The organism is Aeromonas sp. S16(2024) (assembly GCF_041403065.1).
In the GTDB taxonomy this organism is placed as follows: Bacteria; Pseudomonadota; Gammaproteobacteria; order Enterobacterales; family Aeromonadaceae; genus Aeromonas.
The window spans coordinates 1-57,671 of the sequence record NZ_JBGLQX010000025.1 but is presented as its reverse complement, the minus strand read 5'-3'; the positions used below and the strand labels follow the sequence as shown (position 1 = coordinate 57,671).

Below are 57,671 nucleotides of genomic sequence, written 5' to 3'. Positions count from 1 at the left end.
CTCCGTTGGCGCTGCCGGTGATGACATTGCCTACCTGGTTGAGCAGGATCTGCGCGCCCTGGCCATTGGCAGCCAGCGGATCAACTGCATAGAGGCCGCTCGCCACATTGCTGCCAGTGAGGGCCAGGTTGTAGCCGATGTTGCCCGCCCCGTCTGCGCCGAAGGCGTGGCTGAACTGGGCTTGCACCGTGCCCGCCGTCAGGGTGGCGCTGGCGATACCGTCACCGCCCACGCCGCCCAGTGCCGGCAGGCTCTCATCCACCTTCACCGACCCCAGACTCGGAGCCTCGACGGCCAGTCCTGCGGTCGGACCATCATCCTCGAAGCGGAACACGCCGCCAGCCCCCAGATCGATGCTGGCCTTGGCGCTGTCGCCATCGGCATCGGTGACGGTCTGCACCAGGGTCAGCACGCCGCTGTTCAACGTCAGGCTGACGCTGTCATCATGGCTGCCGGTATTGCCGTGCCAGACATTGTCCAAAAGGTTCAGGGTCACGGCGCCGGTGGCCGGATCGATGGTGAGGGTGAAGTAGCTCACCCCGTTGGCGCTGCCGGTGATGACATTGCCCACCTGGTTGAGCAGGATCTGCGCGCCCTGGCCATTGGCAGCCAGCGGATCCACCGCATAGAGGCCGCTCGCCACATTGCTGCCAGTGAGGGCCAGGCTGTAGCCGATATTGCCGGCACCATCCGCGCCGAAGGCATGGCTGAACTGGGCTTGCACCACGGCTGCCGCCAAAGTCGCACTGCCTATGCCATCGCTGTCTGCACCATCCAAGGCAGGCAAGCTCTCATCCACGCTGATCACACCTAGCTCACCGGCCCCAGGGAGCAGGCGCACGCTGGGCACGTCATCCAGTATCACCACATCCAGACTGGCGCTGGTGCTGTCACCGTCGCTGTCCGTCAGCGCGACGTTGAAACTTTCGGTCAGGGCTGTGTCATTGGCAGGCTGAGTGTGAGCCTCGTTATCGCTCAGGGTGTAGCTGTAAGTCACCGTGCCGGCGCCGGTCACCGGGTTGTAGCTGATGCCTGTCACCAACAGCTGGTTGCCCAGAGGGCTCGGGATCGCCTGCGGGAAACTGCTGATGACCTGACCGTTACTGATGAGTACCACGCCACCCAGAGCCAGGCTCTGGATGCCATCTGCCGCATTGAAGGTGAAGGCGCCACTCTTGGTCAGGCCTGCAGCATCCGGGCTGCTGCCATCGGCCAATGCAGCTTCATTCAGAACAAGCTCGCCCCCTTCGACCTGCAGCCCTCCCAAGGAGACTGTCTCATCCACAGGGGTAATGGTAATGGTCAGAGTGGAGCTATTCGTGTCTTCGCCATCGGTCACTATGTAGTTGGCTGGCGGCACTGGGCCTGTGTAGTTGAGTGCCGGGGTAAAGGTGTAGGAGCCGTCGGCATTGATGATGAGGGTGCCTATCCCGTCCAATGAGCTCTCGACACCGGCCAGAATGCCGATGTTGCTGCCCCAGCTATAGGAGACAATGGACGCGTCGAGAGGACCATCAGAGTTGCTGCTGTTGATCAGCAGGTTGCCACTGATGGCTTGGTCTTCCTGGGTAACGGCAGATTCATCCAGATCATCGAGCTCATTCTCTGGCAGAAGATCGTCTTCCTGCAGCTCATTCTGCTCAGGCAAGGTGTCATAGCTGGTATCGAATCCAGCCTCGGCTATGGTCTCATCACCAGTCCGTTCTATTGTGACAAAGCCGCCGTTGCCACTGGCACCCGCGACTCCGCCGATGCCACCCCCCCCACCTGCGGCAGGCGCCCCGCCGGCTGCGGCGGCTTCAAAGTTCTTGGTCGGGTCGACCCCTTGCAGGATGGATTCTTGCAAGGCCGCAATTTCTGGAGGGAGGTTGCTGTTCTCGGCCGATGATGAGGGTTGCCCTTCGGCCGGTATATCTGTCTCGGCGGGGGCGGCTGCGGCCTGCCCAGGGTTGTCATCGTAGGGTGCCAACATCAATTTCGCATCGTCGGCAATATTGAGCTTGGCTCCAGGCTGCAGTATCTCACCAGGCTGGAGAGGACGGCTGCTGCCATCGGCAAGCAGGATCTGAACATTGCCTTCCACGGAAGAGACGATGACGGTTTTGTCGATGATTTGGGTGCGCATATCCATTGCTCCAGGGTGACAGATCTTGATGCATGCACTCTAGATGCGCGCCCATCGAGCTTCAGTTGCAAAAATGTACAACATTGAATCTGTTTGGCTTCATCCGATGCAGCGAATCGAACGAATATTTTTTACAGATTAAAATCAATAAATTAACAACACACCTTTCAGCCCTTCTGCGTGCTCATAGCAGAAAGACACCTTCATATATTCTAAATGGATATAAAAAAGGGCCCGCATTGGGCCCTTTTCAATGTGATTACATGACTCACGGCAGTGGGAATGCCGGATGAACGAAGCCCTGATAACCGTCTATGTGCAGACTGGCCAGCACCTCGACCTGCTGCTGATCTTCCACTCGGGTGGCGATGGTCGTGACGCCCGCATTGTGAGCCGCCCGGCAGACCGCAGCCAGGAAGGAGGTATCGGCTCCCGGCTCCATGACCTGGCTGGTATAGCCATGATCCACCTTGACGTAGGCAGGAGCCAGCTCCTCCAGATACCCGAGGGACTGGAAGTGGCGACCATAGTGATCGACCCCCCACAGGAAGCCCTGCTCTCGCAGCACCTCGACCAGGTTGGTCACATGCTGCTTGTGTTTCATGATGGCGGCCTCGGGGATCTCGAACAGCAGTCTCTCCTTCAACTCGCCGTTCACGGCCAGATAGCCTCTCAGCCAGGTCAGGAACTCATCCGAGCAGAGCGACCCTGCGGTGATGTTGACCGCCAGCACCAGCTCGGGCTGCTGCCTGAACAAGGGCACGCAGGCTTCCAGTACGGCCTTGTCAAACTCGGACCCCATCTGGAACTGCTCGATGGCCGGCAAGAACTGGCCAGCAAAGTAGTCGGTTCCATCGCGCGAGATGGAAGCGAACAGCTCGGCATGCAGGCGCGTGCCATCATCGAAGCGACAGGCTGGCTGCGCCTTGAAGCGCCACAGGTTTCGGGCCATTGCATCCTGTACCAGATCACGCCAGGCCAGACGCCCCATCAATCCCTGATCCGAGCCACCTTCCATGACGACGGCACCCCGTCGCTCGTTGCGCGCCTTGCCCAGCGCATTGTCCGCCTTGGTCAGCAGGGCAGAGAGGTCATCATCGCCATCACGACCGGCGATCCCGACCACGGAGAGCGCACCGCTCTCACCCATGGGATTGACCACCAGATCGGCGATACGGCTATTGATAAGCTCAGCCAGCTCCTTGAGCTGCGACAGATCATCGGTGGGGCAGAGCAAGGCGTATTCGGTGGCCGAGATCCGGGCCAGCGCCGCACCATCCCAACCGTCCAGCAACTCCCTGAGCACCTGTGCGATGGATTTGACCATGTTGTCTCGCGCGGCATAGCCTTCCTCGCGATAGAGATCGTCCAGCATGTCGACGGCCACCAGCATGACGCCCCCCTGTCCCGCCTCGGCGATCCAGGCATTGACCTGTCCCACGAAGTAAGAGCGGTTACCGAGTCCGGAGACCGCATCCACATAGACGCGGGCGCGCAGATTCTCGGCTTCATCGGCCTGCTCCTTGAACTGCACCGCCAGCTTGCTCGAGAGGGTGTTGATGGCCTGCACCACCTGTTTCAATTCGCGGCTCCTGGGCTCGGGAATGGTGTGCCCGAAATGGTGCAACTCAATCTCGACCGCCTGCTCACAGATGAGCTTGAGTGGTTTGAGCAGGTAATTGAGTGCCCGCATCAGCAGTATGGTGGTGACCAGGAAGCCCACCAGGAACCAGGTCGCCAGCTCGCTCATCCCCTTCCAGAGCTCGTAGTAGGCCTGTCCCGGATGGCCCACGATCTTCAGCTTGCCCAATTGCAACCAGCCCGAGGTCAAAATGGATTCGTTGGATACCTCAGGGAAGAGGCCCAGCCCGATGAACCACTGCGGCACACCCTGAATGTTGCTGCTGTTTTCCAGTTCGATGACATCCTTGGAAGCCAGCAGATCCAGGCGGACCAGTCGATAATAGCCACCGTCAAACACGGCCTTCATGACGGATTCGGCACTCACCTTGTCCCCGTTCTCCAGATAAGGCGTCAACGCCAGACCCAGGGATGTAGAGGTGTTGATGACTGTGGTCTCCTGCTGCTGCGCCAGATAGTTGCGGGTCGAATTGAACTGTACCCAGTAGGTGGCGGCAAACAGCAATCCGAACAATAACAGCATGGTTGCCAATAGTTGTCTGTAGAGCGTCATAGGTTAATCATCCAAATTCACCACAGGCCGAGCCAATCGCCCTGAAGTCATGCGATTGCGTAAGTCCGTCCATAATCCCAAGCGGGATGATTGCCCGGCCAGTTCCCCTTGACCACGCGCCTTCATCAACCACAAGTGACTACCGTTAAAGCTGTAAATTGGCATCAGATCCGCCCGCTGACTGGCCGGACGAATGGCGCCGACAAGATTGTCCAGAATGAGAGGCACTGAGGCGGGCGTCTCATAATAGGCAACAACCATATGAAACTGGTTATAATCCAATGCCTTGACATATACCATCCGCATTTTTTCATCGGGGATGCCAAGTTCCAGCAGCGTAAAATATTTGGAAATGCTGAAGTCTTCACAATCTCCGCCTGCCGCCCCCAAAAACTCCAGCGGGGTCGCCCAGTAATCCTTCTTGTGCCACAGCTTGATGTCATCGATAAATCGCATCTGATTGAAAAACTGGTTCACCTTCTCCAGCTTCTGCCGCTCCGTCAGACCCGCAGCCCGGTTCTGCATGGCCAGCGTGCGCCAGCTGGTGACCCGCTTGCCTGCACGAGGGCCATAGGTCTCCTCCGCCCGCTTGACCAGCTTCAGATCTTCCGACGACAAGGGCTGGCTCGCGCTGAGCAACAGAGGAATAGACAGCAGCACCAGCCACAACAGCTGGAGCCGCCAACGCTGCACGGGGCGGATGAGCCATGCTGGCCAGAAGAGCCCGCGGCTCCCTGCCTTGCACCACGATGTCACATGTTTCCCCTGCGGCATTCCATCGCAATCTTCAGTTGAAAGCCAAATACATAAAAGAATGACTGCAGCAAGCTGCAGCCATTTTTTCTGACTGATATGGCATCAGCACGATGAGCATCAGTTATTGTTGGCCTGCCAATCTGCCGGTTGCTGTACGTTCATGGCATTGAGCAGTCCCCCGGTGGCATTGAGGATACGGTAATCCGCCAGCAGGGAATCATACTCGGCCGTGATGTAGCTGCGACGCGCCTCGAACAGTTCGTTCTCCGTGTTCAGCACGTCCAGCAAGGTCCGTTGTCCCAGACCAAACTGCTTCTTGTACGCCTGCACGGTATCGTAGCTGGCGTCCACGTGCTCTTTCAGGAAGACTTTCTGCTTGGCAAGCGACTCCTTGGCATTCCAGGCGAGGCGGGTCCCCTCTTCCACCTGACGGAAGGCATTCAGGTGAATGTCTTTTGCCTGGGAGTAGAGTGCCGAGGTGGCCTTGCTTTCGGCCAGATCGGAGCCGCCACGGAACAGGTTGTAACGCATCCGGACCATGGCTGTGAGATCGTCGTTGCGCCCCTTGACCGCATCGATGTCCTCGTTCCAGTTCTGATCCACCTCGAAGGCCACGTTCGGGTAGAACCCGGACTTGGAGCCTTCATGCTGATACTTGGCCTCTTCGATGTCTTGCAGGGAGGACAACAGGGTCGGGTGAACCTCGGTGGCCGTCTTCAGCGCATCCTCCAAGGTGGCGGGGATCAACTGGCTGTTGGGGGCCGGTTGCACCAGATCCTTGGGCACCTCATTCACGACTCGGATGAACTCGCTCTCGGCATCCCGGTAGTTGTTCTCCGCGGCAGCCTGGTTGGAGTAGGCCCGAGCCACACGACCATCGATCTGGGTCTGGTCCGCCGTCGAACCCAGGCCAGAATCTGTCCGTTTCCGGATGTCACTGCGGATCTGCTCGTGGGTTTCCAGGTTCTGCTTGGACAACTCCAGGATCTCCTGCTGACGCAGCATGTTGAGGTACACCTCGGCCACCCGCAGCGCCGTGTTCTCCGCTTCGGAGATCATGGCCAGACGCTGGGCCTGGGCGGCGGCATCGGTCCGTGCCACGTTGCTGCTGACATCAAAGCCGTCAAACAGCATCTGGCGCAGGCTGATCCCGGCCTCTTTACGAGTCATGGAGTCATCGATCGTCTGCGAGTTGGCGGGCGCCGCACGGGTCGAGGGGCTGTCGGTCTTCTCGTAACCAACGCCGCCACGCAGATCTATGGTGGGATAGTAGCCGCCCTTGGCTCCATCATGCTGGTACAGTCGTGCCTGATAGAGATCAAAAGCTTCCTTGATTTTCGGATGGGTAGCCAGTGACTGTGCCACTGACTGTTCCAGTGTTTGTGCCTGGCTCAGGCCCGGGAACAGCATGGTGCCACTAACCAGCATGGCAACAATCGTCTTCTTCATGGTATCTCCAGTCATGTTGTTTTTAGATTGTTGGCTTATCGTTCTCTCAGTGCAGACTGCTTAGCCCGCAGAATGGGCTTGAGCAAATAGTCTAAGACACTTTTTTTACCAGTAATAATATCTGCACTGGCTAACATACCGGGGATGATGGGAAGCGCATTAAGCTCATCCCCCAGATAACTCTTCTCGGTACGCACCCGAACCAGATAGAAGGAGTTGCCCTCCTCATCCTGGATCGAGTCGGCGCTTATCTGCTCAACCTTGCCATGTAAACCTCCATAAACAGTGAAATCATAAGCGGTTATCTTGACCACGGCCTCCAACCCGGGTCGCAGGAAGGCGATGTCCTTGGGTGATACCTTGGCTTCCACCAGCAGGGTGTCCTCCAGCGGCACTATCTCCATCAGATCCATGCCCGGCTGCACGACCCCCCCCAGGGTATTGATCTTGAGCTTCTTGATGGTGCCCTTGAGTGGTGCAATCACGCTGGTACGATCGACCCTGTCTCGCAGACCGACCTGGCCTTCTGACAACTGGCTCAGCTTACCCTGGCGTTCATTGAGCTCGGTCTGGGAGTCCGCTCTGAACTTCAAGGCGATGTCATTGCGCTTGGAGATGGTCTCCCGCAGCACTGAGTTGAGTTTGGGGATGAGCAAGCGGTTGGCTTCCAGCTCTCCTTGCATCTCGTTGACTTGCCGCTCCAGTTTAATTAGCTCCACTTGAGGTACTATACCCTCTTTTGCGAGCGGCCGGCTGATGTTCAGCTCCTGGCGTGCCAAATCCACGCTACGGCTCACAGTTCTGATCTTGGCATTGAGCTCTATGGTCTCCTGCTCCTTCTGCTCGATCTGCTGACCGAGAATGTAGAGCTGGTTGTTCAGATTGTTGAGCCGCTCGTCCTGTACCGACTTTTCACGGGCCACGTATTCCGCAAAGACGTTCTCGAATCCCTCGGGGAAGACGATGGGCTGCTTGTCGATGACCACCTGCTCACGCCAGCCTAGGTTGGGTTCTCTCTTGACCACCACACTGCGGATCTCGGCACGCAGGCGGGCGATGTCACCCTTGAGGATCACCAGCTCCTGCTCACGCTCGCGAAAGTCCGACTTGAAGCGGGTATCGTCTATGCGCAGCAGCGGCTGCCCCTCCTCGACTATGTCCCCCTCCTTGACGAAGATCTCCTTGACGATCCCCCCTTCCAGGTTCTGGATGACTTGCAGTTGGCGGGATGGAATGACCTTGCCCTGACCGACGGTGACCTCGTCCAGCTCGGCCCAGGCGGCCCAGACGATGGCACTCATGAAGAACAGGAAACACGCCCAGAGCAGCACCCTGGCGCGGGTTGGCGTGCTCAGCAAGACGGCGGCGGCACCGTCGTCGACATACTCGAGGTGCTCGGGGGCGGGCAACACTGTGTCTGGTGCCGTTTTCTTGAACCAGTTGTTAGCCATTGGCCATCTCCTGCACCCGCACCTTGCCTTCCTTCAGTTGTTGCAGCACCGTCTCCTTGGGGCCGTCAGCCACTATCTTCCCCTGCTCCACGACGATGACCCGGGAGGCCACGTCCAGCATGGAGGTCTTGTGGGTGATGAGGATCAGCGTGGTTTCGGGCCCCAGCCTGGCCAGCTCCTGCTTCACATGCATCTCTGACTGGTTGTCCATGTTGGACGTTGGTTCATCCATCACCAGGATGGGCGGATCGTTGAGCAGGGCACGGGCCAGCAAAATGGCCTGACGCTGACCACCTGAGAGCTGACGCCCACCCTCGCCGATCTGCCGGTCCAGCCCATTGGGATCCCGATTGGTGAAGTTGGTGACGCCGGCCCGCTTGGCGGCACGCACGACCCGGGCATCATCCACCAGCGGGTTGCCCAGCATGATGTTGTCTCGCACCGAGCCAAAGAAGAGGGTCACATCCTGCGGTACACAGCCGATGTTGCGGCGAATGGCTGCCGGTGGCAGCTGATCCAGCTCGAAGCCATCGAGGCGCACCAGACCGTCCGTCGGTCGGTAGAGCCCCATCAGCAGCTTCTCCAGGGTGGTCTTGCCCGCCCCGATCCGCCCTATGATGGCCACCTTCTCCCCCGGCTCGATGCGCAGATTGATGTTGTGCAGGGTGCTGCTTTCCATGCCCGGGTATTTGAAGGAGACGTTTTCGAACTCGATGCGGCCCTGGATGATGGGGTGATGAATATATTGCTTGCCCTCCTCCTGCTCGCCCGGCGTCATCATGATCTTCTCCAGGATCTCCAGGGCTGACTTGGCCTGGTTGTAGCGGGTCGACAGCACTGAGAGCTGCACCATGGGTGCGATGGCGCGGCTGGACAGCATGACGGCGGCGATCATGCCCCCCATGGTCACCAGCCCTTCGGAGATCTGGTAGACCCCGACAATCACCAGCCCCACGGTCACCACCTGCTGGATATAGCTCGCCAGAGAGGACATGGAGTTGGTGATGCGACGGGTCTGCACGCCCCAGGTCGAGATGTGGGACACCGCCTGCTCCCAGCGGTGCTGGAACATGCTCTCGGCGCCGAAGATCTTGACGGTCTCAAGGCCGGAGATGCTTTCGATCAGGTTGGCGTTCTTCTGGGAGGCCAGGCGGGAGCCCTCCTCGATGGACTGCTTGAGGGGGGCCTGGATATAGAAGCTGTAGGCCACCAGGATCAGCATGGCGACGATGGGCACCACCACCATGACGCCGGCAAACAGCCAGATGATGAAGAGGAAGAACACCGCAAACGGCAGATCAATCAGGGTCGATACGGTGGCGGAGGTGAAGAACTCCCGTACCGATTCAAACTCCTGCAGATGCTTGGCGAACGCCCCCGTCGAGGCCGGGCGGGACTCCATCTTCATCCCCATCACCTTGGCAAAGATCTTGGCCGACAGCAGCACGTCCGATTTCTTGCCGGCAATGTCGATGAAGTAGCTGCGCAGCTGGCGCATCACGAAGTCAAAGGTGAACACCACCATGGCCCCCACCGCTAGCACCCAGAGGGAGTCGAACGCCAGGTTGGGCACTATCTTGTCGTAGACATTCATGGTGAACAGGGGGCTGGCCACCGCAAAGAGGTTGATGAGGATGGAGGCAATCAGCACATCGCGATAGATGCCGCGGGATTCAAACAGCGTGCTCCAGAACCAGTGGCCATCCCGGGTCTCCAGCACCTTGGGGGAACGTTCATCGAACTTGAACTGCTTCTTGACGAAGAACAGCCGGCCGTTGTACTCGTCGCCCAGTTGGGCTGTGCTGACCCACTGCGCCGCATCACCGGCCTGGGGGAAGATGACCTTGGCCTGGCTCCTCTCCTTGTTCCACTCCAGCAGGATGCAGGCACCACCATGGCGCGTCTGCAAGACGCAGGGCAGCAGCAGGGGAGAGATGTTTTCGAGTGGCTGGATCACCTCACGGGCGGACAAACCGCCACGCTCGGCAGCGCGACTGAAGAGTGCCGTACTCAGACGGCCCGAGACCAGTGGCAAGCCCGTGGTGAGGGCATCCTGACTATTGGGTACGCCATAAAAACGGGTCAAAAAGACCAGGCATTCCAACAGTTCATCTATATGGCTGGTTTCTGCTTGCATAGCATCCTGTCAAAACATGATTCAGACGGTTGTCGCAGGGAAATCATCACCCGGAACCTGGTGGCGACCTGTGAATGCAGAGCAGATCCCATCATCGCGAACCGACAACCCAATTAGCGCACTGGGCAGTGACATCGAATGTCATCGCCAGACTCACACATCGTCAAGCCGGAAAGAGAGGAGCCACGCACATCATCTGATGACGGCAAGGGTGCGAGATATCCTGCCCGGTCTATTAATGACTAAAGAGTCATTGATAACAATATCTTTTTCAAGCCGGCCATCTTATCAAGGCGACTTGAACGAAACTATACTGCAAAGACTGAATTTCATCTAATAACCCTCTGTTTTTTTAATGAAATTAGAGTCGTCACTCATTAAAAGGTGCAAGCGAGAAGGGTCGACCCAGGGCATGCCCTTGGGGTCCTGATCGAGTCAGCTCAGCGGCAATCTCGGCCATGGCGGTCCAGCGATTCTCGCACCAGGCTGGGGCCAGCAGGGTCGGACGGCGCGCCGATGCCGAGATCCGGTGATAGACCACCTCGGGGGGCGTGTGCTGGATCATGGCCACCGCCGCCTCCACATAGTGTTCCAGCGTCAGCACCTCCAGCCGCCCTGCCTGCCACGCCTTGCCGAGGGTGCTCCCCTCCACCACGTGGAGCGGGTGCAGCTTGATCCCCTCGACCCCGGTCGCAACGATGCGATGCAGAGTCTCCAGGCTATCCATGGGCACCTCGCCGGGCAGCCCAACTATCAGATGGGCACAGACCTTGATGCCGCGCCTATGGGCCCGCTCGACCGCATCGGCATAGGCGGCGTAGCCGTGGCCCCGGTTGATGCGCTGCAGCGTCTTGTCGCTTGCACTTTGCAGCCCCAGCTCCAGCCACACCTCGTAGCCACGGGCCTGATAGCCCGCCAGCAGATCCAGCACCGCATCCGGCACGCAGTCGGGCCGGGTCCCGACACAGAGCCCCACCATGTCGCTGACCGACAACGCCTCCTCATACATGCGTTGCAGGTATTCCACCTCGGCATAGGTGCTGGTATAGGCCTGAAAGTAGGCAAGATAACGCTTGGCACGGGTCACTTCGTCCCGGCGTGCCAGCAGTTGTTGCACCACAGAAAGCTGCTGGGTCGATTCGTCGGCGAAAGAGGAGACATTGCAGAAGGTGCAGCCGCCGCGGCCCAGGGTGCCGTCCCGGTTCGGGCAGGTGAAGGCGCCGTGGATGGAGAGTTTGTGGATCTTCTGGCCGTGGCGCTGCTTTAGATCCTGGCCGAATGTATTGATGAGTTCGTGTAACTGCATGACACCTCCAATATGAGCTGTCATTGTACTGGCACGGGCCCCACGTCAGACTGAGCTGGATCAAGCTGTCCTGCCGCCAAAAATCATATAAATATTCACATTGCGTGCGATAAATACCCACAGACAGGATTTTAAGGTTACTTTTGGAAACCACAGGCCTCATACAAAGAGGGAAAACGGAAGCAATTCATCCCCTCTAACCGGCTGTTAGTACTGAAAAAATCTCCCATAGCCTGCATACAAATAAATGCAAGACGCAGGATCCTGAAATGTGATCCCCGCCCACCCCTGACGGAATGGATTGGTAAAATTACTACAGTTCAGTGACGCGAAGCAGTCAACCACCAAACCCTCCATTACTAGCCCAATAAACTTTAAAAAATAAAATAAATAGTTTTTTATATAGATAAAATCGAATTGCATCTCTGAAACCCGCATTTTGTTATGGCAGTGTAACATTGCAAACAAGCGGGATGTCCAATTGACCTTGCTCGAAAATCCCATTAGTTTGGAGATTCGCCACCTCAGGCGGACGGAACCACAAGAGCCAATCGCAATTTATGCAATCTGTTGATGACAGTGCGATGGAAGGCCGAGCAAGGGAGAAATGCAATGTCACTATATGATCCAAAGCTGGAGAGGGATAACTGTGGCTTCGGCCTGTTGGCCCACATGGAAGGGGAAGCCAGCCACAAGCTTGTCCGTCTCGCGATGTCAGCCTTGGCTCGCATGCAGCACCGCGGCGGCATCTCCGCCGACGGCAAGACCGGCGACGGCTGCGGCCTGTTGCTGCAAAAACCCGACAGCTTCTATCGCGCTGTCGCCGAAGAGAAGGGATGGCACCTGGGCCGCAACTATGCGGTGGGCATGCTGTTCCTCAACCCGGATCCTGTATTGGCCCAGCAGACCCGCGACATCATCGACGAGGAGCTGGAAAGAGAGACCTTGAGTCTGGTCGGATGGCGCAAGGTGCCCATCGATACCAATGTGCTCGGTCCCATCGCCAAGGCCTCCCTGCCCAGCATCGAACAGGTCTTTGTCAACGCGCCGCCAGGCTGGGTCGACAAGGATCTCGAGCGCCGTCTCTACATCGTGCGCCGCCGTATCGAGAAACGCATCAGCGATGACTACTTCTATGTGGTCAGCCTCTCCAACCTGGTCACCGTCTATAAAGGACTGTGCATGCCGGTGGATTTGCCGCGTTTCTATCTGGATCTCGCCGACATCCGCATGCAGGCAGCCATCTGCGTGTTCCACCAGCGTTTCTCCACCAACACCAGCCCGCGCTGGCCACTGGCGCAGCCATTCCGCTACCTCGCCCACAACGGCGAGATCAACACCATTGCTGGCAACCGCCAGTGGGCCAAGGCGCGCAGCTACAAGTTCGCCACTCCGCTGATCCCGGATCTGCAAGAGGCCGCCCCCTTCGTCAACACCACAGGGTCGGATTCCTCCAGCCTCGACAACATGCTGGATCTCTTCCTGGCAGGTGGTATGGACCTGTTCCGCGCCATGCGCCTGCTGATCCCGCCTGCATGGCAGAAGCACCCGAACATGGATGACGACCTGCGCGCCTTCTATGACTTCAACTCCATGCACATGGAGCCCTGGGACGGCCCGGCCGGCATCGTCATGACCGACGGCCGCTACGCCACTTGCGCGCTGGACCGCAACGGCCTGCGCCCGGCCCGCTACGTCATCACCAAGGACAAGTTCATCACGCTCGCGTCTGAGGTCGGCACCTGGGACTACACCCCGGACGAAGTGCTGGAGAAGGGCCGGGTCGGCCCGGGCGAGCTGTTCGTGGTGGATACCAGCAACGGCAAGGTGTGGACCAGCTTCGAGATCGATGACGATCTCAAGAGCCGCCACACCTACAAGCAGTGGATGGACAAGCACTGCAAGCGACTGGTGCCGTTCGAGCAGATGGATGACGCCAGCACAGGCGCCCGCGAGCTCCCTGACGATCAGCTCAAGACCTATCAGAAACTGTTCGGCTACTCCTACGAGGAGCTGGATCAGATCATCCGCGTGCTCGGCGAGAACGGCCAGGAGGCGGTAGGCTCCATGGGGGATGACACCCCGATGGCGGTGCTCTCCTCCAGCCAGCGTACCCTGTACGACTACTTCCGCCAGATGTTCGCCCAGGTGACCAACCCGCCCATAGATCCGCTGCGGGAAAACCACGTCATGTCGCTGGCCACCTGTATCGGCCGCGAGCAGAACGTGTTTAACGAGACCTTCGGCCACGCCCACCGAGTGCTGTTCCAGTCGCCTATCCTGCTCTACTCCGACTTCCACCAGCTGCTGGCACTGGAAGGGGAGCACTACCGTCATGCGGTGCTGAGCCTCAACTACCAGCCCGAAGAGGGGCTGCAGGCAGCGCTGGAGCGGCTCTGTGCCGACGCGGCCGACAAGGCCCGCAATGGTACCGTACTGCTGGTGCTGTCTGACAGAGACATCAGTGCCGACACCCTGCCCATTCCGGCCGCCATGGCGGTGGGGGCGGTGCAACGCACCCTGGTGGACAACAACCTGCGTTGCGACGCCAACATCCTGGTGGAGACCGCAAGCGTGCGCGACCCGCACCACTTCGCCGTGCTGCTGGGCTTTGGCGCCACCGCCATCTACCCCTATCTCGCCTACGAGACCCTGGCCAAACAGGTCGAGGAGGGGGTGCTGAAAATGAGCCTGCGCCAGGCCATGCTCAACTACCGCAACGGCATCAACAAGGGCCTCTACAAGGTGATGTCCAAGATGGGCATCAGCACGGTCGCGAGCTACCGCTGCTCCCAGCTGTTCGAAGCCGTGGGTCTGTCCAGCTCCGTGGTCGAGCTCTGCTTCCGCGGCGTATCGAGCCGCATTCAGGGGGCCGACTTTACCGACATCCAGCAGGATCAGGTCAACCTGGCCCGTCAGGCCTGGCTCGGCCGCAAGCCACTGACTCAGGGCGGGCTGCTCAAATTCGTCCACGGCGGCGAGTACCACACCTACAACCCGGACGTGGTGCAGACCCTGCAAGTGGCGGTGCGCTCCGGCAACTACGCCGATTACAAAAAGTACGCGCGTCTCGTGAACGAGCGCCCCGTCGCCACCTTGCGCGATCTGCTCGTCCTCAAGCAGGGAACGACGCCGGTTGCGCTGGAGCAGGTTGAGCCCGCCGCCAAGCTGTTCCCCCGCTTCGACTCCGCCGCCATGTCCATAGGCGCGCTGGGCCCCGAGGCCCACGAGGCGCTGGCGGTAGCCATGAACCGCCTCGGCGGTCAGAGCAACTCGGGCGAAGGCGGTGAAGATCCCAAGCGCTTTGGTACCGAGAAGAATTCGCGCATCAAGCAGGTGGCCTCGGGGCGCTTCGGCGTCACCCCCCACTACCTGATGAACGCGGACGTGGTGCAGATCAAGGTGGCCCAGGGCGCCAAGCCCGGCGAAGGGGGTCAGCTGCCCGGTGACAAGGTGACGGCCCAGATTGCCAAGCTGCGTTATTCCGTGCCCGGCGTGACCCTGATCTCACCGCCGCCGCACCACGACATCTACTCCATCGAGGACTTGGCTCAGCTCATCTTCGACATCAAGCAGATCAACCCGGACTGCCTGGTGTCGGTCAAGCTGGTCTCCGAGCCCGGCGTCGGCACCATAGCCTGCGGCGTGGCCAAGGCCTATGCGGACTTCATCACCGTCTCCGGTTATGACGGTGGCACAGGCGCCAGCCCGCTGAGTTCGGTCAAATACGCCGGCTCTCCCTGGGAGTTGGGGCTGGCCGAGACCCAACAGGCCCTGGTCGCCAACGGTCTGCGCCACAAGGTGCGCCTCCAGGTGGACGGCGGTCTCAAGACCGGTCTGGACATCATCAAGGCGGCCATCCTCGGCGCCGAGAGCTTCGGTTTCGGCACCGGCCCCATGGTGGCGCTCGGCTGCAAATACCTTCGCATCTGCCACCTGAACAACTGCGCCACCGGCGTCGCCACCCAGGATGAGAAGCTGCGCCGCGAGCACTTCACCGGCCTGCCGGAGATGGTGATGAACTACTTCAAGTTCATCGCCGAAGAGACCCGCGAGCTGATGGCCGAGCTCGGCGTCACCCAGCTCACCGACCTCATCGGTCGCACCGACCTGCTGGAAGCCCTGCCCGGCCTCACCGCCCGCCAGGCCAAGCTGGATCTCTCCGGCATTCTGGCGAGCCCGGTGGCACCGGCAGGCTCCAGCCTGTTCAGCCAGCAGCACAACCCGACCTTCGACAAGGGGCCGCTCAACCTCAAAATGGTGGACGACCTGCTGGAGGCGGTGGAAAACATGAGCGGTGGCGAGTTCCGCTACGACATCCGCAACACAGACCGCTCTGTGGGTGCGCGCCTCTCCGGCGAGATCGTCAAGCGTCACGGCAACCAGGGCATGGCCGCCGATCCGGTGCGGGTCCACTTCAACGGTACCGCAGGCCAGAGCTTCGGCGTCTGGAACGCCGGTGGCCTCGAGATGATACTCACCGGCGACGCCAACGACTACGTGGGCAAGGGGATGACCGGCGGCAAGCTGGTGGTCAAACCCCATGTCGGCGTAGCCTTCAAGTCCCATGAGGCGGCCATCATAGGCAACACCTGCCTCTATGGCGCCACCGGCGGCAAGCTCTACGCCGCAGGTACCGCGGGCGAGCGCTTCGCGGTGCGCAACTCAGGGGCCCTCGCGGTGGTCGAGGGGATAGGCGACAACGGCTGTGAATATATGACAGGCGGCATAGTCACCATACTCGGTACCACGGGCGTCAACTTCGCGGCGGGCATGACAGGCGGCTTTGCCTACGTGCTCGACGAGTGCGGCAACTTTGCCAAGCGCACCAACCCCGAGCTGGTGGAACTGTTGGACGTGGCGGATCTTGCCATCCATCAGGAACACCTGCGCGGCATCATCACGGCGCACCTCAACGAGACAGGCAGCTCGCGCGCCGAGGAGATCCTGGCCAACTTCGACTCCTATGTGCCCAAGTTCAGGCTGATCAAGCCCAAGTCCAGCGACGTCAAGTCCCTGCTTGGCCACACCAGCCGCTCTAGTGCAGAACTCAGAATCCAGGCGCAATAAGGAGGGAACCCTATGAGCCAGAACGTATTCCAGTTTATCGATGTCCAGCGGGTCGACCCGCCCAAGAAGCCGCTCAAGATCCGCAAGATCCAGTTTGTGGAGATCTACGAGCCCTTCAACCAGGCCCAGGTCGGCATGCAGGCGGATCGCTGCCTCGACTGCGGCAACCCCTATTGCGAGTGGAAGTGCCCGGTGCACAACTACATCCCCAACTGGCTGAAACTGGCCAACGAGGGGCGCATCCTGGAGGCGGTGGAGCTTTCCCACCAGACCAACAGCCTGCCGGAGGTGTGCGGCCGCGTCTGCCCGCAAGACAGACTCTGTGAGGGTGCCTGCACCCTCAACGACAGATTCGGCGCCGTGACCATAGGCAACATCGAAAAATACATCACCGACAAGGCGTTCGAGATGGGCTGGCGCCCGGATCTCTCCAAGGTGGTGAAGACCGGCAAGCGGGTCGCCGTCATCGGCGCCGGCCCCGCCGGCCTCGCCTGTGCCGACGTGCTGGCGCGCAATGGCGTCACCCCTGTGGTGTTCGACAAGTACCCGGAGATCGGCGGCCTGCTGACCTTCGGCATCCCCTCCTTCAAGCTTGAGAAAGAGGTGATGCAACGTCGTCGCGAGATCTTCGAGGGCATGGGGGTGGAGTTCCGTCTCGAGACCGAAGTGGGTCGTGACGTCACCTTCGCCGACTTGCTCGGCGAGTTCGATGCCGTCTTCCTCGGGGTCGGCACCTACAAGTACATGAAGGGCGGCTTTGCCAACGAAGAGGCGCCGGGAGTCTACGACGCCCTGCCCTACCTCATCTCCAACGCTAACCGCTTGCTGGGCTTTGAGAAGGCGCAGGCCGATTACATCGACTTCGCCGGCAAGCAGGTGGTGGTGCTGGGCGGCGGCGATACCGCCATGGACTGCGTCCGCACCGCCATCCGCCAGGGCGCCGACAAGGTGATCTGCGCCTACCGCCGCGATGCCGAGAACATGCCGGGCTCCAAGCGGGAGGTGAAGAACGCCCAGGAGGAAGGGGTGGAATTCATGTTCAACCTCCAACCCGTCGGCGTTGAGCTGGACGGCCAGGGCCGCACCTGCGGCATCAAGGTAGTGAGCACCGAGCTCAGTGCGCCCGATGCCAACGGTCGTCGCAATCCTGTGGTGATCGAGGGCTCCGAACAGGTGCTGGCCGCCGATGCTGTGGTGATGGCGTTCGGCTTCCAGCCCAACCCCCAGCCCTGGATGCGTGATCACGGTATCGAGCTCGACAGCCGGGATCGCATCAAGGCCCCCGAGAAGGCCGAACATGCCTTCCAGACCAGCAATCCCAAGGTGTTTGCCGGTGGCGATGCGGTGCGCGGCTCGGATCTGGTGGTGACTGCCATCTACGAGGGCCGCAAGGCCGCCGAAGGGATAATGGACTATCTGGCCGTTTAAGCTGCCATCCAAGCCTCCCCAAGCAACAGCCCCGCCAACGCGGGGCTGTTTTTATATGCCTGACTCTCGGTGATGCGCCCTAGCGTCTCACCACCAGAAACTCCCCCTTGCCCACCGGCACCAGCGAGGTCAGAAAATCGGGATCGCGCCTCACTTGCGCCATCCAGTCCCGCATCTCGCTCTCATGGGAGATGGCATTGTCCACCACCAGCAGGCCGCGAGGGGCAAGCAGGCGCCGTATTTCGGGCCACCATCCCTGATAGTGCTGGCGATCAGAGTCCAGGAAGATGAGCTGATAACCCGCCGTCGGCAGGCTGGGTAACAGGCTGCCGGCCTCCCCCGCCAGCAGGATGATCCAGGGGCTCAGTCCCGCACGCTGAAAGTTGGCCTCTGCCAGAGAGATCTTCTTCTCATCCCGCTCTATGGTGGTGACCCGGCCATCCAGTCTCTTCACCGCTTCGGCCAGCCAAAGGGTGGAGTAACCGTTTAAAGTACCTATCTCAAGCACCGCCTGAGCGCCCCTCGTCTGTACCAGCAGCGCCAGCAGTTCGCCGGTGTCACAGGTGATGTTGAGCATCTTGCTGCCCCGGGATGGCTGCGCCTCGTCATGCTGTTCGCCAAATCGATCCAGCTCCCGTTTGAGTTGTTCCAGATCCATGTTTCCTCCTTGAAAGTCATCCAGGCTGACCCGGCACAGCCCATGGCCTGCGCGGTTCAATCGGTGGCGGGTGGCAGATCCCCCAGCAAGTAACGAGGGCCGCTCCCCCTGGATCAGAGTCAGCTCACCCTGCCGCCATTCCCGCTGGCGGCCAGCCATAAAAAACCCCGGCACAGGGCCGGGGTAGTGAGAGAGGCATAAGCACCAGGGCCCCGATCAGGCTCAGCCCTCGGCCAGCAGCGCCAGGGCGGGTTGGGCATTGCCCGGCACCAGACGGTAGGCCTTGTGGTGCTTGACCAGGGTGGCCTTCTTGTCACCCTGGCTCAACAGCAGCCCCTGCTTGAAGGCCGCCTCGGCCAACTGTTTTTCATCCCCGCGCACATAGAGGGTGAGGGGCTTCACCAGCTCTCCCCCCTCGATATGGCCCTGATACTCGCTGGCCGAGATGATCAGGCTGGACTGACCCTGGCTCAGCAGCCGCTGTTTGGCGCTCAGTTCGCTGTCGGTAAACACCAGCCAACCCGCGCTCTCCAGCTCGGCGACCAGGGTGGCGAGCCTGGCGCCCAATTGCCCGGGCTCGGCCATAGCCCGGCCGTACTGGCAGACGATGCGCGAAAGCAGCCCCTTGAGATCGGCTCCGGCTCCCAGGGTGCGGCCCAGCTGAACCCAGGCTTTCAAGTCCTCCATCACCAGACGGGAGAAGCGCTTCTCCTTGAGGGAGTCCGCCATCCAGGTGCAGAGGAAGTGGCTCTCTTGCGCCGGGGTGCGCTTGCCCGCCTTCTGCTCTGCGGTACGGGCCAGCTCGGCCAGGCTCTGGGTGGCCATGTCGAGCAGGGCCTGATTGTAATCTTGCGGGTTCTTGACTGGCGGGATCATCGCACGTCCTCTGGGTGATCGGTAAACAGCATCAAGGCGCCAACGGCGCCTTGAGTCGGGAGCCAAGGCTCCCCTGCATCATCTTGTCCGCTTACTTCGACTGGCGAGGCTTCTTGGCGGCCGCCAGACGCTTGAGGCGCTGGCCCTGCAGCTTGGCCTCGGCCATTACCTGGGCGGCGGCATTGTCTTCCCGCTGCGGGCGCTTGCCGAAACGGCGGCGCTCCTGCAACTGCTTGATCAGCTCGTCACGGCTGCTCACCTCGTAGCCCGGCACCATGATGCGGCGGATCTTCTGGCCGATCAGCGCCTCGATCTCGAGCAGGGTGCGCTCCTCTTCGCGGCTGACGAAGGAGACCGCCATGCCGCTCTTGCCGGCGCGGCCGGTACGGCCGATGCGGTGGACGTAATCCTCCGCCAGGAAGGGCAGATCGTAGTTGACCACGTACTGCAGATCCGGGATGTCCAGACCACGGGCGGCCACTTCGGTGGCGACCAGCACCCGTACCTTGCCTTCCATGAACTCGCGCAGGGCACGGCGACGGCTGCCCTGAGCCTTCTCGCCATGGACCACGGCGGACTTGATGCCGTCGAGGTTCAGCTCTTCCACCAGCACGTCACAGCTCTCGCGGGTACTGGCGAACACCAGCACCTGTTGCCAGTTCTGCTTGCCGATGAGCTCGGAGAGCAGCTCGCGCTTGCGCTTCTGCTCCACCGGATAGACGGTGTGGCTGACGGTGTCGGCGGTGGAGTTCTGCTTGTTGACGCTGATGATCTGCGGTCTGTCGAGCATCAGGTTGGCCAGCTTCTTCACGGCGTCGGAGAAGGTGGCGGAGAAGAGCAGGTTCTGACGGGTCTTGTTCACAGCCTGCAGGATCTGCTGCACATCGGCACTGAAGCCCATGTCGAGGATGCGATCCGCTTCGTCCAGCACCAGGGTCTCGACACCGGAGAGGCTGAGGTTGCAGGCGGTCAGGTGCTCGAGCAGGCGGCCCGGGGTCGCCACTATGATGTGCGCACCCGCCTTGAGTTTGCGGGCCTGCACGTCCTGTTTGCCACCGCCGACCAGGGTCAGCACGCTGATGTCCAGATACTTGGCGAAGTCGTTGATGTTGCTCGCCACCTGGGCAGCCAGCTCGCGGGTCGGGGTCAGGATCAGCACCCGGGCGTTGGAAGGCTGGGCCGGGGCCGGGTTATCCACCAGACGTTGCAGTATGGGCAGCGCAAAGGCCGCCGTCTTGCCGGTCCCGGTCTGGGCGCTGGCCAGCACGTCGCTGCCACGGCGTATGGTCGGGATCGCCTGCTGCTGCACAGGGGTCATCTCCTGATAACCGCACTCTGAGACGGCACGCAAAATCTCGGGGGCAAAATCGAACGATTCAAATCTCATAATGGGTTCCTGTGTTCCAGCTGAGCTGTAGTTGGCTTAAGTGGCCTGGGCCGGCATGTGGCACGGCCTCGGCGAGGCTTGGGGCCAAGGACGGCTGGGTCTGACATCACGTCAGAAGATGAGCCGGAAAATGGCGGGCGCGAAGTGTAACAGATAGGCATCAGGATTTCCGCCTCAAATGGCCTGTATTTTTACGCTACCGGGGCGAGCCGCCTGACACGGGCGGCTTGGGGACAAGGGACAGGGGGCAGGCCCGTCCCCCTATATCCCCGTGCTTAGCTCAGCGCGCTCTCTTGGTCGAGCGCTTGAGCAGTCGCATGCCGATGGCGGCCACGGCGATGACGAAGAGGGCGAAGGAGGTCACCAGCAGGCACTTGGTCAACAGCTCGTGATGATCGGCCAAGAGCGGCGTCGCCATCATGAACTTGCCGACCATGCTGAGGGCCAGGGCCCAGAGGAAGGTGCTGGCAAAGCTGGTCATGGCCACCCGCAGCAGGTTCAGGCGGGAGATCCCCATCAGCATGGGCGTCAGCACCCTGACGAAGGGGATGAAACGGGAGACGAACATGGCCCAGAAGCCATAGCGTTCGAGCAGCCGGGAGGCGCGGGGCAGGCTGCCTTCCGGTATCACCCGCTCCACCTGGCCCATGAAGCGGGTACCATGGAGCGCATGGCCCTGCCAATACGCCATCACGCTGCCGACGCCGGCAGCCAGGGGCAGATAGAGGAACACCACTTCGGGCCCGAGCACTCCCATGCCCACCAGACCACCGGCCAGCAGCACAAGGCTGTCCCCCGGCAGCGGCAAAAAGACGAAGCTCGATTCGAGAAAGAGGATCACCACCAGACAGGTGACGAGCAGACCGACCGCCTGCAGTTGTATTAATTGCTCAAAGTCCTGATGCCATATGGCAAGCAGCATGTCCTGCATCTGGTATGACTCCCATCAACGTAATGCGCATCCGTCATGACGGCCCAAAGGCCCGGTCTGGCCACCCCTCCCTGGTACCACCCCCATAAGCTCCTGCGGGAGGCCCGTTATACACCCGGGGAACTGAACAATAAATTAATGTCTGCCATTTATGTGGATACTCCGTCATCCGGCCCCGCCAGCCCGGTGCGCTGGCGGCAAGGTGATCTCGCCCCGGGAGTCCCCTTGGGCCTTAACCGCAAAACTGCAAAGAATATAGTCAGTTGGCACTGAACCGGGCTGCCATGGCGCCAGAAAAACCGTTACAGTGTAAGGACTCCTCAGTGGACGAGGAGGTCCACGGAGCTAGGTATGGCGCATCCCCCCTCTTCTTATCTTCATGCATGCATGCTTCTGCTGAGCGGGCTCGGGCTCTTCAGCCAGGCCGCTCAGGCCAATGACGGGACCCTGGTTCAGCAGCGGGCCAATGCGGTCGTCTCCCTGATGAGCTTCACTGTGGTGCCGGACATCACCGCCAGCAACCTGGACATAGGGGGTGGCACCAACGAAAGCTCGGCCCTGACCATCACCCAGCTCGGCGGCGGCGCCACCATGAGCGAGGGCTTCCCCATCTATCTGGAGGGCACCCTGGGTTACAGCCGCTACGATCCCCAGTTCGTGTTCACCGACGGCAACGAGACCCGCACCATCCCCACCAAATGGAACAGCCTGAGCGCCACCGGCGGCATCGGCTGGGACTTCAGCCTGCACCGTGACCGCTTTGGCGGCAACCTGGTGCTGCGCCCCATCGCCAACTTCACCCTGGGCACAGTCGCGAGCGATCTGCGCATCGGCGCCGCCTTGATCCAGCACAGGACGGGCAGGAACCTCGACTTCCTCGACGGCGGCCGGCTCAATGTGTATGGCCTGGGGGGATCCCTGATGCTCGATTACGAGCTCTTCTCCAAGCCACAGGACATAGATGTCGAGCTGCGCTACTCCTATCAGCACCTGCAGAGCTTCACCGGCACCGCCGACAGCATCACCGGCCAGGCCGAGGCGGAGAACCTCGGCCTCTACCTGCGTCGCCGGGCTCCACTCTTCACCTGGACCCTGCTGGATCGCCCGCTGCGCTATGTGCTGGAGGGGGCCAGAACCGAATACTTGGGAGAGCAACGGGGCCTGCTCGGCTTCAACAGCCTCAACTCCCTGGGCCTTGGGTTCGAGCTCGACAGCAGCAAGTACGACATCTTCATCACCCGCACCCGGCTGGTAGCCCGTTATATGTTCAGCCACAACACCAGCGGCTACTCCATCGGGCTGGCGATGAGTTTCTAGTCGGATCAAAGGGCTATGTCCCTCGGCTCAGTTAAGTTAGCCCACAACAAGATTCAATATGAGCCGTCCAGAATGCTATCCTGACCTTTCCCATGCTTCAGGAACCATTTCATGCTCATCACAACACTGCTGACCTCTGCACTCGGCTCATTTACTGAAGGGATCTCTTTTCAACACAAAGACTGGGAAGTGGCCTGCGACAACACGCGCACATGCCGAGCAGCTGGTTACAGTGCAAAATTGGGTGGACTATCGGTTCTACTCACCCGAGAGGCTGGCGCCAAGGGCACGCTGCATGCCGAGCTTGCCATCGCAGAAGTTGATGAACAGACCCCGGAGGTCCCCGCTGATGGTTTGATCACACTGCGCATCAATGATGAGGTACTCGGCACCGTAAAAGAGCGGACTCCGTTCAGTCAGCTACAAACTGCGGCGCTAGTTCGAGCAATCAAAGGAACTGGCAAGGTGGTATTTGAATGGAGCAAGCACCAGGAACCGCTATCCGGTGCCGGTGCCTATGCCATTTTTCTCAAAATGGATGAGTTCCAAGGCCGTCTCAATACCAGTACAGCCCTGACCAAACAGGGCTCGCTACCCACAACATCCATTCCTCCTGCCTTGGCGGCCCCCGTGATCCACGCCAGCGCCGTAACCGCAGATAACCTCTCCCGCCCGCTCACCCAGCTGGAGCAACAGAGCATAGGTAAGTGGCTGAAACAGCAAGTCGATAAAGACACCTGTCCCATAACCTATGAAGATTCGGAAGGTGGCATGCTCTATCCCCTGAACCAAGAACGAGCCTTGGTCCAGCTACCCTGCTGGCTCGCCGCTTACAACGACGGTTCGGCATTCATTCTGATTGATACGAACCTTGATACCGGCAGTGCGACCCTCATCAACACTGACGCAAATGGTTATGGAATGGGTGAACTGAGTGCCTCACATAAAGGAAGAGGGATAGGAGATTGTTTTTCTTTCGAAAGCTGGGTCTGGGACGGCAAAACCTTCGTGCAGCGCGAGAAAAGCACCACAGGCAGCTGCCGCATGATAGCCCTGGGGGGAACCTGGCACCTACCAACCCTGACCAGCCAGGTGGTCAAAGCACAATGAACAAGGGCGGCCACTTGGCCGCCCTTGTTGTCTCTGACTGTCAGCGAATGGTCGCCATCTTCCTGACGCAGGCCTGCTCCCTGTCATCCACCCGCTTGGCAAACCAGGCGGTGGTGAGGTTGCGGGTGATCTTGGGGCTTTTCAGCTGGATACCGGGCAGCACGGCGCGGGGTTGGCGCTTGCCCGCCTGCTTGTCGGCCAGGGTAAAGACCCTGTGATAGAGGTCGGTCTGGGCAAAGTCGGCACTATCCCCCTTGAGCAGGCTCTGGTGGATGGCCTGCTTGCTCATGTTGACGCGGCTGGCGATGCTGTGCACCGCGAGCTCCGTCTTGCCGGGCAGGTCGGAGTCGTAGCGGACCAGATCCCCGTCCAGGGCCAGGGGCTTGCCGCTGACCCGGCTCACCGCAGCCTGGAAGGCGGCGTTGCGGCTGGCATACCAGCCCGCATTGAAGTCGGCGAAACGGTAGAGGGTGTCCGGGTAGTCGGCGGGATAACCGAAGATGTGTTTGGTGCCAAACCAGATGCCGCCCCGGCGGGTAAAGACTTCATGGCGGATGGACTCTTTGACGGGATAGGGGTAGCCGCGGGCGTTGGCCTCGGCGAAGGCCACGCTCACCTGCATGGGGCCCCCGGTGCGCACCGGGTTGAGGTTGCCAAAGAGCTGCTTGCCCATGGGTACGGCCCCTATCATGTCCTCGAAGATCTCGCTCATCTCCCGCTCGGTGCGAAGGGCATCGATGCGCGCGGCGTAGGATTTGCCCGTGGGGGACTTGATGGAGAGGGCGGTGCGCACCACGAACTCGGGGATGAGCAGCTTGGCGGCCCGGGCGTTGATCTCCTTCCAGGCTATCTTGCCAAGGCCGGGCACCACGGGATCGGCCTGATAGGTGGCCTCCTGCTCCGCCACCGCCAGCACTGAGCAGACATTGTGATCGTTCACCGTCAGCCCCTGGGTGCTGAGCGCCGTCACCACGTCGTTGGCCCAGCCCGGCTTGTCTTGTACCTGGCGCGGCAGGAAGCGCACTATGCGGCTCTTCATGTCCGCAGGCTTGCGCGGCTGCATCGCCTTGGGTTGTTTGGCGATGGCGGCGGCCTCCTCGACAGTAGGAGTAGGGGGTGTAGGTTCACTGGCGCAGCCCGCCAGCACGGCGGCAGCCAGCAGTGCGCAGAGGCGCCAGGGGGAGAAAGACAAAGGGCGAGAGGGGATCATGAGGGCTTCCGATAAAGTGCGGACCCCTCATGCCGGATGAGGGGTCCCGAATGCAAACAGGTGGTCATTGTAGTGGATGGCGCGGGCAATCTGAAGGCGGCAGAGCGGCCGGGGCCCAGGGCTGCGGCATCCCCTGGCGTCATCACGCCAGCTCGACCCGGTTGCGCCCCAGGTGTTTGGCCCGGTAGAGCGCGAGATCGGTGCGTTTGACCAGCGCCTCGACCGCCTCCCCCGCCTGGCCTATGCCGACGGCGATGCTCACGGTGAACCTTATCTCCTCGCAGGCGACCAGAGCCTCGGTGGCGGCTCTTATCTGCTCCGCCAGTGCCTGAGCCTTGTCGCTCAGCATGCCGGGCAGCCAGATGGCGAACTCCTCGCCCCCCAGGCGCGCCACCACCCCATCCGGCGGGCAGTGCTGACACAGCAAGGCGCTGAATTCCTGCAGCACATTGTCACCTATGCCGTGGCCGTAGCGATCGTTGATCTGCTTGAAGTGATCGAGATCCAGCAGCAGCAGCGGCGTCCCCTGATCCACATGGGTTTCCAGCACGGCGCGAAATGCGCGGCGATTGGAAAGACCCGTCAGTTCGTCGGACATGGCGAGCGAGGCCAGCCGGGTCTGGACGCCATACATCTGTTGCACCATCAGCAGCACGCCCCAGGCCGTGGCCAGCATGCCGAGGGTGCGCAGGCTGTCTTCCACCGTGGAGAGCCACCAGGGCTGGAAGTAGGCCTCGTCAACCAGATCTATGGTCCCCGACACCAGCCAGCTCCCCAGACCGGCGCAGAGAAACAGGTAGGTCCGGTTCGAGATCTGGGCACACTGCACCACCCAGAACATGAACAGCAGGGTCAGCACATTGATGGCCTCGGCCAGGGCGCCGATGGTGTAGAGGTTATGTTCGGGCAGGCGCTCGAAGCTGGCGGCATCCAGGCCCCCCGTCAGCAGCAACAGGCAGAGCAGGCTCAGCAGGGCGAGGCGGCGACCAGGGGAGAGCGAGAAGAACCTAGCGGGGTGTACGGATAACCTGAGGGGAGTCTTCATCATCGTTATGGCTCCAAACCTGCATTGCCTCTATCCCAGGCGGCCGCACTCAGCCGCCAGCACCCAATGAACCGCAAGGCCAATCCTGGCCGCACGGCGCTCGTATTGTGAGCCGATTTTTCCATAAAAAACAATCCCCTCAGCACAGTGCTGAAGGGATCCAGGTACCATTTTCCACTGTGCGCCGCCCTTTTGCTGCCGGCGACCCCCTGGCACAGGCGGTGTGGAGGACGTCCTTCAAGGGGCTGGCCTTACCCTCGACACGCCCGCCCCCTCACGCACTCTGGCGCAGGGCGCGGACCTGGGCGGCGCCATTGATCACCGCCTGCAAGGAGGCGTTGACCACGTCGCGGCCTATGGCGACCCCGCACATGCGCACTCCGTCGACGCTGAGCAGCACATAGGCGGCGGCGCGGGATTCGGTGCCGGAGGAGAGGGCATGCTCGGAGTAATCCAGCACGTCTATGTGCATGCCGGTCTGACGCTCCCAGCCGTTGACCAGGGCGGTGATGGCCCCCTCCCCCTCACCACAGAGCTGCAAGCTGCCGTCCGGGGTCTGCAGCTCGAGGCGCAGTGTCTCCTGGCTGTCGTGACCGAGCTGGAAGCGGCCGATGCGATAACCGTGCAGCGGCTCGAGGTAGTGCTGCTCGAACAGGGCGCGGATCTGCTCCGGACTGATCTCGCTGCTGCTCGCCTCGGCCTCGGCCTGAACCCGGCGGCTGAAATCGATCTGCAGCCAGCGCGGCAGTTGCAGGCCAAGGTCGCGCTCCAGCAGATAGGTGACGCCCCCCTTGCCAGACTGGCTGTTGATGCGGATCACCGCCTCGTAGCTGCGGCCCAGATCGGCAGGATCGATCGGCAAATAGGCCACATCCCAGTAGGGATCGGGCTTCTCGGCCGCCAGGGACTTGCGAATGGCATCCTGGTGGCTGCCGGAAAACGCCGTGTAGACCAGCTCGCCGGCATAGGGGTGGCGCGGGTGCAGGGCAATCTGGGTGCAGGCCCCCACGGTCGCCACTATGGCATCCATGTCCGACAAGTCCAGCTCGGGATCTATCCCCTGGCTGTAGAGGTTCATGGCCATGGTGACTATGTCCATGTTGCCGGTGCGCTCGCCGTTGCCAAGCAGGGTGCCCTCGATGCGATCGGCCCCCGCCAGCATAGCCAGCTCGGCGGCGGCCACCCCGCAGCCCCTGTCATTGTGGGTATGGATGGAGATGCTCACCTCGGGGCGCGCCTTGAGGTGGCGGCAGAACCACTCCACCTGATCCGCGAACACATTGGGAGTGCTCACCTCGACCGTGGCAGGGAGGTTGAGGATCATGGGGCGGCCAGCAGTGCGCCACTCATCGATGACGGCGTCACAGACCTCCACCGCGAACTCCACCTCTGTGCTGCTGAAGCTCTCGGGGGAATACTGGAAGCTCCACTCTGTGCCGGGGTTGCGGTCCGCGTATTCCCGCACCCAGCGCGCCCCCTGCACGGCGATGCCCTTGACCCCTTCGCGATCTGTGTTGAACACATAGTTGCGCTGGGTCGGGTTGACCGAGTTGTAGACATGAACGATGGCGCGTTTGGCCCCCCTGAGGGAGTCGAAGGTGCGGGCGATGAGATCTTCCCGGGCCTGCACCAGCACCTGGATGGTCACATCCTCCGGAATGAGATTGCGCTCGATGAGTTCCCGCACGAAGTCAAAGTCCGGCTGGGAGGCGGCGGGGAAGCCGACCTCGATGTGTTTGAAGCCGACATGGGTCATCAGGGCCCACATTTGCAGCTTCTGGGCCACCGTCATGGGCTCGACCAGCGCCTGGTTGCCGTCCCGCAGATCCACGGCGCACCAGAGCGGCGCCTTCGTCATCACCCGGTTGGGCCATTGACGGTCCGCCAGAGCGATGACGGGGGCAGGGCGGTATTTGCGATGATCGAAGCTCATATTCAGATTCCCTTGGCAGATATTGAGGCACCAGGCGACCGGGCAGGTAACAGAGGGGGCAAGGAGGGGGAGCGGGCTGGCGCGATAACGCTGGCCCTGACTGGCGGTGCGGCGGTTACCCCACAGCCGGTTTCCATTGGTCCCTATCGGTGGAAGGGGCCGGCCAGGCTGGCTGGATAAGCCGCTGGCCCTGATCCTCTCGCAACCCTCTGACACTGAATGCTTGCCGGTGCGGACGACCTTGTTTGCTCACGCATGTGATGAGAAACCAGTATAGGGAGGCGTTCGGGGTGAGTGATTGCGAAGATTGTTGCTAATGGCACTTAATAGGCAATTTATGATTTCGTTTAGTCTATTTAAGGGCGTTTATCGCCCTTTCACCCTCGCTATTTACGTCACCTCGTGCATGAAGGGCCCACCCGCCCGGGATCCGTCGGTTCCGCAAAAAGAAACACCCCGCCATCGCTGGCGGGGTGTTGTCAGGCTTGTATCCAGGGCCGGAAGAGTCGGCCCTGACTGCGCGCACCTTAGCGGTGCTTGACCTTGTGGTGCAGCTCTTGCACCGAGTTCACGTTGGCGGTGGCATCGACGCTGATGGCCATGCAGGTGGCGAAGGCCGCGTGCAGCGTGGTGGTGTAGGCCACCTTGTGCTGCAGGGCGCCGCGGCGCAGCTGCTTGGAATCCTGAATCGCCTGACGGCCCTCGGCGGTGTTGACTATGTAGGTGTACTCGCCATTCTTGATGCGATCCAGAATGTGCGGACGGCCTTCATGCACCTTGTTCACCAGACGCGGGTTGATGCTCGCCTCCCCCAGAGTCACGGCGGTGCCGTGGGTGGCGTCGAGGTCATAACCCAGCTCCAGCAGCTTGGCAGCCAGGTTGACCACCCGCTCCTTGTCGCCGTGGCGCACCGAGAGCAGGGCACGACCCTCGCTCGGCACCTGGTGACCTGCACCCAGCTGCGCCTTGGCATAGGCCTCGGCGAAGCTGCTGCCCACCCCCATCACTTCACCGGTGGAGCGCATTTCCGGCCCCAGCAGCGGGTCGACACCCGGGAACTTGGCGAAGGGCAGCACCACCTCTTTGACCGAGTAGTAGGGCGGGATGATCTCTGTGGTGAAACCTTGATCCTGCAGGCTCTGACCGGCCATGACGCGGGCGGCAATCTTGGCCAGCGGCGCACCGGTCGCCTTGGAGACGAAGGGCACTGTCCGGGCGGCACGGGGGTTCACCTCGATGAGGTAAATCTCGTTGTCCTTGACCGCGAACTGGACGTTCATCAAGCCCACCACGCCGAGCTCCAGCGCCAATTTCCGTACCTGCTCGCGCATCTCGTCCTGGATGGCCTTGGACAGGGTGTAGGGCGGCAGGGAGCAGGCGGAGTCACCGGAGTGGATACCGGCCTGCTCGATGTGCTCCATGATGCCGCCGATGACCACGTCCACGCCGTCGCAGATGGCGTCCACGTCCACCTCGGTGGCGTCGTCGAGGAAGCGATCCAGCAGTACTGGTGACTCGTTGGAGACGCTCACAGCTTCGGCGAAGTAGCGGCGCAAGTCCTGCTCGTCATAGACGATCTCCATGGCGCGGCCACCCAGCACATAGGAGGGGCGCACCACCAGCGGGTAGGTGATGCGCTCGGCGGTCAGCACGGCCTGCTCCAGCGCGGTGACGGTGCCATTTTCCGGCTGCTTGAGGCCCAGACGCTCGACGGCGGACTGGAAGCGCTCGCGATCTTCGGCGCGGTCGATGGCATCCGGGCTGGTACCGATGATCGGCACACCGTTGGCTTCCAGTGCACGGGCCAGTTTCAGCGGGGTCTGGCCGCCGTACTGGACGATGACGCCTTTCGGGTTTTCGACGCGCACGATTTCCAGCACGTCTTCCAGGGTCACCGGCTCGAAGTAGAGACGGTCGGATGTGTCGTAATCGGTGGAGACGGTCTCCGGGTTGCAGTTGACCATGATGGTCTCGTAACCGTCTTCGCGCAGGGCCAGGGCCGCGTGCACGCAGCAGTAGTCGAACTCGATGCCCTGACCGATGCGGTTCGGGCCGCCGCCGATGATCATGATCTTGTCGCGATTGGTCGGCGCCGCTTCGCACTCCTCGTCATAGCTGGAGTACATGTAGGCGGTGTTGGTGGCGAACTCGGCGGCGCAGGTATCGACCCGCTTGTAGACCGGGAAGATGTTGTGGCGGGCACGGGCCTTGCGCACCTCGCCCTCGGCCACGCCGAGGATCTTGGCCAGACGGGCGTCGGCGAAGCCCTTGCGCTTCAGGGTGCGCAGGAAGTCGGCGTCCAGGCCGGCCATGCCGCGCTCTTTCACCTGCTCTTCCAGCTTCACCAGCTCTTCAATCTGCACCAGGAACCAGGGGTCAATCTTGGTCAGCTTGAAGATGCCGTCCATGGAGAGACCGGCGCGGAACGCATCGGCGATGTACCAGATGCGGTCGCAACCGGCATCCTGCAGCTCGTGGCGGATGCGGGTCAGGGAGTCGGGGGTATTGAGATCCACCATGGGGTCGAAGCCGGTCTTGCCGGTCTCGAGGCTGCGCAGCGCCTTGTGCAGGGACTCCTGGAAGTTGCGGCCAATGGCCATCACTTCACCCACGGACTTCATCTGAGTGGTGAGACGGTCGTTGGCACCGGCAAACTTCTCGAAGTTGAAGCGCGGGATCTTGGTCACCACGTAGTCAATCGCCGGCTCGAAGGAGGCCGGGGTACGACCGCCGGTGATGTCGTTCATCAACTCGTCCAGGGTGTAACCGATGGCGAGCTTGGCGGCAATTTTGGCGATGGGGAAACCGGTCGCCTTGGAGGCCAGCGCGGAGGAGCGCGACACCCGCGGGTTCATCTCGATGATGACCATGCGGCCGTCTTTGGGGTTGATGCCGAACTGGACGTTGGAGCCGCCGGTCTCGACGCCTATCTCGCGCAGCACCGCCATGGAGGCGTTGCGCATCAGCTGGTACTCCTTGTCGGTCAGCGTCTGGGCTGGCGCGACCGTGATGGAGTCACCGGTGTGGATGCCCATGGGGTCGAAGTTTTCGATGGCGCAGACGATGATGCAGTTGTCGTTGCGATCCCGCACCACTTCCATCTCGTACTCTTTCCAGCCGATCAGGGACTCATCGATGAGCAGCTCCTTGGTCGGGGAGAGATCCAGGCCGCGCTCGCAGATCTCGACGAACTCTTCGGTGTTGTAGGCGATGCCGCCACCGGAGCCACCCATGGTGAAGGAGGGACGGATGATGCAGGGGAAGCCGACCATCTGCTGCACCTTCCATGCCTCTTCCATGTTGTGGGCGATGCCGGCGCGCGGGCACTCCAGGCCGATGCTCTTCATGGCGATGTCGAAGCGACGACGATCTTCCGCCTTGTCGATGGCATCGGCGGTGGCACCGATCATCTCGACACCGAACTCGGCCAGCACGCCATGCTTCTCCAGATCCAGCGCGCAGTTGAGTGCGGTCTGGCCACCCATGGTGGGCAGCACGGCATCGGGGCGCTCTTTCTTGATGATCTCGCGCACCACTTCCCAGGTGATGGGCTCGATGTAGGTGGCATCCGCCATCTCGGGGTCGGTCATGATGGTGGCCGGGTTGGAGTTCACCAGGATGACGCGGTATCCCTCCTCGCGCAGGGCCTTGCAGGCCTGGGCGCCGGAGTAGTCGAATTCGCAGGCCTGACCGATGACGATGGGGCCGGCGCCGAGGATCAGGATGCTCTGTAGGTCGTTACGTTTTGGCATGGCTCTCTTTATCCTCTTAGGCGCGATACTGCTTAATCAATTCAATAAAGTGGTCGAACAGACCGGCACAGTCGTGGGGGCCCGGGCTCGCTTCAGGGTGACCCTGGAAGCTGAAGGCTGGACGATCGGTGCGATGTATGCCCTGCAGGGAGCCGTCGAACAGGGAGACGTGAGTGGCACGCAGGCACTCCGGCAGGCTGTTCTCGTCCACCGCAAAACCGTGGTTCTGGGCGGTGATCATGACGGTGTTGTCATCCAGGCTCTTCACCGGGTGGTTGGCACCGTGGTGACCGAACTTCATCTTGATGGTCTTGGCGCCGGAGGCCAGACCCAGCAGCTGGTGACCCAGGCAGATGCCGAACACCGGGGTGTTGGTCCCAAGGAAGGTCTTGATGGCCTCGATGGCGTAGTCGCACGGCTCGGGGTCACCGGGGCCGTTGGAGAGGAAGATGCCATCCGGGTTCAGCGCCAGCACCTCGGCGGCCGGGGTCTTGGCCGGCACTACTGTCAGGCGGCAGCCGCGGTCCACCAGCATGCGCAAGATATTGCGCTTGACGCCAAAGTCGTAGGCCACCACGTGGTATTTCAGCTCATCGGCGGCCGGGGTGACGTGCCCCTTGCCGAGCTGCCAGCTACCCTCGGTCCAGCTGTAGGATTCGCTGACGGTCACTTCCTTGGCCAGATCCATCCCCTTCAGACCGGGGAAGGCGCGGGCCTGGCTCAGGGCATGGGCTTCATCGAGCTGCTTGCCGGCCAGTATGCAACCGGCCTGGGCACCCTTCTCTCGCAGGATGCGGGTCAGTTTACGGGTGTCGATGTCGGCGATGCCAACGATGTTGTGGGACTTGAGGTAATCGGAGAGGGATTGCTGATTGCGGAAATTGGAGGCAAGTATCGGAAGATCCCGGATGATCAATCCCTGCGCGTGGATTTGACTGGACTCTTCATCTTCGCTGTTGGTGCCGGTGTTGCCTATATGGGGGTAAGTGAGGGTGACTATCTGACGGGAATAAGAGGGATCGGTGAGGATTTCCTGATAGCCCGTCATCGACGTATTGAAAACCACTTCACCAACGGAACATCCCTCGGCGCCTATCGACACGCCTTTGAACACAGTTCCATCTTCCAGCACTAGCAATGCAGTGTGATTCAAGACAACCTCCAGTTATTTAGCTTTAAATTCAGCAATTTACCTGGGTGTTGCGGGTCCGGACGCTGTTTGAAACAGGGCTCAAACCCGGCAGATTTCTGGCAAATTGGGCGCATTCTACTTAAAAACGATCTCATTTCAACGTCTTTTCTCGTTTGAAATGCATCTAAATTCAATAAACAAGCAACATTACCCATTATCTATGCACTAAGGCGCTTTGCAACCCCCTCCCCAAAAAGAAAAGCCAAAACCCGAAACAAAAGCACCCACCCATGCCACCTCACAGACAAAAATCGATATTTTATCTTTAATAAACAGATGGATATGAATTTAAAAAACAAACAACGAAAGCCAAAAAGTGCCATTTGGTGATAGAAAACTGACTCAGAAAAATAGAAAACGTTTTTCTTTGATTGCATTTTTAGTCTGTTTGGCCGGGTGTGAAAAAAGCGGGCTACAGGGAAGATTGAGACCCGTTCCCGTTACCCTCTGATGACATTTTTGTCGCAGGAGTGTGGCGAAGAAATGGGAAGGGGGCGATTTAGGCAGGTTCACCACAAAAGCGGTGCTTAACGCTTGTTTTTACAAAAACCATAAACAAAACCCCGGCGAGCCGGGGTCTGACAACCAGATCGGGGAGAGGAGAGCCCTGGTCGGGCTCCCGCTACACCCTATTTGAGGTCGAGTACGTCCTGCATGTCGTAAAGACCCGCCCCCTGCTGGCCGAGCCACTTGCCTGCCCGCACGGCGCCATTGGCAAACGTCAGGCGGCTCGAGGCCTTGTGGCTTATCTCCACCCGCTCGCCGATGTCGGCAAACATGACGGTGTGCTCCCCCACCAGATCCCCGGCGCGGATGGTGGCAAAGCCGATGGTGTTGCGATCCCGCTCGCCGGTGATCCCCTCGCGGCCATAGACGGCGCACTCTTTCAAGTCACGTCCGAGGGTCTTGGCCACCACTTCCCCCATGGAGAGCGCGGTGCCGGACGGTGCATCCACCTTGTGCCTGTGGTGCCCCTCGATGATCTCGATGTCGGTGTAATCCCCCATCACCTTGGCGGCCTGCTCCAGCAGCTTGAACACCAGGTTGACGCCGACCGAGTAGTTGGACGCGAAGACGATGCCGATCTGCTTGCCCGCCTCGTGCAGCGCGGCCTTGCCTGACTCATCAAAGCCGGTGGTGCCTATCACCATCTGCTTGCCATGGGCCAGGGCGAAGGCCAGGTTGGCCAGGGTCACCTCGGGACGGGTGAAGTCGATGATGAGATCAAACTCATCGCGCACCTTGTCCAGGCTGTCGCTGATGATGACCCCAAGTCGGCCCAGGCCATTGAGTTCACCCGCATCCAGGCCTATCACGGCAGAGCCAGGTCGCTCCAGCGCCGCACCCACCACCACGCCCTCGGCGTTGGTGATGGCCTCCAGCAGCACCTTGCCCATACGACCATTACAGCCCATCACGGCCACACGGATCGGATTGTCCATCTCCACCCTCTCATCTCTTTATTATGGAAAGAGACCGTTTTACCAGCCCGCGCCGGCTTTGAAAAGCCTTCCGTGGCCGCTCGCACGGCGCCGCCACATCAACAACAAATAGTTATTAAATCCGAATAATTGACGGATTTAATCAGCACATCAGAATCGCAAGAGAAAAAGGCTTATCCATCTGGACGTCTATCTTGACCAGGTGCCCCCGACTCACTACTGTAAGCCCCCCATAGCGGCAGGATGCCTACCCTGTGTCCGAGCATACTCGGGCCAACACAGGCTGCGACAGGAGGTCATTGTTCAAGTTTCGAGGAACACATGATCCAGACCCAACCTAGTGCCAGAGCCCTGCTGCCCCTTCTGGTCTTTCTTGCTCTCTTCATCGGTACCGGCACCTGGCTGACCCTGCAGGGGGTCGAGTTCGCCTTCTACCAGCTGCCCGCCCCCGTGGCCGCCCTGCCCGCCGTCATGCTGGCGCTGATGCTGGGCAAAGAGGGCTTCAACCGCAACCTTGAGACCTTCTTCAAGGGGGTGGGTGACAGCAACATCATGGCCATGTGCCTCATCTATCTGCTGGCGGGCGCCTTCGCCACCGTGGCCAAGGCCACCGGCGGGGTGGATGCCACCGTCGCCCTCGGCCTCTCCCTGATCCCGGGCTGGTTCCTGCTGCCGGGGCTCTTCCTCATCTCCGCCTTCATTGCCACCGCCATGGGCACCTCAATGGGCACCATAGGGGCAGTGGCCCCCGTGGCCCTCGGCGTCGCCCAGGCCACCGGCATAGATCCCGTGCTGATGGCGGGCACCATTCTCTCCGGCGCCATGTTCGGCGATAACCTCTCCATCATCTCGGACACCACCATAGCCGCGACCCGCAGCCAGGGCTGCGAGATGAAGGACAAGTTCCGCGAGAACGTCAAGATTGCCACCCCCGCCGCCGTGCTGGTGATCCTGCTCTACCTGCTGCTGGGCTCCACCGGTGATGCCCCCACCGCCACCGCCAGCGCGGATCTGCTCAAGGTGATGCCCTATCTGCTGATCCTGGTGCTGGCACTCGGTGGCATGAACGTCTTCGTGGTGCTCGGTCTTGGCATACTGGCCGCCGGTGGCGTTGGCATGATCGGAGGCTATCCCCTGGGCCAGTTCAGCAAGGACATCTACCAGGGCTTCACCAGCATGCAGGAGATCTTCCTGCTCTCCATGCTCATCGGTGGCCTCGGCGCCCTGATGGAGCGTCAGGGAGGCCTTGCCTGGATCAGCGCCCGCATCGCCGCCCTCATCGCGCGCTTCACCCGTCATCATGACGGCGAGCAGAACGAGAAGGCGGCCGAGCTCGGTATCGCCGGGGTGGTGGGGCTGACCAACCTCTGCACCGCCAACAATACGGTGGCCATCATAGTCGCCAGCAAGGTGGCCCGGGATCTGGCGGAGCATCACGGTGTCACCCCGCGCCGCGCCGCCTCCATGCTGGATATCTTCTCCTGCGTGGTGCAGGGCTTGATCCCCTGGGGCGCCCAGGCGCTGCTGCTGGGCTCCATCTTCGCCCTCTCCCCCCTGGCCGTGGTGAGCATGAGTTTCTATCCCATGGCTCTGGGGCTGGCCGCCATAATCGCGGTGTTCGTCAAGCATCAGCTGCGTACGGCGGCCGAGCCGTCGGCGCAGGTCTAAACAACTCCATCAGGCCGGGCAAGCGTGTCCGGCCTGATGCCAACCTTGCCCTTCCCCGCTTTTCATCCCGATGGCCCCTTGTTAAGGTAACCCAGTCCTTTAGCCCCACCACAGGAGCCCCCATGCCGGATACCCAGCCCGAGCGGCAGAGCCTGCGCCAACTGATCCGCCAACGCAGAAAGAGTCTGAGTCAGGCCGAACAGCAGGCGGCGGCCCAGCTACTGGTCACGCGTTTTCAGGAACACCCCGAGATCCAGGCGGCCAGACGCATCGCCCTCTATCTGGCCAATGACGGCGAGCTAGATCCCCTGCCCGCCATTCACTGGCTCTGGAGCCAGCGCAAAGAGATCTACCTGCCGGTGCTGCACCCCTTCACCCCGGGTCACCTGCTCTTCTTGCGCTACACCGCCACCAGCCCCATGACCCGCAACCGCTATGGCATCGCCGAGCCCGAGCTCGATGTGCAGCAGGTGCTGCCCCACAGCATGCTGGATCTTATCTGCACCCCGCTGGTGGCCTTCGATGCCGAGGGCAACCGGCTCGGCATGGGGGGCGGCTATTACGATCGCACCCTGGCCTGCTGGCACGAACACGGGCTGGGCCCAAGACCGCTGGGGCTCGCCCACGACTGCCAGCAGGTGGAGTCCGTGCCCCAGGCGCAGTGGGACGTGCCGCTGCCCCAGATCATCACCCCCGCCCGTTGCTGGCGCTTCTCCTAGCAGGCTCGGCCCTGCTGCCGGGGGGCAGGTTCCCCTTCCTCCGCCCCTTGGCTCAATAAACAGGCAAACGATTTACATCTTGGGGCTTTTTGCCCCGGAACGTGACCGCCATGGTCGCTCTGGGCAGGATGCTTGGATATAATGCGCCCGCTTTTTCCATAAGGATCCATCATGACTCAAGATGAAATGAAGAAGGCGGCCGGTTGGGCTGCGCTCAAATACGTGGTACCCGGCACCATAGTCGGGGTGGGCACCGGCTCTACCGTCAATCACTTCATCGACGCACTGGCGACCATGAAGGACGAGATCAAGGGCGCGGTATCGAGCTCCATCGCCTCCACCGAGCGCCTCAAGGGTTTCGGCATCCCGGTGTTTGATCTCAACGACATCGATGCCCTCTCCGTCTACGTGGATGGCGCCGACGAGATCAACGGGACCCGCGACATGATCAAGGGCGGTGGCGCCGCCCTGACCCGCGAGAAGATAGTCGCCGCCGTGGCCGACCAGTTCATCTGCATCATCGACAACACCAAGACAGTCGAGGTGCTGGGCCAGTTCCCGCTGCCGGTCGAAGTGATCCCCATGGCCCGCGAATACGTGGCCCGCGAGATCAGGAAGCTTGGTGGCAACCCGGTGTGGCGTGAGGGTGTGGTGACCGACAACGGCAACATCATTCTGGACGTCAAGGGCATGGCCATCACAGACGCCAAAGGGCTGGAAGTGCAGCTCAACGCCATCGTTGGCGTGGTCACCAACGGCCTGTTCGCCCACCGCGGCGCTGACGTGGTACTGATCGGTACTCCGGATGGGGTTGTGACCCAATAATCACAGCCTGAATGGACAACGGCGCCTGATGGCGCCGTTTCTATTTATGGCTCAATGGGTTGCACCAAACAGGCTGCAAAAAACGTTGATAACTTCAAAGAATTTGACTTTCGTCACAAATATTCCCTCTCCCAAACGTTTTTGCTACTTTACGGTTTTCTTCACACTGCAAGCCTGAACGCATTTTTCAAACAATAGAGGGAACGTCATGACAGCCAAGTTTTCGCTGGACAAGGATAAGATCAAAGTACTGCTGCTGGAGGGAGTGCATCCCAACACGGTAGAGACCTTTCGGGCAGCCGGATACACCAATGTTGAGTATCTGAAGACCTCACTGTCGGAAGAGGAGCTGATCGAGCGCATTCGTGACGTGCATTTCGTGGGCCTGCGTTCACGCACCCAGATCACCGAGAAGGTGCTGGATGCCGCCGGCAAGCTGGTCGCCATCGGCTGCTTCTGCATCGGCACCAACCAGGTCTCCCTGGATGCCGCCCACGTGCGCGGCATCCCCGTCTTCAACGCCCCCTTCTCCAACACCCGCTCCGTGGCCGAACTGGTGCTGGGGGAGATACTGCTGCTGCTGCGCGGCATCCCCGAGAAGAACGCCAAGTGCCATCGCGGCGTCTGGGAGAAGCTGGCCAACCGCTCAGTGGAAGCCCGCGGCAAGAAGCTCGGCATCATAGGCTATGGCCACATCGGCACCCAGCTTGGCATCATCGCCGAGATGATCGGCATGAAGGTCTACTACTACGACATCGAGAACAAGCTCTCTCTGGGCAACGCCATCCAGGTGCCGAACCTGGTGGAGCTGCTCAACATGTCTGACGTCATCAGCCTGCACGTGCCGGAAACCGCCTCCACCAAGGATCTCATCGGCGCCGAGCAGCTGCGCATGATGAAACCGGGCGCCATTTTCATCAACGCCTCCCGCGGTACCGTAGTGGACATAGATGCCCTGGCCGACGTCATCAAGAGCGGTCACCTCTCCGGCGCCGCCATCGATGTCTTCCCGAGCGAGCCCAAGTCCAATGACGAGGAGTTCCTGACCCCGCTGCGCGGCCTGGACAATGTCATCCTGACCCCCCATATCGGCGGTTCCACCCAGGAAGCCCAGGAGAACATAGGTCTGGAAGTGGCCAACAAGCTGGTCAAATACTCAGACAACGGCTCCACCCTCTCCGCCGTCAACTTCCCGGAAGTCTCACTGCCGGGCCACAAGGGCTCCAGCCGTCTGCTGCACATCCACCGCAACCAGCCGGGCGTGATGAACCAGATCAACCAGATCTTCGCCGACGAGGGGATCAACATCGCCGGTCAGTACCTGCAAACCAGCAGCGAGATCGGCTATGTGGTGATCGACGTGGAGACTGAGCACAGCGAGAAGGCACTCTCCCGTCTCAAGGAGATCAACGGCACCATACGTGCCCGGATCCTGCACTGATGCCCTGAGCCGGTTGCTCGGACAACAAAAAGCCCGTCATCTGACGGGCTTTTTTATGATGCGATGCTCAACGCACGTCCGCGTCTTTGCTCCTTTTCCCCCTTCTCCCCTCGCGGGAGAAGGGTTGGGGATGAGGGGCGAGAAGATACAACCCTTGCCCTCTCCCAGAGGGAGAGGGCGCAAACTCACCCGCAAGATATGTGCTCTACCACCACCCCAGCAGATTGCGGCCAATCAAGGCGCCCCACACCAGGGCGTTCAAGGCCAGGGCGATAAAGACGGCGGCGGAGCCGAGATCCTTGGCACGCCCCGACAGCTCGTGATGCTCTGAGCCGATGCGATCCACCACCGCCTCTATGGCGGAGTTGAGCACCTCGACGATCACCACCAGCCAGCTGATGCAGATGAGCAGCAGGATCTCGTTGAGGGAGTTGCCGAGCCAGCCGGCCAGCGGCATCAGAGCCAAGACAAGCACCAGCTCCTGACGGAAGGCCGCCTCGTTAATCCAGGCCGATTTGAGACCCTTCATGCTGTAACCGGTTGCGTTGATGATGCGGGTGACCCCGGTCGCGCCTGGCTTTGCCACGATAACTACCTCATTTGAAATGGCTTTTAGGCTCACATCCTATCAGAGCCTCCCAAGGTTTCCATCGGGGGAGTTTTGCTTTATTTTATCCCCTTGCATTTTGGCATCCCGCCCCCCTTATTCACTCGAGAATAGAGTCGTATGTCCATTCACACCGATGAATTGCGCACCCGTCGCCTGGAGTCTCTGATCACTCCGAGCGAGCTGGCGCACGCCTTCCCGTTAAACGACACCGTCGCCCAGAATCTGCTGGATGCCCGCCACGATGTAGAAGCCATTCTGGCCGGTGAGGATCAGCGCCTGCTGGTCATCGTCGGCCCCTGCTCCATCCACGATCCGGCCGCCGCCCGCGAATACGCCCAGCGCCTCAACACCCTGCGCGAGCAATACAAAGAGAGCCTGTGCATAGTGATGCGCACCTACTTCGAGAAGCCGCGCACCATAGTCGGCTGGAAGGGGCTCATCAACGATCCGCGCCTCGACGGCAGTTTCGACGTGAATGAAGGGCTGAAGCTGGCCCGCCAGCTGCTGGTGGACATCAACGAGATGGGCATGCCCACCGCCACCGAATTCCTCGACATGGTGACCGGCCAGTACATCAGCGACCTCATCACCTGGGGCGCCATAGGGGCGCGCACCACAGAATCCCAGGTGCACCGCGAGATGGCCTCCGCCCTCTCCTGCCCGGTGGGCTTCAAGAACGGCACCGACGGCAACACCCGCATCGCCATCGATGCGGTGCGCGCCGCCCGCCACAGCCACATCTTCTATTCCCCGGACAAGGACGGCAAGATGACCATCTACCGCACCGCCGGCAACCCCTATGGCCACGTGATCCTCCGTGGCGGCCACAGACCCAACTACGACACCGCCAGCATAGACGAGGCCTGTGAGGCCCTGGCCGACGTGGGCCTGCCCGAGCGGCTGGTGGTGGATTTCAGCCACGGCAACAGCATGAAGGATCACCGTCGCCAGCTGCTGGTGGCGCAGGATATCTGCGATCAGCTGCGCCGCGGCCGCACCGGCATCGCCGGCATCATGGCCGAGAGCTTCCTGGTGGAAGGGCGTCAGGACGTGGAGAACGGCTGCGCCGTCACCTTTGGTCAGAGCATCACCGATGCCTGCCTCTCCTGGGAAGACACCGAGACCCTGCTGGCCATGCTGGCCGATGCGGCCCAGGTGCGGCTGGACAAGCAGAAAGCCTGAGCAATCCCCCCATGCAAAGGGGCCGGTATCACTGATACCGGCCCCTTTCTCTTTTCCTCGTATTCTCATCAAGGCACCTGCCGCCCAAGACGGTTTGACCCGTCGTTACAGGCTCGGCATAAACCAGGTGCGGCCGGCCGCCTCGATGCGATCCGTCCTTATCTGGAACACCCGCTCCAGCAAGGCTTCGTCGATGACATCCACACCCCCCTCGCTCACCACCCGACCCTGTTGCAGGCAGAGGATGCGATCCGCCCAGTCGATGGCCAGGTTGATGTCGTGGATGGCGATCACCACCAACAGGCCTTGCCGGGAGAGGCGCTTGAGCAGCCGCAGCAGGGCCAGCTGATGGTGCAGATCCAGCCCCGCCAGGGGCTCGTCCAGCAGCAGCACCCGTCCATCAGTGTTGAGGCCGGGCCACAGTTGCAGCAGGGTGCGGGCGATCAGCACCCGCTGCTGCTCACCGCCGGAGAGGCGGCTGAAGTCCCGCGCCAGCAGGGCATCCAGCTCGAGCGCGGCGCAGATCTCGGCCACCGCCCTGCCCTGTACCTCGGGCAACCCCTCTTCATCCAGTCCCAGGCTCAGCACCTGGAACACCGGGATATGGAACAGCTGGGGCTGGCGCTGGGGCAGCATGGCGCGGCGCCTGGCAAGCTCGGGCCAGCTCAGGTCGGTGAGCACTTCCCCCCCCAGCAGCACGGCGCCTTCGGCGGGCAGAATACCCGCCAGGGCACCGAGCAGGGTCGACTTGCCGCTGCCGTTGGGGCCGAGCAGGGCGACCAGCTGGCCCCCGGCCCAGGCGAGATCCAGTGGCGCGAGCCGCGCGGGGATCCCGAGGGCCCGCGCCTCCAGCAGCCAGAGGGGATCGGGGGAGGACTTAACGGGAGACATCGGCATCTTGCCTCAGCAGCAGGTAGATAAAGAGCGGCGCCCCGACCGAGGCGGTGATGACGCCAATGGGCAGCTCACCGGCACTAAGGGCCGAGCGCGCCACCAGATCGGCGCCCAGCAGCAGGGCGCCCCCTCCCAGCGCCGAGGCGGGCAGCAGGAAGCGCTGATCGCTGCCGCCGCACAGCCGCAGCAGGTGAGGCACCACCAGGCCGACGAAACCGATGACACCGCACAGGGACACCGCGACCCCGGTGAGCAGGCAGACCGCCAGCACCAGCCTCACCCGCATCCTGTCCACGTTCATCCCCATCAACCGGGCCTGGGTCTCCCCCAGCAGCAGTTGTTGCAGCGCCCTGCCCTGCCAGCAGAGCCAGCCGAGGGTCAGCGGCAGCACCAGCCACCACCAGGCTAGCTGCTGGCTGCCATAGGAGAGGCTGCCCATCATCCAGAACATGAATTCCCGCAGGGAGCCGTCGTCGGCGAAGTACATCAGCCAGGTCATGGCCGCATTGGTGAGGATGCCGATGGCCACCCCGAACAGCAGCAACCGGGTATGGCCGAGCCCGGCCCGCCGCGCCAGGTGGATGAGCAGCATGGTCACCACCAGGGCGCCGCCAAAGGCCGCGAGCGACAACCCCCAGCCCGGCAGATAGACGCCGAGGGACTTGGCCACCGCCATCGCCACCATGGCGGCGAGGCCAGCCCCGCTCGAGACACCGAGCAGGCCGGGCTCGGCCACAGGGTTGTGCAGCATCACCTGCAGCACGGCCCCGCCACAGGCGAGCGCCGCCCCCGCCAGCAAGGCCAGCAGGGCCCGCGGCAGGCGCAGCTCCAGCAAGATACGCAGCTCCAGCTCCCCCAGGGGCTGCCAGGGCAGCAGCACGAACTCCCCCAGAGCAAGGGAGAGCAGGAAGAGGGACAGGACCAGCAGCGACAGGGCGAGCAGCCAGTGGCGCTGCCAGCGCTGCTGGCGGTGGATGAGAGCGAGATACACGCGGGATCCCCGAAATGAGACAGGTGCCGCCCCGAACCGGGGGCCAGCAGGAAAGCTGCATGATAACAGCGCGTTACCACCCAAGGTCAAGGCTGGTAAGGCCGTGCCAGCGCCTCTATCTCGCCGCTCTCCACCATGGTCTGCAACGCCTGCGCCAGTGCAGGCCCGAGATCATGGTGAGGTGAGTGCTTGCTCATGCCCAGATAGAGCACCACAGGATGGGGCGGGCGATAGTCCGCCTTGATGAGACCGGCGTCGTTGCGCTGGCTCAGGGCGTAATCCACCTGGCAGTCGGTGCCTATCATCAGGGGCAGATGGCCCCGCTCCACCATGCGCTGCAACTGATCCTCGGTGGGCACCCCGTGCTTGTCGAGCTGGCCGTCGTCGTCGAAGGGGGCGAAATAGGCGGAGTTGAGCACATAGCCTATCTCCCTGCCGCGCAGATCCTCGTAGGTTTTCAGGGTGGCCACCGCCGCCGCCTTGCCGTAGAAGGCTGGCCGGCACTGGTAATAGGCAGGTTGCAGGTAATCGATGAAGGCCGCCCGCTCCGGGGTGTGGGCCAACCCTATCATCAAGTCCGCCTGACCTGTCTGCATCTGCTTGAGTGCCCGTCCCCAGGGCACCCGCTTGAGGGTGAGCGCTATGCCGCTGCGAGCCTGCAACTGGCGCAGAATGTCGATATCCAGACCATGGAACTCGTCGTTCTGCGCGAGCATGCGAAACGGGGGCCAGACATCGGTCACCACCGTCAGGGTTGGCGCTCCGTTTGCCATAGCGGTAACGGGCTCCATACAGGCAAACAACAGACAAAGCACTCCCCAGCTTGTCTTGCCCATCCAGTTTCAACCTTCTGTTGTCACATCCTTGTGGGTTAAAAATACCCTCATGTGCCACTTATGAAAACCCATGGAGTCGAGATAAAATGCATTGATTTCAAAGGAGAACCTAATGAACCCTATCATGACCAGTATCGGTCTGCTGATCTGCAGCAACGTCTTCATGACCTTCGCCTGGTATGTCCATCTCAAGAGCATGAACCACAAACCCTGGATCATCGCCGCCCTGGTGAGTTGGGGTATCGCCCTGTTCGAGTACCTGTTGCAGGTGCCCGCCAACCGCATCGGCCACACAGTGCTCTCGGTCGGTCAGCTCAAGATACTGCAGGAGGTGATCACCCTCACCGTGTTCGTTCCCTTCTCCATCTTCTATCTGAAAGAGGACCTGAAGTGGGACTACCTCTGGGCCGGCCTGTGTATCCTGGGCGCGGTGTTTTTTGTGTTTCGCGAGAAACTGACCGGTGCCTGAGGCTGTACACTCAAGCACATTGCTCCCCCTATTTCTTTGAGTGACGAGGCAACACATGGAATTGCGAGACATGCTACAGATCCTGGCCAAGCAGGATGGCTCCGACCTCTATCTCTCCACAGGTGCGCCCCCCTGCGCCAAGTTCAACGGCGCCCTGCGCCCCCTGAACGAGGTGCCGCTCGAGCCGGGCGAGGTGGCCAGGATAGCCGCCGAGCTCATGGACTCGGAGCAGAAGCAGCAGTTCGAGAAGGAGCTGGAGATGAACCTCGCCATCTCCCTGCCCCAGATCGGCCGCTTTCGGGTCAACATCTTCAAGCAGCGCAACGAGGTCTCCCTGGTGGCGCGCAACATCAAGACAGAGATCCCCCGCTTCGAGGACTTGAAGCTTCCCCCCGTGCTGCTCGACACCATCATGGAGAAGCGCGGCCTGGTACTCTTCGTCGGCGGCACCGGCTCGGGCAAATCCACCTCGCTCGCGGCCCTCATCGACCATCGCAACCGCAACAGCGGCGGCCACATCATCACCATCGAGGATCCGGTGGAGTTCGTCCATCGCCACCGCAAGAGCATCATCAACCAGCGGGAGGTGGGGGTGGATACCCGCAGCTTCCACGCGGCCCTGAAGAACACCCTGCGCCAGGCGCCGGACGTCATCCTCATAGGTGAAATTCGCGACCGGGAGACCATGGAACATGCGCTGGCCTTCTCCGAGACCGGGCATCTGGCCATCTCCACCCTGCACGCCAACAACGCCAACCAGGCGCTGGATCGCATCATCAACTTCTTCCCCGAGGAGCGCAGGCCCCAGCTGCTCAACGACCTTGGCAACAACCTCAAGGCCTTCGTCTCCCAGCGGCTGGTGAAGACCACAGACGGCGGCCGCCGGGCGGCGGTGGAGGTCATGCTCGGCACCCACACCATTCGCGATCTCATCAAGCGCGGCGAGTTTGGCGGCCTCAAGGAGATCATGGAGAAATCCAGGGCCCTCGGCATGGTCACCTTCGACAGCACCCTGTTCGATCTGGTGGTGGAGGGGGTGATAGACGAAGAAGAGGCGGTCAAGAACGCAGATTCCCAGAACAACCTGCGCCTCAAGATCAAGCTGTGGAGGGAGAAGGGGCAGATAGGCAACAGTGCGGCGGCCAGCGGCTGGAGCCTGGAACCCACCAAGGATGATAACAACGATCTCTTCTAGTCAGGCGCCCCCTCCCCCGCTCAACACCCGGCCGCCCTCGCGGCCGGGTGTTCGATAAGAGCGCGGCTGACCCCCTCCCTTCGCTCTGCCCTCTGCCCTCTGCCCTCTGCCCTCTGCCCTCTGCCCTCTGCCCTCTGCCCATCATGCGACCACAAATCTAGCCATCTTCCTGATTGGCAATGGCGCTCGCTCACATAAATGACAAAAAAATCAATTTGAATCCCCTGCTGATTGAAAGCCCTTTCAAACAAGCCTCAAAAGAGGCACCATTGAGGAGGTATATCAATAAAGGGGTATTCAATGTTGTTACAACCAGCCAACACAGCAAGGTCCAGGCAGTTATTGAACGAGACCATGGCGTTGGTGTTAGCCGGGGGGCGAGGCAGTCGGCTCCAGCAGCTGACGGACAGCAGGGCAAAACCGGCCGTTCATTTTGGTGGCAAGTTCCGCATCATCGACTTCGTCCTCTCCAACTGCATCAACTCCGGGATCCGCCGGATCGGCGTGGTCACCCAGTACAAGTCCCACAGTCTGCTGCGTCACCTGCAGTCGGGCTGGTCCTTCCTGCGCTACCAGATGAACGAATTCATCGAGCTGCTGCCGGCCCAGCAGCGCATTGACGAGGTCAGCTGGTATCGCGGCACCGCCGATGCGGTCTACCAGAACATGGACATCATTCGCGAGCACGGCCCCAAATATGTGGTGGTGCTGGCGGGGGATCACATCTACAAGATGGATTACGCCGCCATGCTGCTCGATCATGTCAACCTGGGCAGCCGGGTGACGGTGGCCTGCATAGAGGTGCCGCGCCAGGAGGCCAGCGCCTTCGGCGTGATGGCGGTGGATGAGAGCCGCAAGATCAACGCCTTCGTCGAGAAGCCCGTCGACCCGCCCGCCATGCCGGACAAACCCGACACAGCGCTGGCCTCCATGGGGGTCTATATCTTCGACGCCGACTACCTCTATCAGCTGCTGGAAGAGGATCTTGCCAACGAGCAGTCCCACCACGACTTTGGCATGGACGTGATCCCGCGGGTGGTCAAGGAGGGCACCGCCTATGCCCATCCGTTCAGCCTCTCCTGCGTCGGCTGCTGCCCGCAAAAGCGCCCCTACTGGCGCGATGTGGGCACTGTGGACTCCTTCTGGGAGGCGAACATGGATCTCGCCTCTGTGACGCCCGAGCTCGACATCTACGATCAGGACTGGCCCATCTGGACCAGCCAGAAGATGACGGCCCCCGCCAAGTTCGTGCAGGATCAGAACGGCCAGCACGGCATGACCATCAACTCCCTGTTCGCCGGCGGCACCATAGTCAGCGGCTCCTTCATCGTGAGCTCCGTGCTGTTCAACAACGTGCGGGTCGACTCCTTCTGCACCCTGGATCAGGCGGTGATCTTCCCCGGGGTCGAGATAGGGGCCGGTTGCCGGTTGCGCCGGGTGGTGATCGACAAGGGCTGCCGGTTGCCGGAAGGGCTGGTGGTGGGGGAAAACGCCTGCGAGGATGCCCGCCGCTTCTACCGCTCCGAGCAGGGCATAGTGCTGGTCACCCAGGAGATGCTGGCCAGGCTGTGATGGCCACATCTGCCCGCCCCGCCTATCGGCAACAGACGCAAAACAAGAGACCCGCCAATGGCGGGTCTCTTGTTGTCAGATAACGCTCTCAGGCGGCAGCGCGTTCAGCGCCGCTGTACCAGGCCGATCCGGCCGGGTTCGCACCACTCGAACATCACCTCCTCGCTCTTGCCGCAGCAACTGCCGCCGCACACCCGGGTCTCCCGCTTGGTGACGCGGCCCTTGCGCATCCAGACGCCGAGCATGGCCTCCACCGCATCCTCCGAGGTGTGGAAGTGGCGGGCCAGATCCCGCCGGCTCACCTTCTGCTGCTGTGCCAGATAATCACCCAGCTCTCGCAATATCATGGCGTGACCTCCCCTCGATGGGTCCATCCCCTCTTTTGCGCCGTCACAGGGTCACTACCTTGCGGGCGACTATGTCCCCGTGGCGGCGGCCGAACCACCACAGCAGCACCAGGGAGAGCCCGTAGCTCAGGGTCCAGAGCAGGCTCTGCTCGGGGTGAGCGGCAAAGGTCGCCAGCTGATAGAAGAGGGTGGCGCACATGAAGGCCATGTAGTTGCACCAGGCGGCGGTGAACAGGGCCCACTGGCGGCCGGTCTCCCGCACCAGGGCGCCCATGGCGGCGGCACAGGGCATGTAGAGCAGCACGAACAGCAGGTAGGCGAAAGCACCGGCCGCCCCGTCGAAGTGGGTCTGCATGTTGCCGTAGGTGGAGGTATCCACCTCCTGGGCCTCGGCGGCCGCCTGCTGATCCGCCAGCTCCCCGACCTTGAGCCCCATGGGATCGGCGGGATCTATGTCCGCCAGGTTGGCGGGAATGGTGGCCAGCGCCTCCTTCAGGCTCCCGAGCAGGGAGTATTCACTCTCCTCCTCGTCACCGGCGCTGCCGGCGTAGAGGCTGTTGAGGGTGGCCACTACCGCCTCCTTGGCGAAGATGCCGGTGAGGATGCCGACCGTGGCCTGCCAGTTCTCCTCTCGGATCCCGATGGGGTGCAGCACTGGGGTCACCGACTGGCTGATCTTGCTCAGCACCGAGTTTTCCTGATCCTGGTTGCCGAAGCTGCCATCGGTACCCAGCGAATTGAGTACGCTCAGCACGGCCACCATCAGCACTATGGTCTTGCCCGCGCCGAAGATGAAGGCCTTGAGTTTTTGCCAGGTGCGCAGCCCCACGTCCACCGGACGGGGCCACTCGTAATCCGGCATCTCCATCACCATGGAGTCGCTCTTGCCCGGCAGCAGGGTGCTGCGCAGAAAGAGCCCGGTGAGCACGGCCACCAGTATGCCGAGCAGGTAGAGGCCGAACACCAGGTTCTGGCCCGATTCGGGGAAGAAGGCTACCGCAAACAGGGCATAGACCGGCAGCCGGGCGCCGCACGACATGAAGGGCGCCATGGCCGAGGTCATCAGCCTCTCGCGCTCCGACCCCAGAGTGCGGGTCGCCATCACCGCAGGCACTGTGCAGCCAAAGCCCATCAGCATGGGGACGAAGGCCTTGCCGGGCAGGCCGAGGCGGCGCATCAGGGCATCCACCACGAAGGCGGCGCGGGCCAGGTAGCCCGAGCTCTCCAGCACGGCGAGGAACAGGAAGAGGCAGCCCACCACGGGGATGAAGGTTGCCACCGTCTGCAAGCCGGCGCCCACGCCGTCCGCCAGCACGGCCCCCAGCCAGTCGGGTGCCGACACCAGCCCCAGCAGGTGATGCACCCCGTCCACGAACAGGGCGCCCCCCAGGATATCGAAGAAGTCGATGAAGGCGCTGCCCACCTTGATGGCGAACATGAACATCAGGTACATCACCAGCAGGAAGAAGGGGATGCCCACCCAGCGGTTGAGCAGCATCCTGTCCAGCCGCTCGCTCTGGGCGACGGTGAGCTTGTCCTGATGGCGGCACGCCTGCTGGCACCAGTGGTGGATGTGGCCGTAGCGCAAGTCAGCCAGTTGCAGATCTATGTCCTGGGCGTGATGGGCGCGGCTCACCACGTTGTCGGCCGCCGCCTGCTGACCCGCCGCCAGGGTCTCCTGCATGGCAACGTCCTCCTCCAGCAGGCGCAGGGCACGGCCGCGGTCACTGAGGTGGTGAGGGGCGAGCAGGGTCTCGAGCTCGGCGATGTCGGCTTCCAGCGGCTGACCGTAATCGAGCACCAGGGCGCGCTGGGGCTGGCCGATGAACTGGTGGATCTGCTCCTTGAAGGCCGCCACCTGCTGGCGATTGTGGGCCGAGAGCGACACCACGGGGCAACCGAGCGCCTGGCCGAGCAGCCCCTCGTCTATGGTGATGCGGCGCTTTTGCAGCAGATCCATCTTGTTGAGCACCACCACCATGGGCAGGCCCAGCTCCCGCAGTTGCAGGGTGAGATAGAGGGAGCGTTCAAGATTGGCGGCGTCGATGACGTTGAGCAGCAAATCCGGCTGCTGGCCCTGCACGAAGCGGCTGGCGATCTGCTCGTCCAGGCTCGCCTCCTGATTGGCCAGGGAGTAGATACCGGGCAGGTCCACCAGGGTGTAATCCTGCCCCTTGGCGGAAAACTCGCCCATCTTCTTGTCGACGGTGACCCCGCTCCAGTTGCCCACCTGCTGGCGGGCACCGGTCAGGGCGTTGAACAGGGACGTCTTGCCGCTGTTGGGGTTGCCGACCGTTACCAATGCGTAATTCATAGCCGTGCTACCTCGATTGTCTGCTGAACCCGACGAATTCATACCGGCTCGACCTCTATCTGCTGGGCCAGGCTCTTTTGCATGGAGAGGCAGATGCCCTGGCACTGGATCTGGAGCGGATCCCCCAGGGGGGCCGCCCGCAGATAGAGGATCTCGGTCTGGGGCAAGAGCCCCATCACCATCAGCTTGCGTCGCAAGGTACGGCCAAGCTGGTTCATGTTCTTGATGCGAGCACGCTGCCCCGGCGACAACTCTGTGAGTACCATGACGGGCTCCTGAAGTTAAACAAGAATAATTCGCTTTTAGTGGGAGGATTATAAGCTGTGCCCTCAACATTTATTTGCGTAAAATCAAACTCCGCTTAGCTAACCGACAAAGTATTGCCATGAGTCACGACAACAACAGCCGCCTGGTCTACAGCACGGACGGCGGCATGATCAAGGAATCCGCCCCCACCCAAAGCGCCTCCCCCTTCCCCGCCGACGGGGTCGTGCGCATCCGCCGCGAGACCAAGGGGCGCAAGGGCGCCGGTGTCATCACTATCCACGGCGTGCCGGCCGAACAGCAGAAAACCATCGCCACCCTGCTCAAGAAGAAGTGCGGCACCGGCGGCGGCCTCAAGGAGGGGATCATCGAGATCCAGGGGGACAAACGGGACCTTATCAAGGCCGAGCTGGAGAAAGCCGGCTTTCAAGTCAAGCTGGTGGGCGGGTGATCATCCAGCCACACGCCTTGCTTCAGAGGACGTTTTTCCCTAGAATGCCGGCTCCCATCGAGGGGGAGTAGTCTCGCCACGGGTGCCAACCCGGTGCGCGACCCTGATCAACATACTTGGTGCCAACTCACCATGGTCAGGGTGATCCGGGCAATGCCGGATTTGACAAGACCTTTGACGGGCCAGTGCCAATACCGGGGACGGATGGCGCAGGCTTGTCTTTGGTTTATAACAATTCCGTCCCCCGGTCATATTTATGGAAGCCTTGTTAACCTCAACCCTGAGCGTGGCCATCGCCGAGATCGGCGACAAGACCCAGCTCCTGGCGTTGCTGCTCATCTGTCGTTTTCGCAAACCCTGGCCCATCATCGCCGGCATGCTGGTCGCCACCCTGCTCAACCATGCGGGTGCCGCCTGGATAGGGGAGTTCATCAGCAGCTGGATGGACCCCAAGGTGATGACCTGGCTGGTCGCCGGGGCCTTCATCGCCATGGCGGTCTGGATCCTGGTGCCGGACAAGATGGACGATGAAGAGAGTTCCCTCGACAAATACGGCCCCTTCATGGCCACCTTCGTGCTGTTCTTCATCGCCGAAATAGGCGACAAGACCCAGATAGCCACAGTGCTGCTGGCGGCCAAGTACGACTCCCTCACTCAGGTCATCACGGGCACCACCCTCGGCATGATGCTGGCCAACGTGCCCGTGGTGCTGCTTGGCAAGCTGGGGGCCGACAAGCTGCCCCTCCAGGGGATCCGCATCGCCTGCGCCATCCTCTTCGTGGGCCTGGGCGCCAGCACCCTGATCTTCGTCTGACGCGCCAGCAACGAGGGGATGGGATGGGCGTGAGCACCCATCCATATCCCCCTCTGCCCGTCATCAGAGCCCCCTCCTCCCGGTCGGGGCTTTTTTTGTCGTCCGCGTCCTGCTTCCCTGTCGCATCAGCGCCACCGGGGTCTGCCCCAGGACGCGGCGCCGTGCCATAATGCCTTACCATTCAGGCACGACGGCACCAGGAGCCTCGCCATGCTCGTCACCTCAAGACAGACCCTGCTCGACTGGGTCAGACGCGGTCGTCTCCCCAGGGAGTCATTGCCCGCCGCCCTCGCCCTCTGCGATCTGCCCCCGGCCCCCGTGCGCTGGCAGTGGCTGTTCGACAGGCTGCTGCTCTGGCTCGGCTGCCTCTGCCTGGGGGCTGGCCTGGTGTTCTTCGTCGCCTTCAACTGGCAGGCGCTGGGCCGCCTCTCCCGCCTCGCCCTGCTGGAGCTGCCCCTGCTCGCCATGCTGCTGGTGCTCTGGCGCAAGCCCCTGGCCGACACCCCGCGCCAGGCCCTGCTGCTGGCGGTGGCCCTCAACATAGGCGCCCTGCTGGCCCTGGTGGGTCAGACCTATCAGACAGGTGCCGATCCCTGGCAACTCTTCGCCACCTGGGCCCTGCTGCTGTTGCCCCTGGCGGCGCTCGGCAGGAGCCCCCTGCTCTGGACGCTCTGCTGGCTGCTCGGCCAGCTGGCCCTGGTGCTCTACTGGCGGCTCGGCCTCATCGATCTCTTCTTCTCCTTCGACGAGGAAGCCCTCGGCTGGTGCCTGACCCTGCTCAACGCCGCCCTCTGGGGGGCGCTCATCCTGGCCCCCGCGCGGCTCGGGCTCATGCCCTCCTGGCTCCCGGGGCTGGCCGCCGGGCTCGGGGTCACCCTGCTGGCCCTGCTGGCGCTGTTCGATGCCGCCTCCCCCTGGGTCTGGCCCGCCTGGCTCGCATGGCTTGGGGCCGCCTATCTGCGCTGGCACCACAGGTTTATCGCCGGGCTCGCCATGGGGTGCCTGAGCCTTATCGCCGTGATCCTGGCGGCCCTTGGCAAGTGGATGGAGCCCGACATGAACGGCTTCCTGCTGCTGAGCCTGATTGCCATCGGCCTCTCGGTGATGGCCAGCCGCTGGCTGCAACAACAACGGAGGTCCCATGCCTGAGCCGATCCTCTGGTCACCCCTGCTGGCCATCCCATCGCCATCGGACTTTCATGGTCATGGCCAGCCGCTGGCTGCAACAACAACGGAGGCAGCATGTCTGATCTGAGTCCTTGGGAGAGGCTGCGGGCCGCCCATCTGGTGGAGGGCGACGCCCCTCAAGACGAGCAACCTCACTGGTCGAGCCGCTTCCTGCTCGGCATGGTGGGCTGGCTGGCCGCCCTCTTCCTGCTGTTCTTCCTGTTCATGGCCTTCGAGAGCCTGATCCGCGAAGCGAACCACGCCCTTGTCATGGGCACCCTGCTGATGGCCGCCGCCCTCGGCCTCAACCGCCTGGCCCGGCGCAGTGATCTCTGGGATCAGTTCGTGCTGGCGCTCGCGCTCGCGGCCGATGCCTGGCTGCTCTATGGCCTCATCGACCAGATTGACCCCCACTCGGCCCCGCTCTGGCTGGGACTGGCCCTGCTGTCGCTGGCCATCGCCGCCCTGTTCGAGCACTGGCTGGTTCGCCTCTTCCACAGCTTCGCCGCCGCAATCCTGCTGACCATGGGGCTCGCCTGCCTCGGCCTGCAACTGCTGGCCCTGCCGCTGGTGATGGCCGCCCTCACCTTCTGCTGGCTGCAGGCCGAGCGCGACCCAGAACGCCATTCGCTCTATGAGTCCCTGACCCTGGGGCTGGCGCTCTCCCTGCTGGTGCTGGGCCGGTTGCACCATCCACTCTGGGACGGCAGCACCAGCGCGCTCGATGAGCTCGGGCTCTCACGCCTGCCACTCTGGCTCAATCCCCTGCTCTGCGCCGCCCTGCTGCTCGGGGTCATGGTGAAACTGAAACTGCCGTTGCTCTACGGCCTGCCCCTGGTGGTGATCAGCGCCATCATCCCCGGCATGGGGGCCGGCGCCCTGGTGCTGGTGCTCGGCTTTTATGCCGGGAGCCTGGGGCTCATGACACTGGCCGGCCTGCTGCTGCTCGGCTTTGGCTCCCTCTACTACTACGATCTCGGGCTGACCCTGATGACCAAATCCTGGCTGCTGCTTGGCTCGGGGGCCCTGCTGCTCGGCGCCCGCCAGTTGTTGAACATCCTCGGCAAGGAGATCGCCTCATGAAACGCTTTGCCCTCTTGCTGACCGGCCTCGCCACATTGCCGGGCTCCGGTCCCCTGTTGCTCGGCGACGACCAATGGCCCAAACACCTGCATGGGAGGCTCCCCTCATGAGACGACCTGGCCTCTTGCTGACCGGCCTCGCCACATTGCCGGGCTCCAGCCCCCTGTTATTCGGCGACGACCAATGGCTCACACACCAGCATGGGAGTATCCCCTCATGAGACGCCTTGATTTCTTGCTGACCGGCCTCGCCATCCTGGTGGGCATCAATGTCACCGTCTGGCGCTTCGAGCATGCCATGAGCAGCGGCGAGACAGTGCTGCTTGAGCTGGCCCCGGTCGATCCTCGCTCCCTGATGCAGGGGGATTACATGCGCCTGAGCTACGCCCTCGCCCGCCAGTTGGGGAGCCCGCACCAGGAGGGTGCCGCCACCCAGACCCTGGTCATCCGCCTCGATGAGCAGCAGGTGGCGCAGCGGGTGGAGGGTGGCACCCCCGACGCCCTGGCCCCGGATCAGCGCCTGCTGCAGGCCCGCTGGCAGCAGGGCCAGTGGTGGATAGGGCCGGATGCCTTCTTCTTCGAGGAGGGGACAGCCGCCCAGTACGAGCAGGCGCGCTATGGCGAATTCAGGCTGCAACCGGACGGCGCAACCCTGCTGGTCGGCCTGCGCGATCAGGCCCTCAAGCCCATAGGCCATACCCGCCCGGCCTGGTGATGGGCCGTCCCGGGAGCGCGCTGCCGCTCCCCCTGTTGCGCCACGCCTTGGCACAGCAACAGCGATGGCTCGTCCCTTCGGGTGGCGAAACCCCGCGGCTTGGCAACACTTGAAGCTGGGCACTCGGCAGCAGGACGGTCAGGATGAGCGCAGGAATAGGAAGGATCAGGAACAGAACCGCCCTCTTGGCCACACTTTTAGCCACACTCTGGGGCGGGCCGGGGGAGATGGGGCAGGCCAGCGCCAGCCCGGCCCTTGGCAAGCTTCACTACCTCACCGAAGAGTACAAACCCTATAACTTCACCGGGGAAGATGGCAGCCCCAGCGGCTTTGCCATCGAGCTGCTGCACCAGGTGTGGCAGAAGACGGGCACCCCGCCCCAGGAGATCAGCATCCTCCCCTGGGCCAGGGGCTACTACCTGCTGACCCAGAAGCCCAACGTGGTGCTCTTCGCCACCGCCCGCACCGAGGCGCGGGATCCCCTGTTCAAGTGGGCCTGCCCCATCGGCTATGCCGAAATCGTGTTGATGGGGCTGGCCAGCCATCCCCTCAAGATCGCCCGGCTGGAGGATGCCCAGCAGCACACCATAGGCGCCGTGCGCGCCGACGTGGGGGAGCAGCTGCTGCTCAACAGCGGCTTCGACGAGCAGAAGATAATGACAGCCAACCGCCTCCCCCAGGCGCTGCGGATGCTCACCTCGGGCCGGGTCGACCTCATCTCCAGCAACAAGGCCACCCTGATGGATCTCATCCAGGCCCAGCAGCTGGATCCCGCCCAGTTCGAGGTGCGCTGGGTCCTGAGCTCCGAGCAGTTCTGCTTTGCCTTCAGCCATCCGGTGGACGATGCCCTGGTCAAGGAGTTCCAGCACGGCCTGACCCAGGTGCTGGCCAGCAGCGAGTTCCAGCGGATCCAGCACAAGTACTTCCCGGCGCCCTAGTGCCCTTCGATGCCAGCAGAGAGGCCCGCCATGGGCCTCTCGCTTGCCGGGTACCGCTCTCCTTGCTCAGCCCTGCTCTCTTCACTCAGCCCCGCCCAACCCTTGATCCCCATCACGAACACCATTGAATGTCTGACGCCGGTCGCCCCAAGGGGTGACAGGGGCCGCTCTGGGTCCGTAAAATGACGCCGGGAGTCTGTTGGCCCTCTCCTCGGGCAAGGGGACGGCGCACAATGGCGGCCAAGCCGTTGTGGCAACGCCCATGGTGGCGCGCACGACGGCAAGCCGCCGGGCACCCTTCCCCCAGGCGCCATCTCCCTATACCCCGGAGCCCATGGCACCGGCATTTCGTTTGAACAGATCAGGATTGAACATGCAAGGCACAGTGAAGTGGTTGATGAGTATCTCGGTTTGCGCCCTGTTGATGGCGTGCGGCGGCGACAAGACCACGGGCAAGGCCTGTCTTGGCGCCAACAATGACTCTCTGGTGGAGGGGATGCAGGACAAATGCAAGGCGGGTGACACTGTGGCCACCAAGCATCCGGCCTATTTCTGCGACTTCAACTACGCCGTCGCCTACAACAGTTACAACTCCGCCATCTGCGTCTACTCGGGGGCATTGAAACCGGAGCGCACCACCGAGAAATCATGACTCGGGCAACCCTGCCAGGGGTTGCCATCAGGCAGCAGAATGAGTGGCCCGAACCTTGTGGCTCGGGCTCTTTGGGCCAAAAAGGGTCTTTATTTGACCCGCATCAGGCGGTGGCACTGCCCACCGAGCTCCAGCTGGACAACCTGGTAGCGGGCCATGGCATCGACCCGGGCCATCTATTTGACCCGCATCAGACGGTGGCACTGCCCGCCAAACTCCAGCTGGACAACCTGGGAGCGGGCCATGGCATCGACCCGGGCCAGCATCTCGGCGCTGTAGCCCTTGCGGTGCATCCACTGCATGGGCTCCTCGAAGCTGCCTTCGTTGACGATGAAGGTGTCTGTGTAGGCATCCTTGATGATGCTGACCACCCAGATGCGCTGCTGAAACTCGGAGAGCTCCGCAAAGAGGGTGGCCACTTTCGCCGCCAGGGCGCGGAACTGGCCGATAACGCGGTTTGCCATGGTAGAGAGTGCCTGTGTTGAGGGAGACGCATCCTAGCATCCCGGGCGCGGGGGCAACAATGCGCGACATCAAAGCCGCGGCCCCTGGCCCCCTTGCCATGGGCAGGGGCAGGGGCGCCTCAGACGCAACCGGTCCGCCCCTCCAGCGCGCGGCGCTGGCGCTTGACCGCATACATGCGCGCATCGGCCTGGCGCAGGGCGTCGTCTATGCTGGTGTGCGCCGGATCTATGGCCACGGCCCCCACGCTGGCGCCGGGATAGTCCAGCACCCGGGAGGGGATTGGCACTTGAAAGACGCTCTGCTCGAACAACCGGCGCTGGAAGCCCTGCACCGCCCCCTCGACCGTCTCATGCCCCTGATGAGGCCCCATGCCCACCACGACGAACTCGTCCCCCCCGACCCGCGCCAGCAGATCGCCGCCGCGCAGGGCCGCCGACAGTTGCTGCGCCATGGTGATCAGCAGCTTGTCCCCCGCCTCGTGACCGTGGGTGTCGTTGATCTGCTTGAAGCCATCGAGATCGATAAAGGCGATGAGCACAGGATGCCCGGCCCGCTCCGACAGGGAAAACAGGCGAGCCAGCTCCTGCATCAGCGCCCGCCGGTTCGGCAGGCCGGTCAGGGGATCGCTGAGGGCCTGGCGCGCCAGCTCCTGGTTGGCCTGCTGCAACTGCTGCAGCAACTGCTCCCGCTCCACATGCTCGGCGATCAGCCGGGCGAAGAAGCCGATGAGCTGCTCTGAGCCCGCCACGAAGGGCTTGCGCTCGGCGCTGGCGGCGCACAGGGTGCCATAAAGCGACCCCGAGGGGGTGCGCACCGGGCTGCTCAAATAGGTGCGAATGCCCATGATCCTGGCCGCATCCGAATCGCCCCAGCACTCGGCCACGTTGTCGGTGAACATGCGCCCCTCATCGATGGCGCGCCGGCACAGGGTATCGCTCCAGTCCACCGTGATCCCCTCCGGGATCTGCAGCCCGGCCACGTCGTTGGCATTCTTGGCATAGCGGATGCTCTGCGTGCCCTGCTCGACATCAATCTGGGTGAGATAGGTCGACTCCAGCCCGGTCACCGCCTCCAGCATTTCCAGCAGGGGCCGGGTCAGGCTCTCCAGATCCCGCGCCTGCGTGACCCGCTCCGACAGCAGGGCGGGATCGCACTTTGTTAATGAAATTTGAACAGGCAGATCGTCTGTGATCTAATCGCGTCTCCATGCAGGAGGCACGCGCTATGACGTTGATTGAACACCTTACCCTTGTCGAAGAAACTCGCTCTGAGATCAATCGTAAACATAACC

Annotated in this window: 45 protein-coding genes (1 of these 45 running past the window's edge); 19 read left to right on the top strand and 26 right to left on the bottom strand. The window is 61.9% G+C overall.

Annotation, left to right across the window (positions count from 1 at the left end; genetic code table 11):
- The 7 genes from ACB030_RS17035 to ACB030_RS17005 form a co-directional block, all read right to left on the bottom strand.
- The coding region annotated (locus ACB030_RS17035) for a retention module-containing protein (RefSeq protein ID WP_371161431.1) crosses the window boundary (this coding region is incomplete at its 3' end): on the bottom strand, positions 1–2,125 show 2,125 of its 6,536 nt. Its footprint begins 4,411 nt before the window's first position.
- A gap of 268 nt (positions 2,126–2,393) precedes the next feature.
- A complete protein-coding gene (locus ACB030_RS17030; protein WP_371161429.1) occupies positions 2,394–4,319 on the bottom strand; it encodes an EAL domain-containing protein in 1,926 nt (641 codons plus the stop codon).
- Positions 4,320–4,322: 3 nt separating this feature from the next.
- On the bottom strand, positions 4,323–5,093 hold the full coding sequence (locus tag ACB030_RS17025; RefSeq protein WP_371161427.1) for a transglutaminase-like cysteine peptidase: 771 nt from the start codon (positions 5,091–5,093) through the stop codon (positions 4,323–4,325).
- A 99-nt stretch (positions 5,094–5,192) separates the two neighbouring features.
- Positions 5,193–6,524, bottom strand: coding sequence for a TolC family outer membrane protein (locus ACB030_RS17020; RefSeq protein ID WP_371161425.1), 1,332 nt, complete (start codon positions 6,522–6,524; stop codon positions 5,193–5,195).
- A gap of 35 nt (positions 6,525–6,559) precedes the next feature.
- The gene (locus tag ACB030_RS17015) at positions 6,560–7,975 is read right to left on the bottom strand and encodes an HlyD family type I secretion periplasmic adaptor subunit (RefSeq protein ID WP_205641993.1); all 1,416 of its coding nucleotides are present in this window, start codon (positions 7,973–7,975) and stop codon (positions 6,560–6,562) included.
- The gene (locus ACB030_RS17010) at positions 7,968–10,112 is read right to left on the bottom strand and encodes a type I secretion system permease/ATPase (protein ID WP_371161423.1); all 2,145 of its coding nucleotides are present in this window, start codon (positions 10,110–10,112) and stop codon (positions 7,968–7,970) included. The genes ACB030_RS17015 and ACB030_RS17010 overlap by 8 nt, the downstream gene beginning before the upstream one ends.
- Before the next feature lie 370 nt (positions 10,113–10,482).
- Positions 10,483–11,418, bottom strand: a complete 936-nt coding sequence (locus tag ACB030_RS17005; protein ID WP_371161421.1) for a TIGR01212 family radical SAM protein — start codon at positions 11,416–11,418, stop codon at positions 10,483–10,485.
- Positions 11,419–12,030: 612 nt separating this feature from the next.
- Between ACB030_RS17005 and gltB the strand changes: the two genes are divergently transcribed.
- Together gltB and ACB030_RS16995 are read left to right on the top strand one after the other, a co-directional pair.
- Positions 12,031–16,488 carry a glutamate synthase large subunit gene (gltB, locus tag ACB030_RS17000; RefSeq protein WP_371161419.1) on the top strand — a complete coding sequence of 1,486 codons (4,458 nt, stop codon included), beginning with the start codon at positions 12,031–12,033 and terminating at the stop codon, positions 16,486–16,488.
- A 12-nt stretch (positions 16,489–16,500) separates the two neighbouring features.
- Positions 16,501–17,916, top strand: coding sequence for an FAD-dependent oxidoreductase (locus tag ACB030_RS16995; RefSeq protein WP_371161417.1), 1,416 nt, complete (start codon positions 16,501–16,503; stop codon positions 17,914–17,916).
- Between the two features lie 79 nt (positions 17,917–17,995).
- On the opposite strand, the gene ACB030_RS16990 is transcribed toward ACB030_RS16995, so the two are convergent.
- The 4 genes from ACB030_RS16990 to ACB030_RS16975 form a co-directional block, all read right to left on the bottom strand.
- Positions 17,996–18,574: an O-methyltransferase gene (locus ACB030_RS16990; RefSeq protein ID WP_371161415.1), complete on the bottom strand. Its 579-nt coding sequence runs from the start codon at positions 18,572–18,574 to the stop codon at positions 17,996–17,998.
- Between the two features lie 222 nt (positions 18,575–18,796).
- Positions 18,797–19,450, bottom strand: a complete 654-nt coding sequence (locus ACB030_RS16985) for a DUF2913 family protein (RefSeq protein WP_371161413.1) — start codon at positions 19,448–19,450, stop codon at positions 18,797–18,799.
- 91 nt (positions 19,451–19,541) lie between these two features.
- A complete protein-coding gene (locus ACB030_RS16980) occupies positions 19,542–20,837 on the bottom strand; it encodes a DEAD/DEAH box helicase (RefSeq protein ID WP_162520135.1) in 1,296 nt (431 codons plus the stop codon).
- A gap of 280 nt (positions 20,838–21,117) precedes the next feature.
- On the bottom strand, positions 21,118–21,768 hold the full coding sequence (locus tag ACB030_RS16975; protein WP_371161411.1) for a DedA family protein: 651 nt from the start codon (positions 21,766–21,768) through the stop codon (positions 21,118–21,120).
- Positions 21,769–22,155: 387 nt separating this feature from the next.
- On the opposite strand from ACB030_RS16975, the gene ACB030_RS16970 reads away from it, so the two are divergent.
- Together ACB030_RS16970 and ACB030_RS16965 are read left to right on the top strand one after the other, a co-directional pair.
- Positions 22,156–23,085, top strand: coding sequence for an autotransporter domain-containing protein (locus ACB030_RS16970; protein ID WP_234569368.1), 930 nt, complete (start codon positions 22,156–22,158; stop codon positions 23,083–23,085).
- 111 nt (positions 23,086–23,196) lie between these two features.
- Entirely contained in the window at positions 23,197–24,195 is a 999-nt protein-coding gene (locus tag ACB030_RS16965) for a DUF1176 domain-containing protein (protein WP_371161408.1), read from the top strand.
- 40 nt (positions 24,196–24,235) lie between these two features.
- Here the strand turns inward: ACB030_RS16965 and ACB030_RS16960 are convergent, their stop codons facing one another.
- From ACB030_RS16960 to dapB, 6 genes are all read right to left on the bottom strand, one after another.
- Positions 24,236–25,405, bottom strand: a complete 1,170-nt coding sequence (locus tag ACB030_RS16960; RefSeq protein WP_042042274.1) for a DUF1615 domain-containing protein — start codon at positions 25,403–25,405, stop codon at positions 24,236–24,238.
- Between the two features lie 142 nt (positions 25,406–25,547).
- Entirely contained in the window at positions 25,548–26,453 is a 906-nt protein-coding gene (locus tag ACB030_RS16955) for a GGDEF domain-containing protein (protein WP_171273627.1), read from the bottom strand.
- Positions 26,454–26,724: 271 nt separating this feature from the next.
- Positions 26,725–28,383 (bottom strand): 2-isopropylmalate synthase, encoded by a 1,659-nt coding sequence (leuA, locus tag ACB030_RS16950; protein ID WP_371161406.1) that lies wholly within the window; start codon positions 28,381–28,383, stop codon positions 26,725–26,727.
- A 527-nt stretch (positions 28,384–28,910) separates the two neighbouring features.
- A complete protein-coding gene (carB, locus tag ACB030_RS16945) occupies positions 28,911–32,135 on the bottom strand; it encodes a carbamoyl-phosphate synthase large subunit (RefSeq protein ID WP_371161404.1) in 3,225 nt (1,074 codons plus the stop codon).
- 16 nt (positions 32,136–32,151) lie between these two features.
- Positions 32,152–33,288, bottom strand: coding sequence for a glutamine-hydrolyzing carbamoyl-phosphate synthase small subunit (carA, locus tag ACB030_RS16940; protein WP_371161402.1), 1,137 nt, complete (start codon positions 33,286–33,288; stop codon positions 32,152–32,154).
- 668 nt (positions 33,289–33,956) lie between these two features.
- Positions 33,957–34,769, bottom strand: a complete 813-nt coding sequence (gene dapB, locus ACB030_RS16935) for a 4-hydroxy-tetrahydrodipicolinate reductase (RefSeq protein WP_371161400.1) — start codon at positions 34,767–34,769, stop codon at positions 33,957–33,959.
- 321 nt (positions 34,770–35,090) lie between these two features.
- Here dapB and ACB030_RS16930 point away from each other — a divergent pair, with 321 nt between their 5' ends.
- The 4 genes from ACB030_RS16930 to serA all read left to right on the top strand — a co-directional run bounded on the left by ACB030_RS16930 (position 35,091) and on the right by serA (position 39,422).
- A complete protein-coding gene (locus ACB030_RS16930; protein WP_371161398.1) occupies positions 35,091–36,437 on the top strand; it encodes a Na+/H+ antiporter NhaC family protein in 1,347 nt (448 codons plus the stop codon).
- Positions 36,438–36,559: 122 nt separating this feature from the next.
- Positions 36,560–37,156, top strand: a complete 597-nt coding sequence (locus ACB030_RS16925; protein ID WP_371161396.1) for a 5-formyltetrahydrofolate cyclo-ligase — start codon at positions 36,560–36,562, stop codon at positions 37,154–37,156.
- A gap of 171 nt (positions 37,157–37,327) precedes the next feature.
- Positions 37,328–37,981, top strand: a complete 654-nt coding sequence (gene rpiA, locus ACB030_RS16920; RefSeq protein WP_025327396.1) for a ribose-5-phosphate isomerase RpiA — start codon at positions 37,328–37,330, stop codon at positions 37,979–37,981.
- A gap of 208 nt (positions 37,982–38,189) precedes the next feature.
- A complete protein-coding gene (gene serA / locus ACB030_RS16915; RefSeq protein WP_025327397.1) occupies positions 38,190–39,422 on the top strand; it encodes a phosphoglycerate dehydrogenase in 1,233 nt (410 codons plus the stop codon).
- A 205-nt stretch (positions 39,423–39,627) separates the two neighbouring features.
- On the opposite strand, the gene ACB030_RS16910 is transcribed toward serA, so the two are convergent.
- Positions 39,628–40,008, bottom strand: a complete 381-nt coding sequence (locus ACB030_RS16910) for a diacylglycerol kinase (protein ID WP_005328065.1) — start codon at positions 40,006–40,008, stop codon at positions 39,628–39,630.
- Positions 40,009–40,149: 141 nt separating this feature from the next.
- On the opposite strand from ACB030_RS16910, the gene ACB030_RS16905 reads away from it, so the two are divergent.
- A complete protein-coding gene (locus tag ACB030_RS16905; RefSeq protein ID WP_163137943.1) occupies positions 40,150–41,214 on the top strand; it encodes a 3-deoxy-7-phosphoheptulonate synthase in 1,065 nt (354 codons plus the stop codon).
- A 105-nt stretch (positions 41,215–41,319) separates the two neighbouring features.
- Here ACB030_RS16905 and ACB030_RS16900 read toward each other — a convergent pair whose 3' ends face one another.
- The 3 genes from ACB030_RS16900 to ACB030_RS16890 form a co-directional block, all read right to left on the bottom strand.
- Positions 41,320–42,105: an ATP-binding cassette domain-containing protein gene (locus ACB030_RS16900; protein WP_371161393.1), complete on the bottom strand. Its 786-nt coding sequence runs from the start codon at positions 42,103–42,105 to the stop codon at positions 41,320–41,322.
- Positions 42,092–43,099: a vitamin B12 ABC transporter permease BtuC gene (btuC, locus tag ACB030_RS16895; RefSeq protein ID WP_371161391.1), complete on the bottom strand. Its 1,008-nt coding sequence runs from the start codon at positions 43,097–43,099 to the stop codon at positions 42,092–42,094. The genes ACB030_RS16900 and btuC overlap by 14 nt, the downstream gene beginning before the upstream one ends.
- An 86-nt stretch (positions 43,100–43,185) precedes the next feature.
- Entirely contained in the window at positions 43,186–43,935 is a 750-nt protein-coding gene (locus tag ACB030_RS16890) for a substrate-binding periplasmic protein (protein WP_371161389.1), read from the bottom strand.
- A 112-nt stretch (positions 43,936–44,047) separates the two neighbouring features.
- Between ACB030_RS16890 and ACB030_RS16885 the strand changes: the two genes are divergently transcribed.
- The 3 genes from ACB030_RS16885 (at position 44,048) to glgC (ending at position 47,171) form a co-directional block, all read left to right on the top strand.
- Positions 44,048–44,404, top strand: coding sequence for a DMT family protein (locus tag ACB030_RS16885; RefSeq protein WP_371161387.1), 357 nt, complete (start codon positions 44,048–44,050; stop codon positions 44,402–44,404).
- Positions 44,405–44,459: 55 nt separating this feature from the next.
- Entirely contained in the window at positions 44,460–45,599 is a 1,140-nt protein-coding gene (gene tapW, locus ACB030_RS16880) for a type IVa pilus ATPase TapW (protein WP_106886444.1), read from the top strand.
- Positions 45,600–45,899: 300 nt separating this feature from the next.
- The gene (gene glgC, locus ACB030_RS16875; protein ID WP_371161384.1) at positions 45,900–47,171 is read left to right on the top strand and encodes a glucose-1-phosphate adenylyltransferase; all 1,272 of its coding nucleotides are present in this window, start codon (positions 45,900–45,902) and stop codon (positions 47,169–47,171) included.
- 104 nt (positions 47,172–47,275) lie between these two features.
- Here the strand turns inward: glgC and ACB030_RS16870 are convergent, their stop codons facing one another.
- Genes ACB030_RS16870 through ACB030_RS16860 form a run of 3 tightly spaced genes read right to left on the bottom strand, consistent with a single transcriptional unit; the run spans position 47,276 to position 50,098 of the window.
- Positions 47,276–47,518, bottom strand: coding sequence for a FeoC-like transcriptional regulator (locus tag ACB030_RS16870; RefSeq protein ID WP_289984633.1), 243 nt, complete (start codon positions 47,516–47,518; stop codon positions 47,276–47,278).
- Positions 47,519–47,561: 43 nt separating this feature from the next.
- Positions 47,562–49,832, bottom strand: coding sequence for a Fe(2+) transporter permease subunit FeoB (feoB, locus tag ACB030_RS16865; RefSeq protein ID WP_371161382.1), 2,271 nt, complete (start codon positions 49,830–49,832; stop codon positions 47,562–47,564).
- Between the two features lie 38 nt (positions 49,833–49,870).
- On the bottom strand, positions 49,871–50,098 hold the full coding sequence (locus ACB030_RS16860; RefSeq protein WP_163149209.1) for a FeoA family protein: 228 nt from the start codon (positions 50,096–50,098) through the stop codon (positions 49,871–49,873).
- A gap of 119 nt (positions 50,099–50,217) precedes the next feature.
- Here ACB030_RS16860 and ACB030_RS16855 point away from each other — a divergent pair, with 119 nt between their 5' ends.
- The 7 genes from ACB030_RS16855 to ACB030_RS16825 all read left to right on the top strand — a co-directional run bounded on the left by ACB030_RS16855 (position 50,218) and on the right by ACB030_RS16825 (position 55,915).
- Positions 50,218–50,547: a translation initiation factor gene (locus ACB030_RS16855; protein ID WP_180345012.1), complete on the top strand. Its 330-nt coding sequence runs from the start codon at positions 50,218–50,220 to the stop codon at positions 50,545–50,547.
- A gap of 256 nt (positions 50,548–50,803) precedes the next feature.
- Entirely contained in the window at positions 50,804–51,361 is a 558-nt protein-coding gene (locus tag ACB030_RS16850; protein WP_106886435.1) for a TMEM165/GDT1 family protein, read from the top strand.
- A 210-nt stretch (positions 51,362–51,571) separates the two neighbouring features.
- Positions 51,572–52,510 (top strand): DUF2157 domain-containing protein, encoded by a 939-nt coding sequence (locus ACB030_RS16845; protein ID WP_371161378.1) that lies wholly within the window; start codon positions 51,572–51,574, stop codon positions 52,508–52,510.
- Positions 52,511–52,603: 93 nt separating this feature from the next.
- Complete coding sequence (locus tag ACB030_RS16840; protein WP_371161376.1) at positions 52,604–53,611, top strand: DUF4401 domain-containing protein; 1,008 nt, start codon at positions 52,604–52,606, stop codon at positions 53,609–53,611.
- Between the two features lie 216 nt (positions 53,612–53,827).
- A complete protein-coding gene (locus tag ACB030_RS16835; protein ID WP_371161374.1) occupies positions 53,828–54,325 on the top strand; it encodes a GDYXXLXY domain-containing protein in 498 nt (165 codons plus the stop codon).
- A 164-nt stretch (positions 54,326–54,489) separates the two neighbouring features.
- The gene (locus tag ACB030_RS16830) at positions 54,490–55,263 is read left to right on the top strand and encodes a substrate-binding periplasmic protein (protein WP_371161435.1); all 774 of its coding nucleotides are present in this window, start codon (positions 54,490–54,492) and stop codon (positions 55,261–55,263) included.
- 397 nt (positions 55,264–55,660) lie between these two features.
- On the top strand, positions 55,661–55,915 hold the full coding sequence (locus tag ACB030_RS16825; RefSeq protein ID WP_041204490.1) for a hypothetical protein: 255 nt from the start codon (positions 55,661–55,663) through the stop codon (positions 55,913–55,915).
- A 176-nt stretch (positions 55,916–56,091) separates the two neighbouring features.
- Here the strand turns inward: ACB030_RS16825 and ACB030_RS16820 are convergent, their stop codons facing one another.
- Both ACB030_RS16820 and ACB030_RS16815 read right to left on the bottom strand, forming a co-directional pair.
- Positions 56,092–56,379, bottom strand: coding sequence for a hypothetical protein (locus ACB030_RS16820; protein WP_371161372.1), 288 nt, complete (start codon positions 56,377–56,379; stop codon positions 56,092–56,094).
- 119 nt (positions 56,380–56,498) lie between these two features.
- Positions 56,499–57,518, bottom strand: coding sequence for a diguanylate cyclase (locus tag ACB030_RS16815; protein WP_371161433.1), 1,020 nt, complete (start codon positions 57,516–57,518; stop codon positions 56,499–56,501).
- Positions 57,519–57,671 lie beyond the last annotated feature (153 nt).

Coding starts and splice junctions, on each gene's coding strand:
- ACB030_RS17005 (WP_371161421.1), bottom strand. CDS start 11,418: ATGCAGTTACACGAACTCATCAATACATTCGGCCAGGATCTAAAGCAG.
- ACB030_RS16820 (WP_371161372.1), bottom strand. CDS start 56,379: ATGGCAAACCGCGTTATCGGCCAGTTCCGCGCCCTGGCGGCGAAAGTG.
- ACB030_RS16825 (WP_041204490.1), top strand. CDS start 55,661: ATGAGTATCTCGGTTTGCGCCCTGTTGATGGCGTGCGGCGGCGACAAG.
- tapW (WP_106886444.1), top strand. CDS start 44,460: ATGGAATTGCGAGACATGCTACAGATCCTGGCCAAGCAGGATGGCTCC.
- ACB030_RS17020 (WP_371161425.1), bottom strand. CDS start 6,524: ATGAAGAAGACGATTGTTGCCATGCTGGTTAGTGGCACCATGCTGTTC.
- feoB (WP_371161382.1), bottom strand. CDS start 49,832: ATGAATTACGCATTGGTAACGGTCGGCAACCCCAACAGCGGCAAGACG.
- ACB030_RS16845 (WP_371161378.1), top strand. CDS start 51,572: ATGCTCGTCACCTCAAGACAGACCCTGCTCGACTGGGTCAGACGCGGT.
- ACB030_RS16860 (WP_163149209.1), bottom strand. CDS start 50,098: ATGGTACTCACAGAGTTGTCGCCGGGGCAGCGTGCTCGCATCAAGAAC.
- ACB030_RS16900 (WP_371161393.1), bottom strand. CDS start 42,105: ATGTCTCCCGTTAAGTCCTCCCCCGATCCCCTCTGGCTGCTGGAGGCG.
- glgC (WP_371161384.1), top strand. CDS start 45,900: ATGTTGTTACAACCAGCCAACACAGCAAGGTCCAGGCAGTTATTGAAC.
- ACB030_RS16840 (WP_371161376.1), top strand. CDS start 52,604: ATGTCTGATCTGAGTCCTTGGGAGAGGCTGCGGGCCGCCCATCTGGTG.
- gltB (WP_371161419.1), top strand. CDS start 12,031: ATGTCACTATATGATCCAAAGCTGGAGAGGGATAACTGTGGCTTCGGC.
- dapB (WP_371161400.1), bottom strand. CDS start 34,769: ATGGACAATCCGATCCGTGTGGCCGTGATGGGCTGTAATGGTCGTATG.
- ACB030_RS16965 (WP_371161408.1), top strand. CDS start 23,197: ATGCTCATCACAACACTGCTGACCTCTGCACTCGGCTCATTTACTGAA.
- ACB030_RS16850 (WP_106886435.1), top strand. CDS start 50,804: ATGGAAGCCTTGTTAACCTCAACCCTGAGCGTGGCCATCGCCGAGATC.
- ACB030_RS16960 (WP_042042274.1), bottom strand. CDS start 25,405: ATGATCCCCTCTCGCCCTTTGTCTTTCTCCCCCTGGCGCCTCTGCGCA.
- ACB030_RS16975 (WP_371161411.1), bottom strand. CDS start 21,768: ATGCAGGACATGCTGCTTGCCATATGGCATCAGGACTTTGAGCAATTA.
- ACB030_RS17010 (WP_371161423.1), bottom strand. CDS start 10,112: ATGCAAGCAGAAACCAGCCATATAGATGAACTGTTGGAATGCCTGGTC.
- ACB030_RS16930 (WP_371161398.1), top strand. CDS start 35,091: ATGATCCAGACCCAACCTAGTGCCAGAGCCCTGCTGCCCCTTCTGGTC.
- ACB030_RS16985 (WP_371161413.1), bottom strand. CDS start 19,450: ATGATCCCGCCAGTCAAGAACCCGCAAGATTACAATCAGGCCCTGCTC.
- ACB030_RS16990 (WP_371161415.1), bottom strand. CDS start 18,574: ATGGATCTGGAACAACTCAAACGGGAGCTGGATCGATTTGGCGAACAG.
- carB (WP_371161404.1), bottom strand. CDS start 32,135: ATGCCAAAACGTAACGACCTACAGAGCATCCTGATCCTCGGCGCCGGC.
- ACB030_RS16995 (WP_371161417.1), top strand. CDS start 16,501: ATGAGCCAGAACGTATTCCAGTTTATCGATGTCCAGCGGGTCGACCCG.
- ACB030_RS16855 (WP_180345012.1), top strand. CDS start 50,218: ATGAGTCACGACAACAACAGCCGCCTGGTCTACAGCACGGACGGCGGC.
- ACB030_RS16870 (WP_289984633.1), bottom strand. CDS start 47,518: ATGATATTGCGAGAGCTGGGTGATTATCTGGCACAGCAGCAGAAGGTG.
- ACB030_RS16885 (WP_371161387.1), top strand. CDS start 44,048: ATGAACCCTATCATGACCAGTATCGGTCTGCTGATCTGCAGCAACGTC.
- ACB030_RS16890 (WP_371161389.1), bottom strand. CDS start 43,935: ATGGGCAAGACAAGCTGGGGAGTGCTTTGTCTGTTGTTTGCCTGTATG.
- ACB030_RS16905 (WP_163137943.1), top strand. CDS start 40,150: ATGTCCATTCACACCGATGAATTGCGCACCCGTCGCCTGGAGTCTCTG.
- ACB030_RS16955 (WP_171273627.1), bottom strand. CDS start 26,453: ATGATGAAGACTCCCCTCAGGTTATCCGTACACCCCGCTAGGTTCTTC.
- rpiA (WP_025327396.1), top strand. CDS start 37,328: ATGACTCAAGATGAAATGAAGAAGGCGGCCGGTTGGGCTGCGCTCAAA.
- ACB030_RS16925 (WP_371161396.1), top strand. CDS start 36,560: ATGCCGGATACCCAGCCCGAGCGGCAGAGCCTGCGCCAACTGATCCGC.
- serA (WP_025327397.1), top strand. CDS start 38,190: ATGACAGCCAAGTTTTCGCTGGACAAGGATAAGATCAAAGTACTGCTG.
- ACB030_RS16835 (WP_371161374.1), top strand. CDS start 53,828: ATGAGACGCCTTGATTTCTTGCTGACCGGCCTCGCCATCCTGGTGGGC.
- leuA (WP_371161406.1), bottom strand. CDS start 28,383: ATGAGCTTCGATCATCGCAAATACCGCCCTGCCCCCGTCATCGCTCTG.
- ACB030_RS16980 (WP_162520135.1), bottom strand. CDS start 20,837: ATGAGATTTGAATCGTTCGATTTTGCCCCCGAGATTTTGCGTGCCGTC.
- ACB030_RS17030 (WP_371161429.1), bottom strand. CDS start 4,319: ATGACGCTCTACAGACAACTATTGGCAACCATGCTGTTATTGTTCGGA.
- ACB030_RS17025 (WP_371161427.1), bottom strand. CDS start 5,093: ATGCCGCAGGGGAAACATGTGACATCGTGGTGCAAGGCAGGGAGCCGC.
- ACB030_RS17015 (WP_205641993.1), bottom strand. CDS start 7,975: ATGGCTAACAACTGGTTCAAGAAAACGGCACCAGACACAGTGTTGCCC.
- ACB030_RS16970 (WP_234569368.1), top strand. CDS start 22,156: ATGCTTCTGCTGAGCGGGCTCGGGCTCTTCAGCCAGGCCGCTCAGGCC.